General features: G+C 64.0%; 60 protein-coding genes, 1 tRNA gene and 1 pseudogene (1 of these 62 running past the window's edge). 33 read left to right on the top strand and 29 right to left on the bottom strand.

Annotated features, from left to right (window positions below; genetic code table 11):
- From ACEWFR_RS07250 to ACEWFR_RS07225, 6 genes are all read left to right on the top strand, one after another.
- Nucleotides 1-1651 carry the 3' portion of a PQQ-binding-like beta-propeller repeat protein gene (locus tag ACEWFR_RS07250; protein ID WP_374060394.1) on the top strand. The gene continues 893 nt to the left of window position 1, outside the view, so the window shows 1651 of its 2544 coding nt (coding positions 894-2544); its start codon lies off the left edge, out of view; the stop codon is at nt 1649-1651.
- A 3-nt stretch (nt 1652-1654) separates the two neighbouring features.
- Nucleotides 1655-2218 carry a hypothetical protein gene (locus ACEWFR_RS07245; protein ID WP_374060393.1) on the top strand — a complete coding sequence of 188 codons (564 nt, stop codon included), beginning with the start codon at nt 1655-1657 and terminating at the stop codon, nt 2216-2218.
- Nucleotides 2215-3021 carry a hypothetical protein gene (locus tag ACEWFR_RS07240; RefSeq protein ID WP_374060392.1) on the top strand — a complete coding sequence of 269 codons (807 nt, stop codon included), beginning with the start codon at nt 2215-2217 and terminating at the stop codon, nt 3019-3021. The genes ACEWFR_RS07245 and ACEWFR_RS07240 overlap by 4 nt, the downstream gene beginning before the upstream one ends.
- Complete coding sequence (locus ACEWFR_RS07235) at nt 3018-3335, top strand: hypothetical protein (RefSeq protein WP_374060391.1); 318 nt, start codon at nt 3018-3020, stop codon at nt 3333-3335. The genes ACEWFR_RS07240 and ACEWFR_RS07235 overlap by 4 nt, the downstream gene beginning before the upstream one ends.
- Nucleotides 3332-4498 carry a hypothetical protein gene (locus ACEWFR_RS07230; protein WP_374060390.1) on the top strand — a complete coding sequence of 389 codons (1167 nt, stop codon included), beginning with the start codon at nt 3332-3334 and terminating at the stop codon, nt 4496-4498. Before ACEWFR_RS07235 ends, ACEWFR_RS07230 begins: the two co-directional genes overlap by 4 nt.
- Before the next feature lie 160 nt (nt 4499-4658).
- Nucleotides 4659-5042, top strand: a complete 384-nt coding sequence (locus tag ACEWFR_RS07225; protein ID WP_374060389.1) for a hypothetical protein — start codon at nt 4659-4661, stop codon at nt 5040-5042.
- 354 nt (nt 5043-5396) lie between these two features.
- On the opposite strand, the gene ACEWFR_RS07220 is transcribed toward ACEWFR_RS07225, so the two are convergent.
- The 15 genes from ACEWFR_RS07220 to ACEWFR_RS07150 form a co-directional block, all read right to left on the bottom strand.
- Nucleotides 5397-5651, bottom strand: a complete 255-nt coding sequence (locus ACEWFR_RS07220) for a hypothetical protein (protein ID WP_374060388.1) — start codon at nt 5649-5651, stop codon at nt 5397-5399.
- A gap of 254 nt (nt 5652-5905) precedes the next feature.
- The gene (locus ACEWFR_RS07215; protein ID WP_374060387.1) at nt 5906-7675 is read right to left on the bottom strand and encodes an AAA family ATPase; all 1770 of its coding nucleotides are present in this window, start codon (nt 7673-7675) and stop codon (nt 5906-5908) included.
- A 429-nt stretch (nt 7676-8104) separates the two neighbouring features.
- A complete protein-coding gene (locus tag ACEWFR_RS07210; protein WP_374060386.1) occupies nt 8105-9724 on the bottom strand; it encodes a DNA-binding protein in 1620 nt (539 codons plus the stop codon).
- Complete coding sequence (locus ACEWFR_RS07205) at nt 9724-10248, bottom strand: DUF488 family protein (RefSeq protein ID WP_374060385.1); 525 nt, start codon at nt 10246-10248, stop codon at nt 9724-9726. The genes ACEWFR_RS07210 and ACEWFR_RS07205 overlap by 1 nt, the downstream gene beginning before the upstream one ends.
- Entirely contained in the window at nt 10245-10766 is a 522-nt protein-coding gene (locus ACEWFR_RS07200; protein WP_374060384.1) for a hypothetical protein, read from the bottom strand. Before ACEWFR_RS07200 ends, ACEWFR_RS07205 begins: the two co-directional genes overlap by 4 nt.
- Nucleotides 10767-11002: 236 nt before the next feature.
- Nucleotides 11003-11242: a hypothetical protein gene (locus ACEWFR_RS07195; RefSeq protein WP_374060383.1), complete on the bottom strand. Its 240-nt coding sequence runs from the start codon at nt 11240-11242 to the stop codon at nt 11003-11005.
- A gap of 168 nt (nt 11243-11410) precedes the next feature.
- A tRNA-Ala gene (locus ACEWFR_RS07190) sits at nt 11411-11482 on the bottom strand.
- A gap of 266 nt (nt 11483-11748) precedes the next feature.
- A complete protein-coding gene (locus ACEWFR_RS07185; RefSeq protein WP_374060382.1) occupies nt 11749-12414 on the bottom strand; it encodes a rhomboid family intramembrane serine protease in 666 nt (221 codons plus the stop codon).
- Nucleotides 12415-12593: 179 nt separating this feature from the next.
- Nucleotides 12594-12902 carry a 30S ribosomal protein S10 gene (rpsJ, locus tag ACEWFR_RS07180; RefSeq protein WP_004215311.1) on the bottom strand — a complete coding sequence of 103 codons (309 nt, stop codon included), beginning with the start codon at nt 12900-12902 and terminating at the stop codon, nt 12594-12596.
- Nucleotides 12903-14168 (bottom strand): translation elongation factor EF-1 subunit alpha, encoded by a 1266-nt coding sequence (tuf, locus tag ACEWFR_RS07175; RefSeq protein WP_374060381.1) that lies wholly within the window; start codon nt 14166-14168, stop codon nt 12903-12905.
- 363 nt (nt 14169-14531) lie between these two features.
- Nucleotides 14532-15479, bottom strand: coding sequence for a homoserine dehydrogenase (locus ACEWFR_RS07170; protein ID WP_374060380.1), 948 nt, complete (start codon nt 15477-15479; stop codon nt 14532-14534).
- Nucleotides 15479-16045: an amino acid-binding protein gene (locus tag ACEWFR_RS07165; protein WP_374060379.1), complete on the bottom strand. Its 567-nt coding sequence runs from the start codon at nt 16043-16045 to the stop codon at nt 15479-15481. The genes ACEWFR_RS07170 and ACEWFR_RS07165 overlap by 1 nt, the downstream gene beginning before the upstream one ends.
- 158 nt (nt 16046-16203) lie before the next feature.
- Entirely contained in the window at nt 16204-16569 is a 366-nt protein-coding gene (locus ACEWFR_RS07160; RefSeq protein ID WP_098725652.1) for a NifU family protein, read from the bottom strand.
- A 60-nt stretch (nt 16570-16629) separates the two neighbouring features.
- Nucleotides 16630-17967, bottom strand: coding sequence for an LVIVD repeat-containing protein (locus tag ACEWFR_RS07155; protein ID WP_374060378.1), 1338 nt, complete (start codon nt 17965-17967; stop codon nt 16630-16632).
- Between the two features lie 101 nt (nt 17968-18068).
- The gene (locus ACEWFR_RS07150; protein WP_098725654.1) at nt 18069-19046 is read right to left on the bottom strand and encodes an ROK family protein; all 978 of its coding nucleotides are present in this window, start codon (nt 19044-19046) and stop codon (nt 18069-18071) included.
- A 76-nt stretch (nt 19047-19122) separates the two neighbouring features.
- Between ACEWFR_RS07150 and ACEWFR_RS07145 the strand changes: the two genes are divergently transcribed.
- Nucleotides 19123-19296, top strand: coding sequence for a hypothetical protein (locus ACEWFR_RS07145; RefSeq protein WP_374060377.1), 174 nt, complete (start codon nt 19123-19125; stop codon nt 19294-19296).
- The gene (locus ACEWFR_RS07140) at nt 19293-19724 is read left to right on the top strand and encodes a hypothetical protein (protein ID WP_374060376.1); all 432 of its coding nucleotides are present in this window, start codon (nt 19293-19295) and stop codon (nt 19722-19724) included. The genes ACEWFR_RS07145 and ACEWFR_RS07140 overlap by 4 nt, the downstream gene beginning before the upstream one ends.
- A gap of 55 nt (nt 19725-19779) precedes the next feature.
- On the opposite strand, the gene ACEWFR_RS07135 is transcribed toward ACEWFR_RS07140, so the two are convergent.
- The gene (locus ACEWFR_RS07135) at nt 19780-20244 is read right to left on the bottom strand and encodes a universal stress protein (protein ID WP_374060375.1); all 465 of its coding nucleotides are present in this window, start codon (nt 20242-20244) and stop codon (nt 19780-19782) included.
- Nucleotides 20245-20460: 216 nt separating this feature from the next.
- The gene (locus tag ACEWFR_RS07130; RefSeq protein WP_374060374.1) at nt 20461-20922 is read right to left on the bottom strand and encodes a universal stress protein; all 462 of its coding nucleotides are present in this window, start codon (nt 20920-20922) and stop codon (nt 20461-20463) included.
- 200 nt (nt 20923-21122) lie between these two features.
- Here ACEWFR_RS07130 and ACEWFR_RS07125 point away from each other — a divergent pair, with 200 nt between their 5' ends.
- Nucleotides 21123-21863, top strand: a complete 741-nt coding sequence (locus ACEWFR_RS07125) for an SDR family NAD(P)-dependent oxidoreductase (protein WP_374060373.1) — start codon at nt 21123-21125, stop codon at nt 21861-21863.
- A gap of 625 nt (nt 21864-22488) precedes the next feature.
- Here ACEWFR_RS07125 and ACEWFR_RS07120 read toward each other — a convergent pair.
- A complete protein-coding gene (locus ACEWFR_RS07120) occupies nt 22489-23181 on the bottom strand; it encodes a hypothetical protein (RefSeq protein ID WP_374060372.1) in 693 nt (230 codons plus the stop codon).
- A 136-nt stretch (nt 23182-23317) separates the two neighbouring features.
- Between ACEWFR_RS07120 and ACEWFR_RS07115 the strand changes: the two genes are divergently transcribed.
- From ACEWFR_RS07115 to ACEWFR_RS07095, 5 genes are all read left to right on the top strand, one after another.
- Entirely contained in the window at nt 23318-23782 is a 465-nt protein-coding gene (locus ACEWFR_RS07115) for an MOSC domain-containing protein (protein WP_374060371.1), read from the top strand.
- A gap of 91 nt (nt 23783-23873) precedes the next feature.
- Nucleotides 23874-24671 (top strand): YqcI/YcgG family protein, encoded by a 798-nt coding sequence (locus ACEWFR_RS07110; protein ID WP_374060370.1) that lies wholly within the window; start codon nt 23874-23876, stop codon nt 24669-24671.
- Nucleotides 24668-25270: a cysteine hydrolase family protein gene (locus tag ACEWFR_RS07105; protein ID WP_374060369.1), complete on the top strand. Its 603-nt coding sequence runs from the start codon at nt 24668-24670 to the stop codon at nt 25268-25270. The genes ACEWFR_RS07110 and ACEWFR_RS07105 overlap by 4 nt, the downstream gene beginning before the upstream one ends.
- Before the next feature lie 175 nt (nt 25271-25445).
- Nucleotides 25446-25931, top strand: a complete 486-nt coding sequence (locus tag ACEWFR_RS07100; protein WP_374060368.1) for a phosphopantetheine adenylyltransferase — start codon at nt 25446-25448, stop codon at nt 25929-25931.
- 99 nt (nt 25932-26030) lie between these two features.
- Entirely contained in the window at nt 26031-26441 is a 411-nt protein-coding gene (locus ACEWFR_RS07095; protein WP_374060367.1) for a hypothetical protein, read from the top strand.
- Nucleotides 26442-26470: 29 nt separating this feature from the next.
- Here the strand turns inward: ACEWFR_RS07095 and ACEWFR_RS07090 are convergent, their stop codons facing one another.
- Together ACEWFR_RS07090 and ACEWFR_RS07085 are read right to left on the bottom strand one after the other, a co-directional pair.
- On the bottom strand, nt 26471-26917 hold the full coding sequence (locus ACEWFR_RS07090) for a universal stress protein (protein ID WP_098725664.1): 447 nt from the start codon (nt 26915-26917) through the stop codon (nt 26471-26473).
- Between the two features lie 83 nt (nt 26918-27000).
- Nucleotides 27001-27798, bottom strand: a complete 798-nt coding sequence (locus ACEWFR_RS07085) for a ZIP family metal transporter (RefSeq protein WP_374060366.1) — start codon at nt 27796-27798, stop codon at nt 27001-27003.
- Nucleotides 27799-27972: 174 nt separating this feature from the next.
- Here ACEWFR_RS07085 and ACEWFR_RS07080 point away from each other — a divergent pair, with 174 nt between their 5' ends.
- The gene (locus tag ACEWFR_RS07080; RefSeq protein ID WP_374060365.1) at nt 27973-29613 is read left to right on the top strand and encodes a TrkA family potassium uptake protein; all 1641 of its coding nucleotides are present in this window, start codon (nt 27973-27975) and stop codon (nt 29611-29613) included.
- Between the two features lie 27 nt (nt 29614-29640).
- On the opposite strand, the gene ACEWFR_RS07075 is transcribed toward ACEWFR_RS07080, so the two are convergent.
- A complete protein-coding gene (locus tag ACEWFR_RS07075) occupies nt 29641-30891 on the bottom strand; it encodes a digeranylgeranylglycerophospholipid reductase (protein ID WP_374060364.1) in 1251 nt (416 codons plus the stop codon).
- A gap of 149 nt (nt 30892-31040) precedes the next feature.
- Here ACEWFR_RS07075 and ACEWFR_RS07070 point away from each other — a divergent pair, with 149 nt between their 5' ends.
- The 3 genes from ACEWFR_RS07070 to ACEWFR_RS07060 all read left to right on the top strand — a co-directional run bounded on the left by ACEWFR_RS07070 (nt 31041) and on the right by ACEWFR_RS07060 (nt 34429).
- Complete coding sequence (locus ACEWFR_RS07070; protein WP_374060363.1) at nt 31041-32720, top strand: AMP-binding protein; 1680 nt, start codon at nt 31041-31043, stop codon at nt 32718-32720.
- Nucleotides 32721-33231: 511 nt separating this feature from the next.
- On the top strand, nt 33232-33591 hold the full coding sequence (locus ACEWFR_RS07065; protein WP_374060362.1) for an ArsR/SmtB family transcription factor: 360 nt from the start codon (nt 33232-33234) through the stop codon (nt 33589-33591).
- The gene (locus tag ACEWFR_RS07060) at nt 33584-34429 is read left to right on the top strand and encodes an arsenite methyltransferase (protein ID WP_374060361.1); all 846 of its coding nucleotides are present in this window, start codon (nt 33584-33586) and stop codon (nt 34427-34429) included. Before ACEWFR_RS07065 ends, ACEWFR_RS07060 begins: the two co-directional genes overlap by 8 nt.
- Before the next feature lie 46 nt (nt 34430-34475).
- On the opposite strand, the pseudogene ACEWFR_RS07055 reads toward ACEWFR_RS07060, so the two are convergent.
- Nucleotides 34476-34679: pseudogene (locus ACEWFR_RS07055) on the bottom strand (hypothetical protein); the annotation flags it as partial.
- A gap of 102 nt (nt 34680-34781) precedes the next feature.
- On the opposite strand from ACEWFR_RS07055, the gene ACEWFR_RS07050 reads away from it, so the two are divergent.
- Together ACEWFR_RS07050 and ACEWFR_RS07045 are read left to right on the top strand one after the other, a co-directional pair.
- Nucleotides 34782-35111, top strand: coding sequence for a hypothetical protein (locus ACEWFR_RS07050; protein ID WP_374060360.1), 330 nt, complete (start codon nt 34782-34784; stop codon nt 35109-35111).
- Between the two features lie 99 nt (nt 35112-35210).
- Complete coding sequence (locus tag ACEWFR_RS07045; protein WP_374060559.1) at nt 35211-36035, top strand: MBL fold metallo-hydrolase; 825 nt, start codon at nt 35211-35213, stop codon at nt 36033-36035.
- A 27-nt stretch (nt 36036-36062) separates the two neighbouring features.
- On the opposite strand, the gene ACEWFR_RS07040 is transcribed toward ACEWFR_RS07045, so the two are convergent.
- Nucleotides 36063-37061 carry a DUF5787 family protein gene (locus ACEWFR_RS07040; RefSeq protein ID WP_098725674.1) on the bottom strand — a complete coding sequence of 333 codons (999 nt, stop codon included), beginning with the start codon at nt 37059-37061 and terminating at the stop codon, nt 36063-36065.
- Between the two features lie 95 nt (nt 37062-37156).
- Between ACEWFR_RS07040 and ACEWFR_RS07035 the strand changes: the two genes are divergently transcribed.
- From ACEWFR_RS07035 to ACEWFR_RS06995, 9 genes are all read left to right on the top strand, one after another.
- On the top strand, nt 37157-38068 hold the full coding sequence (locus tag ACEWFR_RS07035) for an ArsR family transcriptional regulator (RefSeq protein WP_374060359.1): 912 nt from the start codon (nt 37157-37159) through the stop codon (nt 38066-38068).
- A 209-nt stretch (nt 38069-38277) separates the two neighbouring features.
- On the top strand, nt 38278-40941 hold the full coding sequence (locus ACEWFR_RS07030; protein ID WP_374060358.1) for an RND family transporter: 2664 nt from the start codon (nt 38278-38280) through the stop codon (nt 40939-40941).
- A 174-nt stretch (nt 40942-41115) separates the two neighbouring features.
- Nucleotides 41116-42348 carry a translation initiation factor IF-2 subunit gamma gene (locus ACEWFR_RS07025; RefSeq protein WP_374060357.1) on the top strand — a complete coding sequence of 411 codons (1233 nt, stop codon included), beginning with the start codon at nt 41116-41118 and terminating at the stop codon, nt 42346-42348.
- A gap of 4 nt (nt 42349-42352) precedes the next feature.
- Nucleotides 42353-42745, top strand: a complete 393-nt coding sequence (locus ACEWFR_RS07020; RefSeq protein ID WP_374060356.1) for a PIN domain-containing protein — start codon at nt 42353-42355, stop codon at nt 42743-42745.
- Nucleotides 42746-43315, top strand: coding sequence for a DNA-directed RNA polymerase (locus ACEWFR_RS07015; RefSeq protein ID WP_098725679.1), 570 nt, complete (start codon nt 42746-42748; stop codon nt 43313-43315). It begins immediately after the preceding gene.
- Between the two features lie 2 nt (nt 43316-43317).
- A complete protein-coding gene (spt4, locus tag ACEWFR_RS07010; protein ID WP_098725680.1) occupies nt 43318-43515 on the top strand; it encodes a transcription elongation factor subunit Spt4 in 198 nt (65 codons plus the stop codon).
- A 5-nt stretch (nt 43516-43520) separates the two neighbouring features.
- The gene (locus ACEWFR_RS07005; protein WP_374060355.1) at nt 43521-44090 is read left to right on the top strand and encodes a GTP-dependent dephospho-CoA kinase family protein; all 570 of its coding nucleotides are present in this window, start codon (nt 43521-43523) and stop codon (nt 44088-44090) included.
- Nucleotides 44091-44294: 204 nt separating this feature from the next.
- The gene (locus tag ACEWFR_RS07000; RefSeq protein ID WP_374060354.1) at nt 44295-46826 is read left to right on the top strand and encodes an RND family transporter; all 2532 of its coding nucleotides are present in this window, start codon (nt 44295-44297) and stop codon (nt 46824-46826) included.
- Nucleotides 46827-46869: 43 nt separating this feature from the next.
- A complete protein-coding gene (locus ACEWFR_RS06995; RefSeq protein ID WP_374060353.1) occupies nt 46870-47232 on the top strand; it encodes a hypothetical protein in 363 nt (120 codons plus the stop codon).
- Between the two features lie 16 nt (nt 47233-47248).
- Here the strand turns inward: ACEWFR_RS06995 and ACEWFR_RS06990 are convergent, their stop codons facing one another.
- Together ACEWFR_RS06990 and ACEWFR_RS06985 are read right to left on the bottom strand one after the other, a co-directional pair.
- Nucleotides 47249-48244: a fumarylacetoacetate hydrolase family protein gene (locus tag ACEWFR_RS06990; RefSeq protein ID WP_374060352.1), complete on the bottom strand. Its 996-nt coding sequence runs from the start codon at nt 48242-48244 to the stop codon at nt 47249-47251.
- Nucleotides 48241-49065 (bottom strand): cyclase family protein, encoded by an 825-nt coding sequence (locus ACEWFR_RS06985; RefSeq protein WP_374060351.1) that lies wholly within the window; start codon nt 49063-49065, stop codon nt 48241-48243. Before ACEWFR_RS06985 ends, ACEWFR_RS06990 begins: the two co-directional genes overlap by 4 nt.
- Nucleotides 49066-49210: 145 nt before the next feature.
- On the opposite strand from ACEWFR_RS06985, the gene ACEWFR_RS06980 reads away from it, so the two are divergent.
- The 4 genes from ACEWFR_RS06980 to ACEWFR_RS06965 all read left to right on the top strand — a co-directional run bounded on the left by ACEWFR_RS06980 (nt 49211) and on the right by ACEWFR_RS06965 (nt 52416).
- On the top strand, nt 49211-49393 hold the full coding sequence (locus ACEWFR_RS06980; protein ID WP_374060350.1) for a hypothetical protein: 183 nt from the start codon (nt 49211-49213) through the stop codon (nt 49391-49393).
- A 130-nt stretch (nt 49394-49523) separates the two neighbouring features.
- Complete coding sequence (locus ACEWFR_RS06975; protein ID WP_374060349.1) at nt 49524-50615, top strand: geranylgeranyl reductase family protein; 1092 nt, start codon at nt 49524-49526, stop codon at nt 50613-50615.
- Between the two features lie 95 nt (nt 50616-50710).
- Nucleotides 50711-52147 (top strand): MATE family efflux transporter, encoded by a 1437-nt coding sequence (locus tag ACEWFR_RS06970; RefSeq protein WP_374060348.1) that lies wholly within the window; start codon nt 50711-50713, stop codon nt 52145-52147.
- On the top strand, nt 52078-52416 hold the full coding sequence (locus ACEWFR_RS06965; RefSeq protein WP_374060347.1) for a dodecin domain-containing protein: 339 nt from the start codon (nt 52078-52080) through the stop codon (nt 52414-52416). The genes ACEWFR_RS06970 and ACEWFR_RS06965 overlap by 70 nt, the downstream gene beginning before the upstream one ends.
- Before the next feature lie 149 nt (nt 52417-52565).
- Here ACEWFR_RS06965 and ACEWFR_RS06960 read toward each other — a convergent pair whose 3' ends face one another.
- The 4 genes from ACEWFR_RS06960 to ACEWFR_RS06945 form a co-directional block, all read right to left on the bottom strand.
- Nucleotides 52566-52838 (bottom strand): hypothetical protein, encoded by a 273-nt coding sequence (locus tag ACEWFR_RS06960; protein WP_374060346.1) that lies wholly within the window; start codon nt 52836-52838, stop codon nt 52566-52568.
- Between the two features lie 23 nt (nt 52839-52861).
- Nucleotides 52862-54217, bottom strand: a complete 1356-nt coding sequence (locus ACEWFR_RS06955; protein ID WP_374060558.1) for a TIGR00341 family protein — start codon at nt 54215-54217, stop codon at nt 52862-52864.
- A 181-nt stretch (nt 54218-54398) separates the two neighbouring features.
- Nucleotides 54399-54815, bottom strand: coding sequence for a hypothetical protein (locus ACEWFR_RS06950; protein ID WP_098725688.1), 417 nt, complete (start codon nt 54813-54815; stop codon nt 54399-54401).
- Nucleotides 54816-55194: 379 nt separating this feature from the next.
- The coding region (locus tag ACEWFR_RS06945) for a hypothetical protein (protein ID WP_374060345.1) at nt 55195-55481 on the bottom strand (287 nt) is incomplete at its 5' end.

The following is a 55481-nucleotide window of genomic DNA, read 5'->3' as shown; positions in this document are numbered from 1 at the left end:
GGCCGACGTGATGGACGAGATTCAATCGCTCTCGTCCGAGGTCCGTGGAAACTACGGGTCGACACTCAGCGGCGACCTGTACGACGCGCTTGATAACGGCGATATCTCACCGTCGGACGTTCGCGGCATCGAAGGTATTGCGTCACACCTGTCCGGCTCGACGGACGCGACCTCGAGCCGCTACCAGATGGCGCTGATGAACCAACTCGGCCTCTCTCGTAACGACCTGAGTAACGTGGCCTCGATGACCGCCACCTATTCGGGATACACGGGACGCGAAATTAATCGCTCCAGTGGCAAGATCTCCAGTGTTGAACTCACAGACGAAGAGGATGGGCTTCAGATGGAAGGCCAGCTATTCGCTGATTTACTCGGCGACACGACGTTATCATCTGGTCAAACCTACTACTGCGGCCCCAAGGTCCTCAACGTCTATCAGTCCGGCACAGTAGCCTGCACTGATGCGTACACTGGCGTTACGTACTGGGAGGCGTCCCTCGGAAACGATGCACCCGACGGTTTCGGCGCATCGTCTGATGGGAGCCGTTTCGCAGTGTCTATGGTCGGACAGCTGAAAATGTATCAATCTGAGAGCCAGTCGTTAGAATGGACGTGGGACCCGTCCCAGAACCCCGGCTCTGTCGCGCTCCCATCTGACGGCTCGGCGGCCTATGCGATACGGTATGGTGGCGAGCTCGAGAAGATCGTCGACGGCTCGTCGCAGTGGTCCACATCGATCTATTCCTCAAGTTCCTACGACTACGGCATCGATGTTTCCCCAGACGATGAGACGATCGTCGTCGGCAACCCTGACGGAGAGCTAACTGGTCTCGACACCACTGGATCTGAGACCTTCAGTTACTCCGGACTGGGCGGTGTCAACGCCGTTGAAACCGATGGCGAAACGTCCTATGTCGCCCATAGTGACGGTGTAGCTGCTGTAGACTATGAGGGCAACGAACTCTGGACTACGTCACCAGTCGCCACTGGCGGCGACTGTGCTCTCTCGGGGTCAAGGCTATACGTCGCTGACGACAGCGACGACAGCATATACGCCCTCAACGCCGAGGACGGAACTGAGATCTGGCAGTCCACGTTCACCAACTCCGGCGGTCTCTCGCTGTCGCTCACGCCGTCTGGAACCGGCTTGAACGCTGGCGACTCTGCCGGGGACACTCATGTCCTCAGCACCGCTGACGGGACTGCAAAACGGTCTTTCTCCCACGGCGGCGGGATCTACGACCTTGCCACCCTGCGGCCCGATACTGAGGCGGATGGCGACCTCGGCCGCGCTGTGTTCTTCGATGTGGTCAACGGTGAAGAGCACTCTCTCTATAACGGCACCGTCACGATTGACGTACTGACCAACAAGGACGGCGAGACGATCGACGAAGGCGAATCGTTCGAATGGGACCAACCCGATCACGACGCGACCGACATGACCGAATACCGAGACCAGGTCGAGGAAACGAGCGAGGAGCACAAAGACGCGATCGCCGAGGAAGAGGAGAACGACGGCCCCGGCCCGATCTTCGGCAGCGGGAACCCGCTCGAGGGCGGTGGCGGGTTGCTCGGACTCGGCATCATCGGTGTCGTCATCCTCGCCGTGATCGGCATCGTGACCGACGCTATCCCGGGGCTGGGGAACTGACCGATGCGACGTCTTTTCATTGTTGCCACGGTCGTAGCGCTGGCGCTCGCGATGGGCATGGGCGTTGGGCCAGCCGTCGCGCAGAGCAACGAGACGGTCAACCAGACGAGCGGCGAGCAGGCCGCTCAGGCCGACGGGGACCGTGTTCGGATCATCGACAACGAGACGCGAGTGGTCGATTGGAGTTACGAGCCCGGCCGGTTCACGCTCGAGATCGAGGCCGACGAGCCGACCACGATCAGCATCACCGAGTCGGGGGCCTTCGAGGAGGGTGCAAAGAGCTTCAACTACGGCGAGCGGGAGTTAGACGAGGGAACGCAGACGGTCACGTTCATGGTTTCGCCGCGACAGGGAGAGAAGGGCGCGGCCGTCGCGATCGCCACCCAGAAGTCGCTCGACGCGGGCGGCGGCGCGATCGTCTCGACCGGGACGGTTCAGGCCAACCCGTTCCGTCACTTCGGCGGTGAGACGGGGCTCTTCTCCGGCGTTCTCATGACGGTCGGCTGTGCCGCGCTCGGTGCCTGGTACGTCGTCCGCTCCGAGGAATCCGGGGTGGTCGAGGCATGAGCGACACGAGCGGCACCTTCGGGAACTGGAAGGACCGACTCACCTACGTCGTCGCCGAGGCGCAGCTGCTCGTCTTCGCGGTGCTGTTCTCACTCGGCGTTGCGATCCTCTGGATTCGGCCGTCTGTGCCGGGTATCCCGCCGATATTCTTCGGTTGGTTCGCGGCTCTCATCCTACTTGGGCCGCCGCTGATAGCGATCTTCGTCACGGGAGCACGGAAGCTCCGCGACCGGCGAATGACGACGGTCTACCACATCAACGGCGTCGATGATGTGCGGAAGAAATACTACGTCGAGCCGGAGTTGTGGAGCCAGAAGACAGTCGAGGGGCCGTCTCCGTACGTCTGTAACGACGGCGATGCCTTCGAAGTCCGCGAGTTCACGCATCACGAAGAAATTGACGAGTTGACCGTCAGAGGCTGCTATATGTCGCAGATGGCCGACTCGAAACTGGTCACGACGAAGACCATGCTCGAGGACATTCACGGCGATCTCATCGACGCGTTCCTTGAGCTCAACCAGCTCCGCGGTCGGGTCAGCAAGATGGGGCTGCAGATTCAGGGCGACGTGATCAACGAGGAGGCCGAGGCCGACGAGCGCGGATTGATGAACCCGCGGACGGCCGTCAAAGATCGGTTCGAATCGGCCAAGGAGGACGCCGCTGCGTCGGACGATGACGAGATTCAGGACGTGGGTCAGTACGTCGATGAATACACCGAGGGGCACGGCCCGAGAACGCCCGTCAGAGCGGAGGAATCGGCTACAGAACAGGCTGCAGCTACCGATGGAGGACATGAATCATGAAGGGATTCACTGACCGAGAGAAGGCGATCGTTGCGTGGGCACTGGCTGTCGGAATCGTCGTGGGCTTATGGGCGGGACTGTTCATGCTCCCGGCCGAGGCCCTGGACGTTCCGACTGACCAGCGGGAGACCTCTTACGGCGAGACCGTCGAGCGAGCGGTCTACCTTCCGGTTCCACGGATATTCTTCGCCGTCACGGTCACTGCGCCGGTTCTGGCCGGCTGGTACAGCTACTCTCGGCTTTGGACTGAGCCGAGCGAGGAGCCCGATGAAGACGTGCAGAACGCGGTTTCTGATGGAGGGAGTGAACCATGAGCGATGAGCAAGACAACTACACAGTCGGCGGCTTTCGCGAGTATCAGGACGGAAATCTCGAGCGCGACCCCGAAGAAGTCCTTCGGCATTCGGGGTTCGTTCGCGACGAGCAAGTGGATCGACAGCTAGCGATGCGGGCCGTTCATCACGACACGGATCGGTGGGACACGAAGCCCGCGAAGGACTACATGGCGGTCGGCAAGAATCGGAAGATCCTGCAGGCCGAAGGGAGCGAAACGGCGCGTCAGGCGCTCGAGAACGGCGACACGCTCACACTCAAACACTACATCGGCGATCCGTCTCAGGAGGCCGACCTCGCCGGAATCAAGGCCATCACGCGCCTGCAGGAGATCGTCGCCGGACCCGCGCCGGTCATCGTCCTACTCGGCGAGATGGGGGACGGGAAGACCGATTTCTCTGGGCTGTTGGGCCAGCTCCGTGAGCGGTGGGTTGACGGAAACCTTCTCGTCGGTTCGAACATCCGCACGCTCGAGCGGACGAATCGCTGGGTCCGTGACGACGGCTCCGTCGAAGATGGCTGGATTCCGAACTACCCGCTGCTCGAGGAATGGGTCAGTCAGGACGGTGACCCGGTCGAGAACCCGCAGCAGCCGAAGCTGTTCATCGGCGACGAGTTTTCGACGAACGCGAGCGGAGCCGGCGAAGACGGCCACAAGGTGCGGAAACTGATGGGGCCGCTTGTGTTCAAGATCCGCAAGTACGGCGGCGCTCTCATCTACATCGGCCACGACGAGAGTTCGATTCATCCGATGCTCTGGCGCGTCGGAACGATCATCAAAAAGACCTCGCAGAAATCCGCGGTCGTCGCCGATCGTGTCTCGAACGGAAGTCTCGTCGACGTGGATCCGCGCCCGCTCGAGGGGATCCCGCCGACCGACTGGTCGTTCAACACGAACGACGAAGCCGACTGGAGCTGGTCCGCGCCTGGAGGCGACGAGAAAGACGAGGCGATCGCCGAGAAAGACGTGAAACGAGTCGCTGCATGGACGATGGAAATCTGCCGTCGACAGGGAATGTCGTCGCGTGCAACCGCCGAATTCGTGCCGTACAGTCACGCTACCGTCTCGAATTGGTGGGACGACATTGACGAGGGCGGCGAAAAGGCGGAATGGGTTTCCACGGTTGAACAGGTGATCGCATGACTGCGTCGGGGTGTCAAGCTGTAAAGCGTAACTATCCCCCCTTTAGAGTAGCCCATAGCCCACCGCGCTCGCTCCCTACCGGGAGCGAAGCGACCGATGGGCGCGCGGTTCGAGGCCAGCGGAGGAGTATATATATCGGCGCGCGACGCGCGTGGTCCGCGTGAACCGCTCGAAGCGGGCGAACCACTTCGGGACGGCCGTCGAGAAACGGATGGCCGAGAAGCGTCGCTTCGATCTCGAGCGGGGCAGCTGGCACGACGCGAGGTTCGGGAACGGAACGCCCGTCGAGATCAAATCGACAATGCACGAGCATTCCGACGGCCAGCCCGGGAACTGGAAGGTTTACCGCGAGTACCACGAAAAGCTCCGGCGTCACGACGGCTGGTACTGTTTCGTTGTCTACCGGCCACATGGGCGATCGGGCTGCACGATTCTTTGTGAGAAGATGGTCCGCTCGAGCGATCTTCCGCTACTCCGGTGGCACGGTGGCGGCGATCACCGCGGGACCGAACAATCGAAGATCGCGATCGATACCATTTTTTGACAAAACGGCAGGTGGGGATGGGAATGCCTCCGAATGGGTGGGGGAGAGGATGGTCGGAGGCAAGCAATTGTTTTCAGCAATCACTATTGATAGTTTCGGTAGGCATCATACAGCCGACAAGACTATGTCGATGTGATACAAAGAAATGGATGGCGGGGGAGAGGATTCAGTCGTTGCCCGACAGAATCTATCCGACTGCGAGACAGACGGAACCTCGCCGCACCTGAGATCGTTCCGGCTTGAAGGTCAATCGCCAAATTGTCAAACTCGATCTCAAACCCTCCCACCTACAGATCACCTATGGGGGTGGGGGCTCCGACGCTGGCCCTTGGCCGGCGTTTCTCGAGACGGAATTCAATCAGTAGTGACAGCGATCTCGGTATCGACATCGAACGTCACTGCTCGAGTCGAGAGTGTCTCGGCGATCTCCCGGCGCTGCTCGAGCGTGAGGTCGTCGCGCTCGAGGACCTGGCGGGACGCCTGGACGAACTTCGGTACGTCGTCGCAGGCACTGACCACCGCTTTGGTCTTGTTACAGTCGTAGAAGTCGGCTGCGCGTTCAATCGCGTCTCGTCGGTACGCATAGTCGCCGTCGGTTCTGATTCGCATACTCGTACACACGACCCCCGAAATCCTCGTTTTTTCGGCTCACTGGACGGCCCATTTCGGCCCAAAACAGGCGGAACGTGTCGGTCATCCAGAGAAGAACGCGGTCTCGAGTGACCGAACGACTCGAAATATGCACACGAGGGTTCGCGTCTCGTGTGCATATTCGGGGAACGGGATTTGTCGACGTGCAACCCCAGGGGAGAGAGAGACAGAGCAGTTTGGTAGACGTGTGAAACGATGAAGAAGAGTATTGTCTAAGAAAGCAGTGATTCTGGGATTTCTGGTTCTAAGTCATTTAGGTCAACTCTCTCAAGTCTATCTGCTATTTTCACGAGAGCCTGAAGGACATCCTCAGGTAACTCGTTAGCGTTCATACGTTTGGAAATGTACAATCCATCAGTCGCTTTATTGAATATCCCCTCCGGATTTTCTAATTCGCTATGCTCTTCAGCGTATATTTTTTGGAGTACTATTTCTTTATCATCAACTCCTTCATTTTCATCAATTATCTGTTGTACTGTCTCTTGAGACATTTCAAAATCTTCAGCGATTGCTCGAGAATTGAGAAGATATTGTTCGATACCGTACGCATTCCACACAAATATGTTATCAAGAGAGACATCCCACCATTCGTTACCATCATCTCTTGCCATGGAATCATACAATTGGCCTTTTGCTTCTTCTATCGTTATATCATGCTTATCAATGATAAATAGATGAGGAATATTAAAAGATGAAAGCAACTTCACTAATGATTTAGAATCTCTCCTCATACGGTCAATACCTTCTAATTCAACTACTTCTACACCAAATTCGTCAAAATTGAGTCCGGCTGTGCTTCCAAATTGCTTCAATATTCGTTTATCTGATAATCCTTCTACAAATATAACTGCTTCCGATTGAAGCAATCCGCTTTTTTCGTAACCAAGATCCTGCAATTCGACATCAACTTCATCAGGTTCAATTGATCTCAGAACCGTCCGATCTTGTCGATCAACACGTGTAATACTGCTGGCCCTAGTTTGATCTACAAATACATCAGAATGGGTAGAAATGACAACACGTATGTCTTTTTTAGATACCAAATCACGAATTAGATTGAACACCTTTCGTTCTGCACCCGGGTGTAAATGTAACTCCGGTTCTTCAAGGAAAAGGATATCCGAATTTTCTGAGGCCCAATAAATTTGTGTGAGAAGTACCAAAATTTCCTTTGATCCAGAAGAAATATCTGACGATTTGAACTTTATATCGAAATTTTCTTCATTGACGACTATAGTCATATCGGATTCTCTCAGATCAGTATCGTATTCTACTGAAATGTCAGTCACGCCATCCATAATGTCCACATAAGAAGAAGCAATATCCTCAAACATTTCAGGGTGATTTGTTTGTAAAGAATTTAAAACCTTAACTAGATTAGTTCCATCTGATTCAAGTTCGGTGGTATATCCTGCTGTATCAATATCTCGCGGCACACGGAATGGGTCCACAAATCTCCAGGTTTTTATGGAATCTTCTATTGTTTCTCTTATTTCACTTCTATCAACTACATCATATTTCCTATAAAAATCATCGATTTCTTGCCATTCGCTGCCATCGTCTATGTAAAACATTTTGTTGCGGCTTCTGCGACCAGTACCCTCTACAGATATCTCATATTTCACTTTGTTTAGTATAGAAGAGTTCTCAATCCTGGACTTTGCTTTCCTGTGTTTTGAATTTGTCCTATTTATACCCTCATATATGGACTGTCTTCGTTCTTCCGGGAAACGGTATACAAGAGAAATCTGGAATTGGCTGTCAATATTCTTTCCCATAGCTTTGTCCAGAAACCATTGTTGAGAATAATCATGGCCTGGCCTATTTTCTTCTAATTCCTTTAGACTGGCAAATGCATCAATCACATTTGATTTCCCAGAATTGTTTTTACCAATTAATACAGATATGTCAGAAAAACCCACACTACCCTGCCCAATACTCTTGAAATCATGGAAATTCGCTTCTATCAGTTGAAGTCTCATTCTTAATCATACTAAGGCGCTGATCCTATTATGATGTTGGGGTTTTTGGAGTTGACGGCCTCGCGACTCCATGAGATTGGGTCTATCCAAGTGACATCAGAAGAACGACACTAGATAAGTGGTACAGAGGCTTTTCCCAAATCCCAATAATAGCACTACCAACCACCGTTTCGTGTGCTTCAACTGGAGATCTGCGTGCGGAGGCGGGGGTGGGGCGTTGTAATTTTTTGGCTCAGTCCCCTTGGGGACACCCGCCAAGGGGGCTTTCGCGCGAAGCGCGAAACGACCCCGCAGGCGTTGTGGCGCGGTCGCGGCGATCGCCGCGGCTACCCCGACCGAAAACAACTCAGCTTGTGAAAATCAGCCGCTAATGAAAGTATGGTTGCGCAAACGAAACGAAGGGGTAGCGTTGCCACTATCGAGGCCGGTTCAGCGATCGGCGACAGCGCCGACGAATCCGGTTTCAGTCCCACCGCCGGGAGTCTTCCAGGTCAGCTCGATGCTGCGGAGCACCGTCGGATCGTTGCCCGACTTCGACCACTTCTCGAGGGCTTCGCTCGCGATCGTGGCGAGATCCTCGAAGCTATCGGCCTTCAGCCGGGAGAGGATCGTATCGATCCGCATCCGCCGGGGCTCGCCGTGTTCGTCGAACTCGAGGTCGGCCCCGTTCTTCGCGAGCCACTCCTGGAAGGGCGACGACTCGGCAACGTGATCGGCTAAGCCCATGATATGTTGCATCCGATCGGCGTAGCTCTCGATCGCGTACTCGGCCGACTCGACGAGCGCCCGCAGCTCCTCGCGGTACTTTCGAGCGCGGAACGATACGTCACCCTGGTCGAGATCAAGGACTTCGCCGAGATCGTTGATCGCCCGGTAGATTGTTGCGGGGTGTTTCCCCAGCTCGTCGGCCAGCCCGTCGATCGTCGAGCCGCCGTCCGTCGCGACCGTCTCGGTGACATCGCGGGCGGTCTCGCCCATATCTCGCAACGTCGTCATCAACAGGTGATCTGACTTCGCTTCGAGGCGCGGTGTCGGATCTTCGTACAGTTCGACCGGCTTCTCTCGAGCTACCGCGTCGAAGTGATCGTCGGCGATGTACACGCCGTTTCCGTCGGGACCGAGCGGGATGTCTTCCCAGTGGAGCGCGTTCAACAGCGTCTCCTCGATCTGTTCGGTCACCTTGTGCCGATCGGCCCACGCCCATGCCTCCTTGTCGTTCATCGACTTGTTGACCAACACCTCGACTTTCGGGTGGTAGGACGGGTGATTCTTCGAAACCGCGTCCGGGTCCTTCAGCTGGTAAATCTCGAACTTTCGCCCGTAGGTGTGGCCCGGTAGGAGTTCGCCGGCCGATGCCGGATCGAGAAACAGTCGATTCTGGTGGTTGATCGCTTCCTTGTTGTTGATATGGAGTTCGGCCTTCACCCCCTCGAGGTCGGACAGATAGTGCGCGACCTTCTGCAGCACACCGGCCGACGAGAGCTTTTCCGCCCACTCGCGACGGATTCGAACGTAGCGCTCGTACGCCCACATCCGGCTCGCTTCGTGCGGCTCGGCTCGGAAGTAGTCGGGATGAATCCGCTCGTTGGCGTGGTCGAACACCGCTCCAAAGAATTCCGGCAGTAGCTCGAGGCCACGATCGGGTTCGATATTGCTCGTGTGAAACTCGACGTCGACGCCGTCGACCTCGCCAACCTGATTTTCCCACGGGAGCTGCAGTTGCTCACCGCTTTCCCAGTGGCGCATATCCGGGAACCGCGGGCCGATATTGTACGACGCCTTCCGCTCGCCGCGCCCACGGCCCACGATATCCCATTCGTAGAGCCGTTCGGCGTTGATCCCGTCCGACAGTCGCGGCGCGAACCCCGACTTGCTGTAGCGCACCTCCAGGTGCCACGGCTCGCCGTCGATCTCGGTGTCGATCTCGACGTAGCCCTCGAAGGGTGGACCGAGCATCACCGACGACAGCGCGTCGTACGGACCGCGACCCCAATCGGGCCACTTCCAGCGGCCCTCGATCTCGTGCGGGGTCGTCTCGACCTGAGCCATCATGCGCCTCCAGCTTCGGCGAAATCGGCCAGCGTCGCGTCCGGGTCGTCGTCGCTCTCGTCATCACCGGTGTCGACAGGGATCGTCGACGGGTCCGGGTGATGGACGATCTCGACGTCTTCGAGTTGAGCGACGACCGCATTCGCGAGCAACCGGCGGTGGCACCATCGGGCGTCCTTTTCCCAACAGACGAGCCAGATATCCCGCTCGCGAGCACGGTCGGCCAGCTCCGTGAGTACGGCCTGCGGGCCGGCCCGCTCGAGGTACTCGAGATACCTGCGCTCGTAGTCGACGGAGTTCCACGCGATCGCCGCGGGGTTCGGCTCGCCGTTGTCGGCGGCAGCCTCCTCGACGGCCTTGTACGCGTTCAACAGGTCCTCCGGCGGTGCGACCGCAGGGATGTTCCGGTCCGTGATCCGCTCGACGAACTCCCGCGGATAGCGGACTACACCGAAGACAGCATCCCCGTCGGCAGGCTCGAAACTCGAGTTGAGACCGCCGAAGTAGGTCGTCCGAACGGTCACAGCGAATCACCCACCGTTACCGACGGATCGACGCCCGCCGGATCGATCACATGCGACCACGCGAGTTTCGCGACCTCCTGTTCCGAGCGCGAGCCGCCGACCTCGTACCACCGGTCGGCCAGCAGCTCGTCGACGAGCGTCGCCGGCACGATCGCCCGGGCGACCTGGGGCAACCCCGGCCGCGGAATGTAGACGACGAACAGGTACATCCCGGCCGCCTCGAGCAGTTGTTCGTGGGCGGCTCGCTTGACGTAGAACCGCCCGCGAGTCGAATTCGATCCGTTGCTCGTTTCGATCTGGCAGCCTTTGATCTCGACCGGAACGCCCGGCTCGACGAGAACAATACCGTAGAACGGCAGCGACCGACTCGCCTCGAGAACGGCCGTCGTCCGAGCGTCGTGCCAGGTGGCGGTGTGATCGCTCACGTACTCGAGCGCGTCGACGACCTGGATGGTCTCGGCCTCGAGTGCGTCGCCGCTGGCCTTCGAACTCTCGAGTTCCGACGCTCGAGAACTCATAGTGGCCCCTCTCGCGCGTTTCGAACGACGCGCGTACACGACGGGCACAGACGACGAAGCGCGACGATTCGGTCACCACAGCGCTCGCACTCGTCTGATTCGACGAGGCGATTCACGCCGACTCACCTCGGTTCTCGAGCGCCAGCCGAACGTCCTCGTCAGTTGCTTGGTGGGCCGGATGGGCTATGGGCGTCCGACTGTCGATATCGTACAGCCGATTCGCCGGTACGAACCAGCTACACATCGGTCTCACCCCCGTGACGGCCGGGCGACGTTTCCGGGTCCGGAATCGATACGTCGACGCCAGCAGCGGAGCCACGGCTCAGTCGCGCGTACGTATCGCAGTCGCCACAGCGGTGGGCTCGGTTGCGGTTGTCACCGAAAACCCGAGAGAAATGGTCGGTGACGTGGGCTCCGCAGTGCTTGCACGTCGAGTTGTCGACCGACGGCCACGGTGCGACCGTCACGCCGACCACCCCCGATTTCCTTCGCTATGATCGACGGACGGCGGAGACGTGAATCCCGCGACCGTAATCACTCGATTTTGAGCGGCGCTATTTTCGCACGCGCCGCTATCGAATGATTTTGTGTCAGTCGCTAAGCCAGCGACTATCCAAACAATTCGAGACGTTACAACAATCCGATGGACTCGTCGGGATTTGAACCCGAGGCCTCTTCCTTGCGAAGGAAGCGATCTACCACTGATCTACGAGCCCTCAAACGTTCATACCCTCGGTTTCTATTTGAGGCTTGTGTTTCGGGGACGGAACGGGACACGGCACCACGGTGGTGGTCGACTGGCTGTGTCGTGAGTCCCGAGCTCATTACAGCGGCGTCCCCACTCAGTCCCAGCCGTCGTCGCACTGGACTCGAGCACGCTCACAAATCGACGGACAGCACTAGCAAAACTCGTAACTTCGCTACTGCGAAACGACTCGTGCTCGAGCACGCAGTCCCACGTGGAGTCCGACTGACTGCACGCTCAAACGGCGAGCACGCGAGCGCGTCCGGCGACCACCCCGACCAGGAACCCCGCGAAGTGAGCGATTAGCGCCACGCCGGGCGAGGCGGTAGCGAGGGTGACCGCGATCGCGAGGCCGACGACGACGAGGATCGACAGCCACTGCGGGACATCGACGAACGAGGCTAGCCCGCTCGAGAGCCGATTCGACGCGACGAGATAGCCCAGCAGGGCGAAGACGGCCCCACTGGCACCGAGGACGCCCGCTGTCGGTGCGATGGGGACGAAGGGCACCGCCGCGAGCACCCCCGTGAGAACGACCTGGGCCACGCCCGCGATCGCGCCCGTTATCGCGAAGAAGGCGTGAAAGCGGGTCCGCGTCGTCGCTCGGGCGACCGGCCAGCCGAAGACGACCAGTGCGAGGGTGTTCGAGAGCAGATGGCCGATCCCGCTGTGTGCGTAGACGCTCGTGACGACTGTCCACGGGTTCGTCGTCAGCGGCGGCGCGAGGACGAACAACGCGCCCATCACGCCCGCGAACGCAGTGAGTCCCTGGACGACGAAGACGACGGCGAAAACGACGAGCACCTCGAGGATCGGACTCCCCGATCTCGTCTGCGTGCCGTCGCTCCCGTCGGAATCGGGCCGCAGATAGGTGTTTGACTGCGACCGCGAGCGCTGCGCCATACGAGTGACTGCCACGGCGACCGACAAAAGTCCCGCCGCTTTCCGAAACGGTGGGCGGAAATAGCGCGTGGATCCCGAGAAGACTCGCCGCTTCGGGCCGCGCAGCTACCACTGGCGGACTACTCGAGGACGACAAAAACAGTATATAACTCGTGTATAAGTCGGAGCCGAAACCGACCTCAGTCTTCGAGGACGATTTCGATCGAGACGTCGTTTGGCACCTGAATGCGCATGAGCTGGCGGAGTGCGCGTTCGTCGGCGTCCAGATCGATCAGGCGCTTGTGGACGCGCATCTCCCAGTGCTCCCACGTCGCAGTGCCCTCGCCATCGGGCGACTTCCGGGTCGGCACCTCGAGGGTCTTCGTCGGCAGCGGGATCGGACCGCTCAGGTTGACGCCGGTGTTGTTCGCGATCTCGCGGACGTCGTCGCAGATGTCGTCTAGGTCGTCTGGACTCGTGCCCGCGAGTCGAACGCGTGCTTGCTGCATTTATTCTTTCTCGTGAACTTCGAGGACCTTTCCGGCGGCGATGGTCTGACCCATGTCGCGGATGGCGAAGCTCCCGAGTTCGGGGATCTCGCTGGACGGCTCGATGCTGAGGGGCTTTTGCGGTCGGATGGTGACCACGGCAGCGTCACCCGACTGGATGAAGTCGGGGTTCTCCTCGGCGACCTCGCCGCTTGCGGGGTCCATTTTCTTGTCGATGGACTCGATCGTACAGGCAACCTGGGCCGTGTGTGCGTGGAAGACCGGCGTGTAGCCGGCCGTGATCACGGACGGGTGCTGCATGACGACGACCTGCGCCTGGAACGTCTCGGCGACGCTCGGTGGGTCGTCGGCTGGGCCACAGACATCACCGCGGCGGATGTCGTCCTTGCCGATGCCACGAACGTTGAATCCAACGTTGTCACCGGGCTCGGCTTTCGGCACCTCTTCGTGGTGCATCTCGATCGTCTTGACCTCGCCGCCCACGTCGCTGGGCTGGAAGGAGACGTTGTCGCCGGTGTTCAGGAGACCGGTCTCGATACGTCCGACGGGGACGGTACCGATACCGGAGATGGTGTAGACGTCCTGAATCGGGAGTCGAAGCGGCGCGTCCGTCGGTGGCTCCGGCTCCGGCAGGTTGTTGAGGGCCTCGAGCAGGATCTCGCCGTCGTACCACGGCGTGTTGTCGGACTCCTCGGCGATGTTGTCGCCCTCGAACGCCGAAATCGGGATGAACGAGGCGTCGTCGGTGTTGAACTGGACCTGCTTGAGCAGTTGTTCAACTTCCTCGACGACGTCGTCGTACGTCGACTCCTTGTAGTCGACGATGTCCATCTTGTTGATGCCGACGATGAGTTCGTCGATACCGAGGGTTCGAGCCAGGAAGACGTGCTCCTGGGTCTGGGGCGCGACACCGTCGTCAGCGGCGACGACGAGGACGGCGTTGTCCGCCTGGGATGCGCCCGTGATCATGTTCTTCACGAAGTCGCGGTGGCCAGGACAGTCGACGATGGTAAAGTCGTACTCGTCGGTCGTGAACTCCTGGTGGGCGATGTCGATGGTGACACCACGCTCTCGCTCTTCGGCGAGGTTGTCCATGACGTAGGCGAACTCGAAGCCGCCTTTGCCCTTCTCTTCTGCTTCTTCGCGGTGCTGTTCGATGACGTGCTCGGGTACGCTCCCCGTCTCGTAGAGGAGTCGTCCCACGAGTGTACTCTTCCCGTGGTCAACGTGACCGATGATGGCCAGGTTCTGGTGTTGGTCGCTCATTGTTGTAGCTCACGCGCTGAGGCGCTTATATCGGTCTCTTTGGCTCGTTGCGGTTAAAACCATTTCGAAAGCGTATTCAGCCGATCCCGCCGCCGTCTTGCGGTTTGGCTAGCATTCACACGCCACGGAACGTTCGGCAGCGGAGGGTGGAGTGGAAAACAGACCGTGAGAACGGCGATTTCCGCTCGAGCGAGCGCCGAATTCCCGGCGCGCGATTCCGGTGGCCTGCCGAGATGGATCCGTTTGCAGTTGTTACTATAGTAGCCACTGCAAGTCAATGCACGCCTGATCGAGCGACAGCTGTCCGATCAGTGTGTGAATCGTTTCAGTGGCTACTAGAGAACAGAGCAGAACGGACCGCGGCTACAGCGACGGCAGTCGACCGACGTCCGAGAGGACCGCTGTGGCCGTCTCCGGGCCGCCGGCACCGCGGCCGCTCGAGTGGAGCGATCCCGCGTTCCGGGTCTCGATCTGGACGATGTTGCGCGTGCCGGTCACGGCCAGCGCGCCGTTCTCGGGGACGAGTCGCGGACCGACGCGGATACCGTCGCGCGTGGCCTCCCCGATGAGCCGAATCGTGCGGCCGTCCTCGGCCGCAAGACCGAGCGCGCTGCCCGGAATCGACTGAATCCCTTCGACCGTCGCGTCCTCGAGTGCGAAGCCGCCGTCGGCCAGCACGTTCGCGAGGATGACGAACTTGAGGGCGGCGTCGGTACCGTCCACGTCGAAGGTGGGATCAGCCTCGGCGACGCCCAGGTCCTGGGCCTCGGCGAGAACGTGCTCGTAGTCGAGTCCCTCGGCGGCCATCCGGGTGAGAATGAAGTTCGCGGTGCCGTTGAGGACGCCCCGAACCGCGGTGACGGCCTGTGGCGTACAGTCCTCGATCGTCGAGAGCACGGGAATCGCGCCGCCGACGGTTGCCTCGAAACGGATCGAGCCCGCACTCTCGGCCTCGAGCGCGCGGAGCTCCTCGTAGCGCTCGGCGACCGGCCCCTTGTTTGCCAGTACGACGTGGCGGTCAGCCTCGAGCGCCCGCCGGACGTGCGAGAAACCGGGTTCGGCGTCGCCGAGTGTCGTCGGCGTTGCTTCGACCAGCACGTCGTAGCCCGTGTCGAAGACGTCCTCGGGATCGGCGGTTCCGACGGGTTCACCGCCGACTTTGTGCTCGAGGGCGTCTTGGACGGCGATGCCGTTCGGATCGACTGCGGCGCTGGTGGAGTCGGCGAGTGCGACGACATCGTGGCCGTATTCGGCGGCAAGATTGGCCACGGAGCGACCGACGTCACCGGCGCCGAGAATCGCGAGATCCATCAGGCCTCACCTCCGACGAGGGGTTCGACGACGGTCAAATCCTTGTCGGTACCGATCGAGCGGACAGCTGTGATCACCGCTGTGGACCGCCCGGAGTTGACTGCGAGCCGGGCTCGAGCGCTCGCGACGGCTTCGGTCCCGTCGGGCGCGGCCAGTGAGAGGTCCTGTACGACAGCGTTGGCCTCGTCCTCGATTCGCGAGAGCGTGTTCGAGAGATCGGTTTCCACAAGGTGGCCGATCAGGATGACGTTGATCTCCTCGCCGTAGTGCTCTTCGCCGGCCTGGATGACGTTGACGCCGGCGTCGCGCAGCGCCTCGACGATCCCGTCGAACCGGTCGGGCGGACACTCGATGTCGACCTCGACGGGGATGTGCCCGCGAGGCGTGATGTTGCCGCGTTCGTGGTGGATGCTCAACAGATTGCCGCCGTTGTCGGCGATCGGCGCGAGCGTGCGGAGCAACTCGCCGGGTTCGTCGACGAGCTCGAGTCGGACGGTATAAGCGCGGACGCCGCCGTCGGCCTCGGCGTCGGGTTTGTCGTCGTCGGGTTCGGGTGCGTCACCCATCGACGGCACCTCCTGCCTGCGGGCGTCTACTCGTCGTCATAGTATCTGATGTCCGTACGGGGCGCGTAAAAGGATATAGGATTTGCCAAAACGAGCCGTCCCTGTCAACGACGGCCACACGCCCACGAGCTGTCGAGCGAGGATCGGCTCGACAACTCTCAAAGGTGATCTTTTCCCGGATTCGACGATCCCCAGTCGCCGCGGCCGCCCTCGGTCCGGTCGACGCCCATGATCGACTCGGGCTGGTCGGGGCCGCCGAGGCTGTCGCGCGCGTCGGGAACCCGGATCGTCACGTCGCTGATCTCGGGCCACGTGATGAGTTCGGCCTCGATGTTGCCCGTCGTCACGTCGCTGACCGAACAGCCCTTGCAGCCGCCGCCGAGTTCGATGACGACCTCGCCGGTCTCGGGATCAGCGGCGCGGACCGCGCTGGTCCCGCCGTGCATCTGGATGATTGGCATCTCGCGGGCCAGCCACTTCTCGACGCGTTCCCGCAGCGACGGCTCGTCCTCGGAGTCAGTCATGAGTCGTGCTAGGATCTCGAACGGTGAATAAGTTGGGTCGCGCGGTCGAAATCCGGCGAATTAATCCTGAACGTTTCCGCGCCGGCGCAGCCACTCGAGTGCGACCGCGCCACCGGCGAGGCCGACGACGCCGGTGAAGCCGGGGATCGGATCGTTCCCGTCCGCCCCGCCCCGGTCGGCGGGCTCGGTCTGGAACGTGTAGAGCGCCCCCTCGAGCGACGTATTCGGGATCCCTTCGGTACTGCTCGCGATGAACGTCTCGCCGGGCTTGAGGACACGGGCCGTCCAGAACCCTGTTTCCTCGGTGCTTCGCCACTCGGCGAGCAGTTCAGGAGCCGCGGGATCGGACACGTCGTGGATCTTCACGCCGGCTCGGTACCACGACGAGTAGAGCCGACCGTCGCGAAGCTCGAAGTTGTGCGAGGTCGTCCACATGCCGCCGGGTTTAGATTCGTCATCCGCCCGCGGGGCGTCGATCGACCCCCGATGGACGGGCGCAGCGGAATCACTCACGTCGTAGAGGTCGATTCCACCCGGTCGATCCGGTTCCGCCCCGCCGGTCGCCCAGGCCTCCCGTCCGACCGCCAGCAGGTCGCCGGTGTCGTCGACCGCCGCGTAGTGATCGTTGCCGGGCAAGCCGTAGACGGCCTCCCGCCAGTCGTCGATCGCGCGCTCCGCCTCGAGCGTGGTGTCTTGGATGTGGGAGATGTACGCCGGCTCGGTCGGATCGCTGATGTCGAGCAGGTAGGTACCGGCGTTCCAGCAGGGCAGATAGGCGATCCCGTCCTGCACGTACACGTCGTGGCTGTAGCGGGCGAGCCAATAGATGTCGCGCCAGCCGGGTTCGTGTTCCAGCAGCGACCAATAGCCGACCTGTGTAATCTCGTCACCACCGACGTCGAAGATGGCGAGCCGGTTCGTCTCTCGTGTGTTCACGACGATGAACAGCAACTCACCCTCGAGATAACAGTTGTGGACGTGGTAGCCGGTCCGATGTTCGCCGACCGGCTCGGGGTTTTCGGGATCACTGACGTCGTAACAGCGGAACCCGGCGACACTGCGCCTCTGGTTGGCCGGCCCCGCGACGACCAGCAGGTCACCGTCGACCGAGATGTCGAGGATCTCGGTCATCGTTTCGCCCTCGAGTTGGATGTCACGGTCCACCGCGAGGAGCGCCGGCTCGGCGGGATCGCTCACGTCGACGGTCGTGAACCCGGTCGTCGCGGCGACGTAGGCGGTCTCGCCGTCATCCCCGACGACGGCTTCCGCTGCACCGGTGATGGGGAGTCGGCCGAGGGGCTCGATCGTCGCTTGCCCTCGAACGGTCCCGACAATTCCCGTGACGGATAGGCTAAGACCGGCAACAGCGCTCGTTTGCAGCACCGCTCGCCGCTTCATGGATAGAGCAGCATCGTACAGCTACATAGAAGTGGCCACTCGAGTGCGCGAGCAAAAACAGATGCGTACGTGAGTCCAGAAAGCAGCCATCCGCGAGCGGCTCAGCGGCGCAGCCGTCGCCGGTCGCCGGTCCCTTCGGTCATGGCGCTGGCGAGCGCCCCTTCGACGACGACGTCGTCGCCGAGTTCGGTGAGGCGGATCTCGGGGACGTTCGTCATCACCATCTCCGCGACGCGCTCGCGAATCGGGTCGACGACGAGTTCCTCGTTGTGCAACGCGACCGCGCCGCCGACGGAGACGACGATCGGCGCGAACGCGTGGACCACGTTGGTCACGCCGATCGCGTTCCAGTGGGCGAGCTGTTCGATGACGTAATCGGCTAGCTCGTCCTCGCCGGCGAGATCGAAGACGTCCTTCGCCGTGAAATCCGGCCCCTCGAGCGGGAGGTCGGTCGAGATCGTCGGATCGTCGTCGGCGAGCAGTCGGGCGTAGTCGGGGATGGCGTTGCCGGAGCAGTAAGCCTCCCAGTGACCGTCATGGCCGCACCCACAGGTCAGTCGACCGCGGGGGTCGACGACGTAGTGGCCGACCTCGCCGGCGTTGCCGTCCCAGCCGCTCGTGATCCGGCCGTCGGAGCAGACGCCGGCACCGATCCCCGAGGAGATGGTGATGTAGACCATGTCGTCGGGGTTGCTGGCGGCGTGAAACCGTTCGCCGATGACGCCCGCGGTGGTGTCGTTGTGGAGGTAGACGTCGTCGCTGTCGATCAGCTTCGCGATCGGTCCCGTCAGCGGAATTCGATCGATCGAGTCCGGCAAGTTGGCCGGATCGATCACCGTTCCCTCCGCGAGATCGAACGGACCGATCGAGCCGATCCCGGCGGCGGCGATCCGCTTGGGATCGACATCGGCCTCGCCACAGGCGTCGCGAAGCGTTCGAAGAACACCCTCCGTCACGTCGATGCCCGTCGGCCCGCGCGGCGTCGACCGGCGGCTCGCACCGACCGTCGTCCCGTCGGCCTCGGCGACGACGGCCCGGACGTTGGTCGCACCGAGGTCGACGCCCGCATAGTAGACCATGCTGTCCTAGGGACGACCGCGGCCGTACTTAACTACCCAGATTATACTCGACAACGAGTAGCGATTTCGATACGTTGTGGCGTCGATAGCGAGCGCCGCGGTTGCGTTTATCGGCGGCGACGACGATGTGGCGGCGATGATGGCGTGGCGGCGACGACGGTGTGGCGGCGATGATGGCGACGACGATAGCAATGCCCTCGGCGATCCGGCAACATATGTATGCCACTTCGTGACGTACGTTATCATATGACTACCGACGACACGTTCCCGGAATCAGCGGCCGAATCGGAGCCGACCCCCGCGCTGTCCGAGACGGAAATCGAGGCCCTTCACGAGGTCGAACTGGGGCTCGAGTGGGCCCAGCGCGCCCAGGGCTGTCTGCTCGAGTTCCACCACGCGACGGGCCACGGTATGGACCACCTCTCCCGGGCCGAGGAGTTGCTCAGGGCGGCCGGCCGCGACGACCTCGCGGCGGCGATTCGGGCTGACCTCCTTCCCCACGGCGTCGTCGACGAGGACCGGTGGTCATACGACGTCCTCGAGAACTTCCAGGAGAGCCTGCTGGCCGAGACGCGGTCGCTCGAGCGACGGATTCGACGGGAGTTGGCCGACGGGGAGCGCCACGTCCGCGAGCGTCGACAGGAGCGAGCGTGGAAGCGACGCGCTGATGAGCTGTGAGGAGACCGACGAAAGCGGCGCAGTGGATCGGCGGTGAGTCCCGCGATGTGGGTCGCTACTCCATCACGTCGAGATCGCGGAAGTAGGTGACCGGGCAGGGGGCCTGCAGGATGATCTCCTGGGAGACGGAACCGAGAACGGCCTTTTCGGCGGGTGAACGTCGCCGACCGCCGACGACCATTCGATCTGCATCGACGTCGATCGCCATATCGACGACCTTGGAACTGACCTCGCCGAGTGCACCTTTGATTTCGTAGTCGACGCCGGCCTCCTCGAAGCGCTCGGCGAGTTCGGGAACCGGTGCGCGCCGGGCGGCGACTTCATCGGGATCGATGTCGTCGACGCGGGCCTCAAGATCGAGGTCGTCGTGGACGTCCTCGTACTCGTCTTTCGTGAAGGCGTGGCCGATAACGACCGTGGCACCGAGGGGATCGGCGATCTCGAGAACCGTTTCGGCGAGCTCCGGTGCGCGTACTGTGTCCATCGGTCCGACTGCGAGAAGTACTGTATCGATTGCCATACCGGCACACTGTTCGGGCCATCCGCTTAAGTATTCTCGTCGTTGCAGTATTCGAGGAACGACGCGTGATACGGACTGCTGTCAGTCATTTCCGATGCGACCGCGATACGACCCGCGGTCGCAACGGTACATCGTTACAGCAGACCGTATGAGTGGCCGGGAACCCCCGCTCTCCGCCGACGCGCTGTCGCTCGAGGGCGGACCGGCGGCGATCGATCAGTCCTCGAATTCCTCGCTCCGGACGAAGGTGACGGGACATGGCGCCGAGAGCAGTACTTCCTGGGCCGTCGAGCCGAAGACGGCCTTCCCCGTCGGCGATCGACGCCGTCCGCCGACGACGACCCGGTCGGCACCGGTACTCGCGGCCAGATCGACGATCGACGGCCCGTGTTCGCCGACCGCGCCACGGATCTCGTAGTCGACGTCGTGTTCGTCCAGGACGTCCTGCAGATCGTGGATCGTCGAGTGGCGCGACGCGACCGCGTCGGGGTCGATCTCGCCGACGTTCCGGTCGAAGTCGAGGCGATCGAGCACCTGGTTGTACTCGTCGCTCGTGAACACGTGTGCGAGGACGACTGTCGCCCCGGCGGGTTTCGCGACCTCGAGGACCGCTTCGGCCAGTTGGTCGCTGCGGTCCGCGTCACCGGGTCCGACTGCGAGTAACACTGTGTCTAGCATGGATGACGGATTGACCGCACACCACCGTAAATCCGCGGGTCGCCGAACATGGATGTTGGTCGCAGAACACGCACGTACGCAGGTCGCGAAACGCGAGCGCGAGTCGCGGAACCCGATCGCACATCACGAAACACCGGCCGTCGCCGGCGAGTACAACCCGTTCCGGACGGTTTTTCCGCTCTGTCGTCGACTACGGACGCATGGACGGACCTGATCTCACGGGGCGAACGGTCCTCGTCACTGGCAGCGCGAAAGGCGTCGGGCGCGAACTGCTGTTGGCGACGGCCGAGCGCGGTGGGGCGACGGCGGTCCACTACCACACCAGCGCCGAGGCGGCCCGCGACGTGGCCGAGACGGCCCGCGATCGCGGCGCAAGCGCGGCGATGACGGTTCAGGGCGACGTCACCGATCCCGAGAGCGTTGACGGCCTCTTCGCGGCCGTCGAAGCCGAACTCGGGGGCGTCGACGTGCTGGTCAACAACGTCGGCGACTTCGCGCCCGCCCACTGGGCCGACCTCGAGTTAGAGACCTGGAACCGCGTCCTCGAGACGAATCTCAACGGGACCTACCTCTGTTCGAAGCGGGCGCTGCCCGGAATGCGCGAGAGCGAGTACGGCCGAATCGTGAACATCGGCTACGCCTCGAGCGAGCAGGGACTCGTCAGCCCGAAGAACTTCCCCTATTTCGTGGCCAAGAAGGGGATATTGATGTTCACGCGCATGCTCGCGGCCGACACGCAGGACGACGGGATCACGGTCAACGCCATTTCGCCGTACGTCGTCGAGAACTCCGACGAATTCCCCGAGGAACTGCCCCGCGACCGACCCGCGAGCTTCGAAGATCTGATCGCGCCGCTGTACTTCTACCTCGACCCCGACAGCGGCTACGTCAGTGGGGAGAATCTCGAGGTCGACGGCGGCTGGTTGCCTGAAACGGTGTGATCGGTCGTTACGGTGAGGATCGGATAAGAGTGCAGAGGAAGGAGGATCAGGGGCGTAATTCATCATTCAGAAGTTTTTCATGTACCGGAAGAGGAATTAGTTATATGTGGCGGAGATTGGGTGAGATAATCTTAAGCAGTGTCGTTATTTTTATCGCTGGTTTCATCCTCTGGCCACCTAACGATACCATTTGGCAGTGGTGGACAGTGATAGCTGAAGGGCCGGAAAGGGGTCTGATAGTGCTAGTAGTATTGATCGGACTATCTGTAGCAACTGGCCTCGGACTGTCGACAGTAGGTGATGTTCGCCCTTCTAGTTTACTTATCGGCGGTATCCTGGCTTTCATTGCCGGAATGATACTGATACGTTTCATCATTTCGCCTGACAGTCCGTCTCATTTCCTTCTGTATGGGTTTATTCTTGTACTCGTTTTCCTCGGAGCCGCCATCGGATACGTCGTTCGTTCCAACGACAATTCACAGTCGAGTAACCGGACTGGATCCGCCTAACGGTTTTTTGTCAGGACGGATCTTTTTCCGCTGTCGACGTCGACGCAACGAGAGCGAATCTTCACTGCCGGTTGGCGACAAGCGCCGTCACGTAACCGGTCGCAGTCGAACGGCGTTCAACCGACCGTTCTGATGATATTCCGGAGGGTCGCAGGACCGTTTTCGACGAGCGCTCGCGGAACCCGTCTCCGAGGCGACCTGAGCGCTGCCCGAAGGACGGCGCTCCCGTTCTCCGTGATCCCCGTCCCGTGCCCGACGAGGACGCGTTCCGGCTCGAGGTCGTTCAATTGGCGCGGCGGCCTGAGCCGACGTAACAGCTGCAAGTCGAGTCGTTCCGCACCGACTAGGAACGAATCGATCGTCCCCAGCGAATCGGGAACGATGAGGGTTCCGCTGGCCTCGTGAGAGAGGACCATCTCGTCCCAGATGGAAAACGGTCGATTAGGGATCGCGCGAATACTTGAGTCCGGGAACGAGCCACTGTAGCGCTCGAGCGGCGCGTCGATACGCTGCTCGACGCGTCCCATCCAGTCGGGAACGGAGACGGGGACGTCGTACCGGTCTGCGAACACGTCGGCGTCACGGGAGTGCCAACACGAGAGGACCGCGACGCCGGCGACCGCACCGAAATCCGCCAGCACGCGATCGATATCGGGAGCGTCTAACGGATCGAGAAGCCAGACCCCGTCAGCCGTTCGAATCGCGTGGCTCACGCGCTGGCCGCCTTCTTCGGGATGAGCCATCCAACTTACCCCGTCGGACCAGTCGGTGCATATCTGCGCGCCCGCCGATTCGCCGCGATCGAACATTGCTACCGGTTCCTCTCGAGGCCGCTTCCATAATTCTCTCGCCGACGGATCACTGCTCGAAATGATCGACCCGAGATCGCGGCCGCTCGCGGAGCGCATCGAACACTATACTTCGACCGCGGCCGTCTCCGTACCCATGCCATCGACGGGAACGGTCCGGGCGATCCACGTCGCGCCGGAACAGGGAGCACCGACGGAACGTGTCGATCGCGTCCGAGCTGTCGCCGGGTGCGGCCTCGAGGGCGATCGCTATTATCGCGCCGACGGCACGTTCGCCGACCGCGAGGGCAGCGACGTTACGCTCATCGAGAGCGAGGCGCTGGCCGGGGTCGAGCGCGACTACGAGATCGATCTCGAGCCCGGCGTCCACCGCCGGAATATCACGACCGAGGGGATCGCGCTGAATCATCTGGTCGACGTGCAGTTCCGGATCGGCGAGGTCGTCTGCGAGGGAGTCGAACGCTGCGAGCCATGTTCGTCCCTCGAGTCCCACCTCGCGGAAAATGGGATCCGAGAGGCGCTGGTTCACCGCGGCGGGCTCCGAGCGCGGATCCTCGAGGGAGCCACCGTGGCGACCGGCGATCGAGTCGAACGGATCTAGCGCTTCTCCTCCGTAATACCCTACATATGTACCGATAGCCCGCACCCGCGAAAACAAAACCTACATTTTCGCGGAGTACAAGTGGGAACTGATGAACGAGTCTGGGATCCAGTCGCTGATGGACCAGGAAACGCTCGACCGGCGCGTTCGGACCGGAGCGGCCCCCCAGTGGGTTGCCGATCACTGGCAGTCGTTTCGCGATGGACTGCTCGGCGAGCGAAACGAGACGCCGTTTCCGTGCTTCTTCGGGGCCGAATCAGTGCAAAACGGCGACCCGCTCTACACGGCAGTGCCGTCGCTGAGCGACGCCGACGCACTGCTGACGCTGCGGGATCGGATCCTCGAGTACCTCGCGGTGCGCGAGGAGCACTCGGCCCGCGCGTCGCTGGTGACGTTTTTCAAGCCGCCGGAACGACCGCTGTCCGAGCGAGAATACCACCGGACGCTGTGGCACATCCTGCAGACGCTGCACCTCCACGATCCCGAGCCCTGGCCCGCGGACATCCCCACCGACCCCGACGATCCTTACTGGGAGTTCTGTCTCGGCGGCGAGCCCATGTTCCCGACCTGTCGGGCCCCGTTCTACGAGCAACGAAAGAGCCGCTACTGTCCCGTCGGCCTCGAGATCACGTTCCAGCCGCGGGCGCTGTTCGAGACCCTCGGCGTAACCGGTGACACCGAGGCCGGCCAACACGCTCGCGACGTCATTCAGGGTCGCCTCGAGGGCTACGATGGAGTCTGTCCGCACGCCGACCTCGGGGACTGGGGCGTCGAGGGCGACCGGGAGTGGCCCCAGTATATGCTCTCGGCGGACGACGAGCAAGCGCCGTCGACGTGTCCGATCACGATCACTCGAGCCCACCCGAAACCCGCCGCACAGCTCCCGTGACGGACGCCGAATTGGAGACGGCTGCCGACGACGCGGCCCTCGACCGCGACCGACTCCGGAACGCCGCTCTCGTCCTGATCGACTTCCAGCGGGGGTTCGACGACCCCTCGTGGGGCGACCGCAACAACCCCGACGCCGAGGCGAACGCGGCGCGCCTGCTCGAGCACTGGCGCGATCGAACCCGACCGATCGTCCACGTTCGCCACGATTCGACGGAGCCCGGTTCCCCGCTCCGCGGCGACGAGCCCGGCTTCGCGTTCAAAGCCGAAACGTCACCGCTCGAGGGAGAGCAGACGATGGTGAAATCCGTCAACAGCGCGTTCATCGGAACGGCTCTCGAGGAGTGGCTTCGCGATCGCGGCCTCGAGACGGTCGTCCTCGTGGGACTCACGACGGACCACTGCGTCTCCACGACGACGCGGATGGCGGAGAACCTCGGTTTCGACCCGATCGTCGTCAGCGATGCGACCGCGACGTTCGAGCGAGCGTTCGACGGAGAGACCTTCGACGCGGAGACGACCCACCGCACGGCCCTGGCTCACCTCGAGGGAGAGTTCGCCGACGTGGCGACGACCGCCGAACTTCTCGGCGAGGGCTGATACGGTCTGTTATACCGATGTACCGGAGCAACCGCAGGATGGTCCCGGGTTGCTCCGGAACTGACTGACAGCAGTCCGTCTGAGTCGCTCGCTTCCGATCGGCTCGAGTCGAGAGCCGTATCGATTCGCGACAGTCCGCAGTACAGTTATGTGTCGCCTTCTCTCACGGCTACCTATGCGAGTCGCAGTCGCCGGGACGTTCGGGCCGCTCCACGACGGGCATCGAACCCTGCTCGAGCACGCGCTCCGGTTTGGCGAGGACGGCGTCGTCGTCGCACTGACCAGCGACGAGTTGGCTGTCGAGACCCGCCACGACTCCCGTCCGATTCCGTCGTTCGAGGAGCGAACCCGGGCCGTGACCGACGCGATCGGCGAGATCGACGAGTGGGACCGCGACATCGAAATCCGCACCCTCGAGACCGAGTACGGGATCGCGATCGACGAGCCATCGATCGACGCGCTGGTGGTCTCCCCCGAGACGGCTCCTGAACTCGAGGCGATCAACGGATTGCGGCGCGAGCAGGGGTTCGAATCGCTGTCGGGGATCGTCGCACCGTACGTCTACGCCGACGACGGCGACCGGATCTCGTCGACCCGGATCGTCGCGGGGGAGATCGACGAACACGGACGCGTCCTCGAGTCCCAGCGTGGCAGTCGATAGCCACGGTCCGTCCCGAGAGTCTCATCCCCCACGATCTGTCACACTGTCCGGCCGCCGGTGTCACAATAGTAATGGATGGGGAGACAGTCAGTGTAGGTGATGAACGGTGATCGACGGCCGCTGTTGTTCGTTCTACTGGGTAGTTCGCTGCTCGTCACGGTGATACTTCACCTGGTATTCCTGCCGCGATATTTTCCCGATACCGTCCTGTTGACCGTGCTGACGCTCGGCGCTGGCGTGGTGACGTACACGCTCGTCTTCTACGCGCTCGGTCGAGCAACCGCTGCTCCGCAAGAGCAGGAGTTTCCGAACATGCGATCTGCGGATATCGGGGCCGCGCTCCTTCTTATCTCGGCACTGATCCTGCTCGTACTCGACGCGGTCGGTATCCCACTCGACGGGCTGATCGGAATATACGCACTGCCCGCGATCGGGATCTACGCCGGCCTCGCGCTGTTCGGGTGGTCGATCGGCCGCCGAACCGAGGCGATCAACGAGATCGTCCGCTGACCGACGGCTCCAGAAGCCACTCGCGACGACTACTCGTCCGGATTCGATCCCGAGTTCGCGACGAAAACCGGAACGTCGCCGAACCGGATGGCGTGATCGGTGACGCTCCCCATCGCCATCCGGTGGACGCCACCGCGGCCGCGAGTCCCCATCACGATGAGGTCGGCGTCGATCTCTCGAGCGTACTCGAGGAGCGCCTCCTCCGGCGGGCCGTCGAGCACCGTGCCCGTGACCTCGAGTCCGGCCGCCTCGGCCCGGTTGACGACCGCGTCGACGTATTCCTGCGCCCGGCCGTGAATCGCGTCCTCGGCGCTCGCGGCGTCGCCGGGGAGACGGAGGTCGGCCAGCGGACCGGTATCGGCAACGCAGACGACGTGAACCCGCGCGTCGTGGCTCTTCGCGAGATCGATACCCGTCTCGGCGGCGGCCTCGGCGTGGTCGCTGCCGTCCGTCGGAAGCAGGATCGTGTCGAACATCGTCCCGGTCTACGCCGGCCGGCGTAAAATCCCTGCCGAAACGACAGGTAGTGGAGTGGGGGTGCGGATTCGAGGATCGCGACTCAAACGAACGCTAGCGGCACCATCACGAGGATGCCGACGACGATGCCGCCAGCCAGTTCTGGCTTGCCGCCCCGCGGGAGCCGTTCGCCGATGTCCAGCGCCTCGGGGACGAACTCGGTGAGCACGAGGTAGATCATCGCGCCGGCGGCGAAGCCGAAGCCGTAGGGCAGGAACTCGCGGGCGTAACGGACGAACCCGAACGCGAGGACGGCCCCGATCGGCTGTGGGAGACTCGAGAAGACGGCCCACCAGACCAGCTTCCAGTTTGCGACGTCCATCGAGCGCAGCGGGATCGAGATCGCGGTCCCCTCGGGGATGTTGTGAATCGAGATGGCGATCGTCATGAAGATCGCCAGCACCGGGACGGTGAAGCCGAGGAACTGGGTTCCCCCCTCGAGGCCGAGATCGGCGAAGGAGACGCCGATGGCCACGCCCTCGGGAAAGCTGTGGACGGTCAGGATGCCGAGGATGAGGATGAGCTTCTTGAAATCGGCTTCCTCGTACTGCTTGGGGTCGATGTCGGTGTCCATTAGCACGTCGTGAGCGATGACGACGAGCGCGACGCCGGCCGCCATCCCGATCGCGATCTCGAGGGGCGTTCCTTCGGCAAGTCCTTCCTCCACGAGGCCGAACAGCGACGCTGATACCATGATCCCCGACGAGAGTCCCCAGAGAATGACGCTTCGCCGATCGCTGATCCCCTCGAAGAAGAAAAACGGCAGCGCGCCGAGGCCGGTCGCCAGCGCCGTTATCAGCCCGGCGACGAACACTAACACGAGGTTCTCCAGCAGCACCATCTACTGATGTCTCGAGCTACGCCTTTAAATTGACGGCGGAAGCGGACTCTTCGGCCGTGTTATCGCAATGATACCCCCGTATGACGGGGTCGTCGTACGCCACGCCAGCCGGGAGTTTCGAGAGCCGTCGGATCGACCGATACCATCAACAGCCGTCCGTCGGGTAGGTAGCGTATGTCTCTGTGGAGCTCCCGCCGCACCCGCCACTATTTCGTTTTGGTGGCCGTGACGACCATCGGCTCTACGTTGCTGTACAATTACGGAATGGCAACGTGGGAAAACGATCCGCAGCCGCTCTTTCGATCGCTCGGAATCGTGTTTCAGTCGTTCACGACGACCGGCTACGGCGAGGATGCGGGCTGGTCGACGCCGCAAATGTACATCTTGACCATCGGGCTACAACTCATGGGAATCGGCCTGATCCTCACCGCGGTCGACGTCTTCGCGGTGCCGTGGCTCCGAAACACGCTGGCGGTCACGCCGCCGTCGGCGGTTCCCGACCTCGAGGATCACGTCGTCATCTGCGAGTACACGTCTCGTGGCGAGGCGTTCATCGAGGACCTCGAGTCCCGCGGCGAGCAGTACGTCGTCATCGAGTCCGATGAGGAAACGGCGAGAACGCTACACGAGGACGAGTATCGGGTCGTCTACGGGGATCCGGAATCGACGACGGTGCTCGAGAACGCCGGCATCGGACGTGCGACGGCAGTCGTGGCCGATTCGGCCGACGATACGAACGCGAGTATCGTCCTCTCCGCTCGCGAGGCCAACTCCGATGTGCAGATCGTGACATTGGTCGAGGACCATCGCCTCGGGGAGTACCACGAAATCGCGGGCGCTGACGAGGTACTGTCACCGCGCCAGTTGCTCGGCGAGAGCCTCGCCCACCGGGTGCCGACGGCCGTGACGACCGCTGTCGACGAGGGGATCGAAATCGGGGACGACCTGGAACTGGTCGAGCTCTCGATCGCCGAGGGGAGCGACCTCTGCGGACGGACTGCAGCCGAAGTCCAGCCGCGCGAACGGTTCGTCGTCGACGGAATCGGTGCCTGGATCGACGGCGAATTCGAAAGTCCGATTCCGCCCGGCCGCGAGCTCGACGCGGGGATGCGGCTGCTCGTCGCGGGAAAGCCGGGACGAATCGAAACCCTCCGATCCGAGGCGATGTCGACGGTCCAGCCCTTCTCGGCCCAGCACGTGCTGATCGCCGGCTACGGTGAAGGGGGCGCGGCAGCAGGTGATGCGCTCGCCGACACGAACACTCGAGTGACCGTCCTCGACAGTGCCGACAAGGACGGCGTCGACATCGTCGGTGACGCCCGTGATCCGACGGCGATCCGGGACGCCGGGATCGACGACGCGTCCGCAGTGATCGTCACCCTCGACGACGACACGACCGCTGTCTTCGCGACGCTGGTCGCGCGGGATCTGAACCCGTCGGTCGATATTATCGTCCGGGCGAACGACGCGGAAAACGTCCAGAAACTGTACCGGGCGGGTGCCGACTACGTCCAGTCGTTGGCGACGGTCAGCGGCCGAATGCTGGCCTCCACCGTCTTCGAAGACGAGGAGGTACTGGCCGTCGACAGACAGATCGATGTCGTGAAGCTCCCCGCCGGGCGGCTGGCGGAACGGACGGTCGTCGACGCCGACGTTCGCTCGCGAACGGGCTGTACCGTCCTCGCCGCGGTCAGGGATGGCGAGACGATCACGGAGTTCGATCCGGCATCGTTCACGTTCCAGGAGGGCGACGAAGTCGTCCTCGCGGGAACGGACGAAAGCGTCCGATCCTTCGAAGCACAGTTCCTCGCTTGAAACCCGGTTCCGCGTTTACCGCGCGGATTAGATCAGAGAACGGAGGTCGAAATCCAACTGCTGTTTCGCGAACCGGGCGAGCAACGGTGCGTCCTCGAGTTCGATCAGGTCCGCGATGGCGCGGACGTTCCCCTTGTTCGCCTCGGCAAGCGTGTCGTCGTCGAGGCGCTGGAGGTCCTGCATGAGCTTGTCGTAGCGGTCGTTCGGTGCGAGATAGAGGAGCTGGGTCATCAGCAGCCGGCTCTTCGCATTGGGCGCGACGTCGCGGTGCCAGAGGGTGTCGTAGACCTCGAGGGTCTCGGCGGTCGGCTCGACGCTGTCGTGTTTGAGGACGCTATCGGCGGTGGCGGCGGCCGCGCGACCGGACTGCATGCACTTGTTGATTCCTTCCCCCCAGAGCGGGTCGAGGCTCGGCACGGTGTCGCCGATAGCCATGAACCGATCGGTGTGGAGTTTCCCTGGCGCCTGAATGTGCGCCGAGCCGCGGTGTTGTTTGCCCTCGATCGGTTCGGCGTCCCGGAACCGCGGGTCCGTCTCGAGCCAGTGAGAGAGGTAGTCGTCGATGGTGAAATCGTCGCGACTGTACTGTTCGTGGCTGCCGTTCTGGATGTAACAGAGGCCGACCTTGGCGGTGTCCTCGCCCGTGTGAAAAATCCAGGAGTAGCCGCCGGGTGCGATCTCGTGGTCGAGTCGCAACATCATGGCGTCGCGCAGGTCTGCAAAGCCGGGGCGATCGATGTCGATCCCTTCGAACTCGTACTCGATACCGATGGCGTGGTTTTCCCGCTTGAGATCGACGACGCCGAGTTTCTTCGCGAGAGGCGCGCTCGGCCCCGTCGCGTCGATCGTGATATCGCCGTAGACCTCCTCGTCGCCGTTGTAGGTGACGCCGACGATCTCGCCGTTCTCCATAATCGGCGCGGTGACGCGAGCGTCGAATCGATACTCGGCGCCGCGGTCGCGGCTGTCTTTCACCAGATAGCGTTTGAAATCCGCGAACTCGAGCACCGCGCCGGTCTGGTCGCGGACGTAATGCTCGGTCGGCGACTCGAGGACGACGCTGTCAGTGTACTGCATGACCACGTCGTCGGGGATGCCGAAGGACGCCATCATGGAGTGGAAGGTTCCCGCAGTGGACTTGTTGCTCTGTCGCGGGAACTCCTCTTCGGCCTCGGTCTCGAGGACGACGACGTCGTACCCCCTGGCGGCGAGATCGCGGGCACACTGTGCGCCGGCGGGACCGGCACCGGCGATGACTACGTCGTAGCGGTCGTTCATGTAATGCAGACTGTAGTGGACCTTAATTAGTTTGTCCAGTTACGACGGCTAGTACGGAGTCGAGCCTCTTGAGCGCTAACCCGACCGAGACGGCCGGACGGGGAGAATCCGACGGAACGAATTTAGGTGTTCGTCGTGTCGTCGTGCCCATGGTTACCACAGCACCCGCAGAGTTTCCGGACGGGGTTCCGAGCGAACCGGATTTTCCTCTCGGGAAGCAACCGCTCCACGAGTACGTCGCCCACTACGCGGCGGAACGACCGGACAGCGTCGCGATCGACTACTACGGCGCACGGCTCACCTACGGGGAACTCGGCGACGCGATCGATCGCTTTGCGACCGAGCTGGCCGAGCGCGGGTACGGCCGCGGGGACACCCTCCTCTTGCTCCTGCAGAACTGCCCGCAGTACGTGATCGCCTACTACGCGGCCCAAAAATTAGGGATGCGAGTCAGCCCCTGCAGCCCGATGGCGAAGGAACACCGCGTGAGCTATCAACTGTCCGACGGGGACGCGCGGATCGTCGTCGCGGGAGACGCCCACGCGCCGCTGCTCGAGGCCGTCCGCGAGGAATCGCCGCTCGAGGAGATCGTTTACACGCGCCTCGAGACGTTCCTGCCCGACGAGCCGGTGCCCGCGATCCACGAGGACATGGCTGACGCGATCGAGATGCCGCGACAGCCCGAATCCGATGACGTTCGGTACCTCGAGTCGATCCTCGAGGAAACGCCCGCCGAGCCGCCGGCCGTCGAGGTTGCGATGGACGATATCTGCCTCTTGCAGTACACCTCGGGAACGACCGGCCTGCCCAAGGGCTGCATGCACAGCTACGCGAACGTCCTGTTCGCCGCAGCCACGTCTTCGGCGCTGACCGATCGGGACGAACACACGCGTCACCTCGCGGTGATGCCCGTCTTCCACGTGGCCGGGAAGCTCAACGCCGTCGACTCCCCAATGATTCAGGGCGGGACGACCGTCCTCCTGACCCGATACGAGCCCGAGGCCTACGTCGACGCGCTCGCGACCCACGAGCCGACCGACGGCTGGATCACCACGCCGATGGTCCGGGAGCTACTGCCGTTGCTGGCGGCCGAGGAGCGATCGATTGACTCACTCGAGTCGATGCCGGTGACGAGTTTCGGACAGGCGCTGACCGAGGACCTCTGCGAACGGTGGGGAGCGGTGACCGACTCGGCGATGTACGAGGCGTCCTACGGCCTGACCGAGACCCACACGCGGGACACGTTCACGCAGGGCCTCGGCGTGATCGAGGAGGGGTTCGTCGGCAAACCGGTCTACGAGACCGATATCGCAATCCGAGACTGGGAGAGCCACGAGGAGGTCCCCCGGGGTGAAACTGGCGAGATCACCGTGAAGTCGCCGTCGCTCTTCGAGGGCTATCTCGGCAAACCCGAAGAGACCGAGGCCGCCTTCCACGACGGCTACGTGCTCACCGGCGACATCGGGCGCATGACCGAGGACGGCGCGCTCTACTTCCTCGGCCGGCGTAAGTACATGATCAAATCGAGCGGCTACTCGATCGCGCCCGCCGAAGTCGAGGAAGTGCTGAAGACCCATCCCGACGTCGCGAACGCCGCCGTCGCCGGCAGCGACCACGAGACCAAAGGGTCGGAAGTCGTCGCGGCCGTCACGACCGCCACGACCGCCGACGACTCGTTCGCCAGAGACGAGTTTCTCGAGTGGGCCACAGACCGACTGGCCCCGTACAAGCGGCCCCGCGATGTCGTCGTGCTCGAGGGGTTGCCCGTCACGGACATGGGGAAGCTTGATCGGGAGCGACTCGAGGGCGTGATCGCCGATCGAGCGTAGCGGTCGCGAACCGCGAACCGTTCGATACACGGGAACCACGTCTCACTCCAGACCGACCATCTGGCGTGCGGTGGCGCGCGCTGGGCCGCGGCGAATTGCGAGACCTGAACGGAGTGACGGCCTCGATACTGTGAGCGGTGACCGGAGGGAACCGCGCACGAATCGGCTGGGGAGGGCGTGGCGATTCCGTAATGCCACGATAGCAGGTCGCTTCATTTCACGCAGTCACTATAGTAGCCACTGCATACCTGATCGCACGACAGCTGTGCGATCAGTGTGTAACTAGTTGCAGTTGTTACTATAGCAGAATCCACGACTCCAGTCATTGCTTGCAGTAAACGGGACGTTCAGTACGCGTCGTTGAGCGAACGGCTGACGGCCACGTCAATACGGGCGACGAAACGGCTACCGACGGCCGCAAACTGGCCGCCAACTGCAGCGGCCGAATTCGTTCGGTGGTAGTCCCACAGGGGGAAAATATTAGTATCTGCTTGTATAAGCTAGCGCTGATATGAGAGACGGTGCAATCGCTGATGAAACCACGGAAGGGGCCGACACCTGCTGTGCACCGCCCGGAGACATCGACTCAGATGCGATGGCGACGGACCTCCAAGTACTGACCGCCATGGGGAACGACACGCGATACGAACTACTTCGCCGCATCGCGAACGCCGGTGATGGCGTCTGCGTCTGCGATCTCGAAGCCACGGTCGGGGTCAGTCAGAGCGCCGTCAGCCAGGCGCTTTCCCGCTTGTACACCGCAGAACTGGTCACGCGCCGCAAGGAAGGGTCTTGGCGATACTATGAATCGACTGAGACGACCGCGGCTCTCCTCGAAACACTCGACGACCTGCGAGGTGCCCATGAGTAACGATACTGATACGGTGGCCGGTGATCGTGACCCCGAAGAGACTCTGGAGATGGTGCGCGAACGCTACGGGACAATCGCTTCGGACGGTCAGGACTGTTGTGGTGACGTCGGTATCGATGTCACCGATGACGGTGGGTGCTGTAACGGCAACGCAGACGCGACCGGGAGCGAACGCCTCGGTTACGACACGGACGATATCGCGTCGGTCGCCGACGGTGCAGACCTCGGCCTCGGGTGCGGAAACCCGAAGGCGTTCGCCGAGATGGCGCCCGGCGAGACAGTGCTCGACCTTGGCTCAGGTGCGGGCTTCGACTGCTTCCTCGCTGCACAGGAGATCGGACAGGATGGGGCCGTCATCGGTGTCGACATGACACCAGAAATGGTTTCGAAAGCGAGGGAGAACGTCGCGAAGAACGACGCCGACAACGTCGAGTTTCGCCTCGGCGAGATCAGCCACCTCCCCGTTGCCGACGCGACCGTCGACGTCGTTATCTCGAACTGCGTCGTCAACCTCGCCCCGAAAAAACAACTCGTGTTCGACGATGCCTACCGTGTCCTCAAGCCCGGTGGGCGCGTCGCCATCTCGGACGTCGTCCAAACCGCGCCGTTCCCCGACGACGTCAAGATGGACCCGAACTCGCTAACTGGCTGTGTCGCCGGTGCGTCAACCGTTGAGGATCTTGAAGCGATGCTCGACAGTGCTGGCTTCGAAGCAATCGAGATAGCGCCCACGGATGAGAGCACCGAGTTCATCAGTGATTGGGACGCCGATCGCGACCTCGGTGACTACCTCGTCTCTGCCACTATCGAGGCTCGGAAACCAGCGCACGACTCCTGACTGATCGAGAGATACGGCCAGTCTTGATTAGTTAATATCTTTTCGATCGGAGACCGTGTCGGTTGCGTGCAGCTTTCAGCCACGGTCCAGAATCGACGAGAAACACGGTGTCGTCGACGTCGTGAAGTGATAATTCGCACAACTGGAGCTGGATACTGAGTTCCATGAGTTCGCGCGGTGTCTGCTCGCGCTCCACAGAATCTAACTCGATCCCGATGCTAGATCCGTCGAGGCGGTCGAATTCTGGCAGAGCACAACGAATTCCACCGCCTCACTCCGTCACACTCTACTCTGAACAGCGACCAGTCGATGAACAGTATACCCTTTATGCGACGGCCGTCTAGCACACTGCATGAGCGATGGAGCGACAGCGGGGGATGCCGCGACGGCGTTCGCCAGTCGGGCAGAGGCGGCCCACGGCGAGTCGATCCGTCACCTCGTCGCGTTCGGGGCCGCTGTCCGAGGCGACGACCGCGGCGTCCACACCGAGACCGAGATCCTGCTGGTCCTCGAGGAGGACGACGAAGCGATCGAACAGGAACTCGAGGCGCTCGCCGAGACGGTCGGACTCGAGCACGGCGTCGTCTTCTCGGTGCACGTACTGCCGGCGGATCGGTTCGAAGCGAAACGGGAGCACCCGTTCGTCCGGACGGCGCTCGAAGAAGGGACGGCGTATGTGTAGGCAGCGACGGACCGACAGCGTCGCGCGGGTTCCCAGCTGTTCCAGCGGCACCATTGGAGTCAGTGCTTTCAGGGACGGTCTCGGAGGGACAACGTGACGATGCGGGTAACGCTGCTGGGTACCGGCGACACGACCGGGACGCCGACCGTCGGCTGTGACTGCGACACCTGTACGGCCGCTCGCGAGCGCGGCGTCGAGCGGACGCGATTCTCGGTTCACGTCGAAAACGAGCGTACGGGAGAGTCGCTACTGATCGACTTCAGCCCCGACTTTCGCTACCAGTTCCTCCGCGACGACGTCCCGCTTCCCGACGCGGCCGTCATCACGCACATTCACTTCGACCACCTCGACGGGCTGGGCAACGTCTTTCGCGTCGTGGACTCACTCGAGGTCTACGCGGCCGACGAGACCGATCCCCAGACGGACAAAAGCGTCGCCGAAACGGTCCGGGACGACTACCACTATCTCGATCCCGTCACCGTCGTTCCGACGACGCCCCTCGAGACGGTCCACAGCTGCGGGCTCGACGTGACGCTAGTCCCCGTCGAACACCCGCCGCTGGTCTGCTACGGTCTCGCTATCGAAGATCCATGGACGGGCGCGAAGCTGTCGATCACGGGCGATACGAGCTACGATATTCCCGAGGAGTCCCGCGCGGTACTGGCCGACGCTGACCTCCTGCTCGCCGATGGGATCGTCCCCGCGAGCCTCTGTGAGCACCACCCCCTCGGCGGTCGCCACGAGGACAGCGAGGGCACCCCTCGGACGTTCGGCACGAAACACATGACTCGAGAGGGGGCGCTCGCGATGGCCGAGCAGCTGAACGCCGACCGGACGCGACTGGTCCACCTTGCGCACTTTTACCCCGCCGAGGAGGCGTTCGAGGAACCGCTGGCGATCGACGGCGAGGAGTACGTCCTCTAGGGGTCGAGCGGACACGATCGAACGCCGTCAGTCGAACTGATCGAGTCCCGACTGTTGCCGTCGCTTTCCGCCCGGGTCGGCCATCCACGCGCTTCGACGGTCGCGCTCGTCCGCGAGAGCTATTTCTGGTTCAGCGGCCGCGTCGTAACCCGAACACGCCGGTCCGCACTCCGCCGCGGCGTCGACGACCCGCTCTTTCCACTCGCAGTACGGCAGCGTCGCGCCGCCAGCGTCGTCGGGGAGACAGGCCGAACAGGCCGGAAAGTCGTACGTTCGCCACCCCTTTCCATAGGCGCGTTCGGCGATCCGCCGGCGCGCCCGAGCTTTCGCCGCGGGGGAAACGACCTCGATCTCGGTCCGGCCGGGATGGGACTCGAGCGGTTCGATCCCCGGCTCGGCGACGGGCAGCGACGCGGGTTCGCGAATCACCTCGACCTCGAGTGGGCGTCCGCCGTCCGACTCGTCACGGTGAACCCGCCAGACGCCGACTTGCTCGGGGAGACGATTTAGATGCGCGCGCGTCACGTAACTCTCGGTCGCGAGCACGACCGCGTCGACCAGCGCGAGGCTCACGTCCGTTCGCAGTTGCGCCTCGAGGTCGCCCGGCCGGCCGAGATCTGGCTTGTTCTCGATGCCGACGATGCGACCGTACCAGTCGGGATAGCGGGCGACCTGTCGAACGTGGTCGCGACTGCTGGCCGCGCTGGCGGCGTGATCGCGTTCGAAGAAGCCGATCTCGAGCGCGCGCTCGAGGGCGCTCCGGGCGCGCTCGGGGTGGCAGTCGAAGGCGTCTTTCCAGTAGCGCGCTCGGCCGGTGCCGACGGCCGACTCGATGGCGGCGTCGGGGATCGACTCGCTCGTGATCGCGACGCGATCCTCGAATTTGGGACCGGGCTCGACGCAGAGCACGTCGAGGATCCGCCCGCCAGGATCGGCGACGCTGCCGCCGAGCTGGCGGGCGACGATCCCCTCCCGGTGGGACTCGAGGTGGGCGCACAACTCGAGTTCGAACGCGAACTCTGACACGGTAGTGGGGAGGGCAGCGGGCGAGAAAAGTCGTCGGGTTCGGTGGCTCGAGCGTCGGGGAAAGACACTATTCGCTGGCGGGTGTGGACCCACCCATGAGCGAGGACCGGTCGGCGGCCGCGGTCTTCGGACTCCTCTCCGACGAGACCCGTATCGCGGTGCTCCGGAAGATCGCCGTCGCCCAGAGCGAGCGGGGCCACACCGCCGGCCCGGCCGAACTCTCCTTCTCGGCGATCTACGACCGGGTCGCGATCGACAACACCGCCAAACTCTCCTATCACCTCGGCGAACTCGAGGGGCTGTTCCTGCGCAAGACCGACGACGGCTACTCGCTGACCCACGCGGGCGAGCGGATCGTCCGGCTGCTCCTTTCGGAGAACTACGGCGAGGTGACCGGGTTCGACCAAACTGCGGTCCCGGGGTCGTGTCTCCTCTGTGGCGCGTCGTCGCTCGAGGCCACCCTCGACAACCAGTTCCTGACGATCGGCTGTCTGGACTGTGAGCGAAACGTCGCCGGCTACGAGGTCCCGCCGGCGCAGGTCCGGGAGCGGTCCGCGTCGGCCGCCGTCGAGGCGCTCGTCCACCGGATGGGCGCCCACTACCGCCAGGTCCGCGGCGGTGTTTGTCCGTCCTGCGGCGGGCGACTCTCGCTCGAGGTGCGCGAACTCGGCGAGCCCGAGGCCGACCCGTTCGTCGCGATCGATCGCTGTGCGGACTGTCTGCGGTCGTACTCGGCCCCGCTGACGCTCCGCTCGGCGTACCACCCCGAGGCGATCGCGTTCTGCTGGGAGCGCGGCGTCGATGTCCTCTCGACGGCCCCGTGGGAACTCCTGGGACGCGTCCACGACGGCGGGTGGTCCAGCGCGAAGACCGCCACCGAGCCCGCCGCCTACGAGGTGACGTTCGGGCTCGAGGGCGACGTTCTCCGACTCGGACTCGGGGCCGACCTGTCGGTCGAGCGGACCGAGCGCGTGTGCCGGCAATCGGTCGGCGACGAGCGTTCGTGATAACAACACAACAAAACTCCCGTTGAGCGGAGACGCGGGTGAGCGATCCGAGACGGACCGGCTTCCCGCCGACCCCCCACGAGCCGCTCAACGAGCGTTTTGAAACGGATCTGTTACATGTAATTTCTTCGATAATACTTACGTAGTCGGATCCGCTGGGTAGTGACCGAGATGGAATTCGACTCCACGTCGACTCGAGGTGAGAACCCATGACGAGTCTGACACTGGACGACTGCATCGATTTCGTCACGACCCACAGCCGTCTCGTGCTGGTGGTACTGTTGATACTGACCGCGGGGATGGGCGTCGGGGTGACCGAACTGGACACGGAGAGCCAGGCGGGCCAGGACGACTTCCCCGAGACGGATCGATCGGAGACGGCGGCGGCGATCGAGGAGCGCTACGGCGGACCGGCGAACGGAACGGAGACCGCCTCGAGCGCGGTCTACGTCAGGGCCGCGGACGGCAACGCCCTCTCGAGGGCGGCGCTGCTCGATGCCCTGCGCTACCAGCGATCGGTGACGACGAACGAGACGCTCGCGGCCGCACTGACCGACGCCGACGGCGGCGACGGGACCGGTGATGTCGGCTCCCCCAACGACTCCGTCGTCAGCGTCGCGAACCTCGTGGCGATCCGCGCGGCCGAGGACCCCGACGCCGACCTCGAGGCCCAGATCCGCGCTCTCGAGTCGGCGAGCGAGGGTGAGGTCGCGTCGCTGGTCGAACGGACGCTCGCCGAGGACCCCGAGGCCCGCCGGTTGGTCGCCGACGGGGCCGACTCGGGCGCGGCGACCGCGGAGGGCCACCGAATGCTGTTCCGGTTCGCGGCCGGCGACGACGGGGCACCGCCGAGCGACGCCCAACGTGTCCTCTACGACGCCGCGGCCGAGCGCGACGGAACAGTCGCGAGCGCCGGCGGCGGGAACGGCGTCGCCCTCGAGTACTTCACGCTCGGCCAGCACGCGTTCGACGAGTCGAACCGACAGCTGAACGAGAACACGATGGAGTTGCTCGTGCCGCTGACACTGGCGCTGATCCTCGGCGTCCTGGCGTTCACCTACCGCGACCCGGTCGACGTCTTGGTGGGGATGATCGGCGTCGTGACCGCCATCGTCTGGATGTTCGGGATCTTGGGGTGGCTCGGCGTCTCCGCCGGCATGACGATGTTCATCGGCCCGATCCTGATCGCCGGACTCAGCATCGACTTCGGGTTCCACGTCTTCATGCGGTATCGCGAGCAGCGTTCCGCGGGCCCTGACGACGACCGGGCACCGGCTGGCGTCCGGCCGTCGATGCGGCGGGCCGTTCGATCCGTGGCGCTCGCGCTCGGCCTCGTGACGCTGACCGCCGCGATCGGCTTTCTCTCGAACGTCGTCAACCCCGTCGGGCTCATCCGCGATCTCGCGGTCGGGATCACGCTCGGTGTCGTCTCGGCGTTCGTGATCTTCGTCACGCTTGTCCCCGCGCTGAAGATCGGCGTCGACGGCTCGCTCGAGCGCGTCGGGATCGACCGGCACAAGCGCCCGCTCGGTGACGGGGCGTACCTCGGCGGACTGCTCCGGGGCAGCGTTGCCCTCGCGCGGCGGGCCGCACCGCTGGTCCTCGTCGTCGCCCTGCTCGCCGGCGCCGGCGGTGCAGTCGCCTGGACCGGCCTCGAGGAGGAGGGCGTCCAGACGCAGGACGACCCCGCCGCGGAGTGGAAGCAGGCCCTCCCCGGCCCGCTCGCGTGGGAGGTCGCCGACTACGACCGCCACCAGCGCCACGTCCGGGAGGCCTACCGGCCGCGTGCGGCCGGCGACGGCGATCGGTTCCAGTTGCTGATCGAGGGTGACGTGACCGCCGACGGGAGCCTCGAGCGCGTCCGGGCCGGCCTCGAGCGGGGCGAGGAGACCGGGGCGATCCCCGAGGAATCGGCCCGGACCGACGCGGACGTGCGCTCGCCGCTGTCGGTCATGGAAACGGCCGCGGCCGAGAACGACTCGTTCGCCGCGACGCTCGAGTCGGCCGACACCGACGGCGACGGGGTGCCCGATCGGGACCTCGAGTCGGTTTACGACGCCCTCTACGCGACCGCGCCCGAGGCTGCGAGTTCGGTGATCGAGCGGACTGACGACGGGGAATACCGGTCGCTTCGGGTCCTCGGTCCGCCCGAGCGGACCGGCTTCGACGACGGCCGCGTCGACGACATCGAGGCGATGGCGGCGACGATCGAATCGGGCGACGGCGCGGCCGGCGACGCGAACGACCGCGAAGCCGATCTCGATCTCACCGTCACCGCCGTCAGCGAGACGATCGTCACCGAGTCCCAGCTCGCGGTGATCACCGACGGGATTCTCCGGGTCCTGTTGCTGGCGCTCGGTGCGGTCTTCGTCACCCTCGTGGCCACCTATCGCCGTCTGCACGGAAGTGCGACCCTCGGGGCGGTGACCGGCCTCCAGATCGCGCTGGTGACGGCGCTGGTCGTCGGCGGCATGTTCGTACTCGACGTACCCCTGACCCTGCTGACCGCGCTCCTGATGAGCCTGGTCATCGGGCTGGGGATCGACTACAGCATCCACGTCAGCGACCGCTTCGCGCAGGAACTCGAGCGGGGGACGGCACCGTTCGCGGCGCTCGAGGCGGCCGTCGTCGGGACCGGCGGAGCGTTGCTCGGCAGTACGCTCACGTCGGCGGGCGCGTTCGCGACGTTGCTCTTGCATCCCCACCCGCAACTCGAGAGCTTCGGGACGCTGGTCGTGCTCGCGCTCGTCACCGCGTTCGCGGTCAGCGTGGTCGTCCTGCCGAGCGCGCTCGTGGTCTGGGTGCGCTACGCGCCGTCGGCGGAGCCGACGGGCCGCCCGGCGGGCGGCGGTCCCGAGTCGGCGCGGGAATAGCGGGGCCGTTCCGGATCCCGACCGCCGGCTGAACCCCTCTCGCTTTCGACTGCCGGCCGACCCGGCCCCGTTCCGTGCCGACGATCCGCATGCAGTGTCGGCCCGGGGAAGGGATAGCTCGCAACCTTTATCAGTCGCACAGCGGAATCACTACCCAAGATTACTCATCGTCTTATGGTAGGAAATCGACAACCGGAGGTGAACATCGGGCTCGTCGGTCACGTAGATCACGGCAAGACGACGCTGGTGCAAGCGTTGAGCGGTTCGTGGACGGACCAGCACTCCGAGGAGATGAAACGCGGTATCTCCATCAGACTCGGCTACGCCGACGCGACCTTCCGCTACTGCGAGGGAGCGGACGAACCCGAATGTTACACCGTAGAGGAGGAGTGTCCGGACGGCTCGGAAAGCGAGCCGCTTCGGACCGTCTCGTTCGTCGACGCCCCGGGTCACGAGACCCTGATGGCGACGATGCTCTCGGGCGCGTCGCTGATGGACGGCGCCGTGTTGGTGGTCAGCGCCAACGAACCCGTCCCCCAGCCCCAGACCGAAGAGCATCTGATGGCGCTGGACATCATCGGCATCGACAACATCGTCATCGCCCAGAACAAGGTCGACCTCGTCGACGCGGACACCGCCCGCAACAACTACGAGCAGATCAAGGAGTTCGTCGAGGGCACGGTCGCGGAGGACGCTCCGATCGTCCCCGTCTCCGCGGGACAGGAGGTCAATCTCGACCTGCTGATTCAGGCCATCGAGGAGGAGATTCCGACCCCCGAGCGCGATCCCGACACCGATGCTCGAATGCACGTCGCCCGCAGTTTCGACATCAACAAACCCGGGACGACGGCGAAAGACCTCGCCGGCGGCGTTCTCGGCGGTAGTCTGGTCCGAGGCGAACTCGAGGTCGGCGACGATATCGAGATCCGACCCGGCCGCGAAGTCGAGGAGGGCGGCCAGAGCGAGTACGTCCCGATCCAGACGAGCATCCGCTCGTTGCAGGCCGGCGGCGAGACCGTCGACACCGTCACGCCGGGCGGCCTGCTCGGCGTCGGAACCAAGCTCGACCCCTCGCTGACGAAGGGCGACGCGCTTGCGGGCCGGATGGCCGGCCCGCCGGGAACGCTCCCGCCGACGTGGAACGAGTTCACGATGGACGTCGACCTGCTCGAGCGGGTCGTCGGGGCCGAGAGCGGCGAGACGGTCGACGAGATCAGCACCGGCGAGCCGCTGATGATGACCGTCGGCACGGCGACGACCGTCGGCTCGGTCACCAGTGCCCGCAGCGGCGAGTGTGAGGTCAAACTCAAGCGGCCCGTCGCCGCCGATCCAGGGACGAAAATCGCGATCAACCGCCGCATCGGTGCGCGCTGGCGGCTGATCGGCCTGGGAACGCTCACGGACTGAGGCGATGAGCACGCGGACGCGGGTCGCCCTCGACACGAGCGCGCTCATGATGCCGGTCGAACTCGACGTGCGGCTGTTCGAGGAACTCGAACGATTGCTCGATTCATTCGAGCCGACGATTCCACAGGCCGTCCTCGAGGAGCTTCGGCGGCTGTCCGAGAAGGGCGGCCAGGAGGGGACGGCTGCGACCGTCGGCCACGATCTGGCGACCGAGCGCTGTCTCGTCGTCGACACGGAGGCGTCGTACGCGGACGACGCTCTGGTCGAACTCGCTCGCGAAGGAACCGTCGACTACGTCGTCACGAACGATCGCCCGCTGCGCGACCGGGTGCTCGAGGCGAGCAGACCGGTAATTGCATTACGCGGGAGAAACAAGTTAGCGATCACTCAACCATAGATGTACAAACGGGTCAGGCTGAAGGACACGGTAGAAGTACCGCCGGAAGAACTCGGCGACGTTTCGCCGAATCGAGTCAAACGACTGCTCCAGGACAAACTCGAGGGGCGCATGGACGAGGAGGTGGGGAGCATCGTCTCCGTCACCAACGTCCACGATATCGGAGAGGGGACGGTGTTGCCGAATCGGCCGGGCGTCTACTACGAGGCCGAGTTCGACGCGGTGACGTTCGATCCGCAGATGCAGGAAGTCGTCGACGGTACCGTCGTCGAAGTCGTCGAGTTCGGTGCCTTCGTCGGCATCGGTCCCGTCGACGGCCTGTTGCACGTCTCCCAGATCAGTGACGAGTATCTCGCCTTCGACGGCGAGAACCAGCGACTCGCCTCGAACGAGTCCGCCCGCTCGCTCGGCGTCGACGACGCCGTCCGGGCCCGCATCGTCACCAAGAGCATCGACGAGCGCAACCCGCGTGACTCGAAGATCGGCCTCACCGCGAAACAGCCGGGGCTGGGCAAACACGGCTGGCTCGAGGAAGAACGCGAGAAACGCGAAGCGACCGCAGGTGAATAACCATGGCATCCGACCGTCTCGTCTGTCGCGAGTGTCACCGGGTCAACGAACCGGACAACGAAACCTGTGACGCCTGCAACTCCTCGTCGCTGACCGAGGACTGGGCGGGTTACGTCATCATCGCCCACCCCGAGGAAAGCGAGATCGCGACGGAGATGCAGATCACCGAATCGGGCGCGTACGCCCTGAAGGTTCGCTGATTGGCGTGACCCGCGACGACAACGACGACGTGTCCGCCGCCGACGACCAGCTACTGGTTTTACCTGACGACCTCCGCCACGAGCTCAAGGAGCCGATGGGACCGATCGAAACGGACGCCGACCGACTCCTCGAGACTGTCGACGGACCCCTGATCGCCGTCGGCGACGTCGTCACCTACCACCTCCTCGAGGCGGGCCACCGGCCCGACGTCGCGCTCGTGGACGGCCGGACCAAGCGCAGCGAGGTCGACGAGGAGATCCGCGAGGCGGTCACCGAGGGCGCGAGCATCGAGGTGCGGAACCCGCCCGCCGAACTCTCCGTGCCGGTCGTTCGCGCGCTCCGGCGCGCGCTCTCGACCGACGACCCGACCACGATACTGGTCGACGGCGAGGAGGATCTGGTCGCGCTGCCGGCCATCGTCGCCGCGCCCGAGGGCGCGAGCGTCGTCTACGGCCAGCCCGACGAGGGAATGGTCCACGTGCAAGTCACCGACGACCACCGCACCGACATGCGCGACCTGCTCGAGCGCTTCGAGGGCGACACCGAGCGCTTCTGGGAGCTGCTCGAGGGGTAACCGTCGGCTCGCGGTCCGTTTTCCGATCGTTTCGTCGTCCCGAGTAGCATCGCGACCGTCGCTCCCGCTCCGGTCGCGCGGTCGGCAGCGACCCGCGGCTGACGCCACGGTCCGGCACGGCCACGGCTGTGGTGGGTGACGAACTTCAGGCCCGGAAATCGTGATTCCCGCTTTATATGACTCCCCGATAGAACGGCAAACGAAATGCCACGTGACGCACTTGACAGGTGGATCGATGCGATTACGACTCACAATCGGATCGTGATCGTCGTCTTGCTGCTCATGACCGCCGGCATGGTCATGGGAATCGGGAACCTCGATACGTCCAATCAGGCGAGCAGCGGCGACGTCGGGGAAACGACGCCCGCGCAAAAGGCCGAGTACATCGCCGACAACTACGACGATCTCGGCGACGAGTCGAACGTCTCCGCCTCGCCGGTCTATCTCCGACACGAGGGCGGCAACGCCCTCTCGAAGGACGCGCTGATCGAGTCCCTCGAGTACCAGCGGACGGTGCTGGACAACGAGTCGGTCTCCGCGTCGCTCGCGGACGACGAAGGCGTCACCGGCGTCGCCAACGTCGTCGGGGCGCGGGCCGCCAGGGACGCGAACGCGACGCTGGACGAACAGATCGCCGCCCTCGAGTCGACCGACGACGACGAGTACGAGGCGCTTCTCGAGGCGACGCTGACCGAAGAGTCGGGTGCGCTCTCGCTTCTGCCGGCCAGTTACGAGCCCGGCAGTACGACGGCCGAGAGCCACCGGATGGTCTTCCGGTTCGAGACGGACGGGACGGACGACTCGGCGGGGGTTCCGAGCGACGCACAGCGGGCCCTTTACGATGCGGCGGCCGAGCACGACGAGCCGAACTACTTCACGTTCGGCGACCACGCGGTCGCCGACCTCAACCAGCAGATGGTCTCGAACACGACGACGCTCATTCTGCCGATCGCGCTGGCGCTCATTCTCGGCATCCTCGCGTTCACCTACCGCGATTTCGTCGACGTCGTCGTCGGCATGATCGGCGTCGTCGTCTCGATCCTCTGGATGTTCGGTATCCTCGGCTGGCTCGGCGTCCCCGCGGGGATGACGATGATCATCGGCCCGGTGATGATCGCCGGGCTCAGTATCGACTTCGGCTTCCACGTCTTCATGCGGTATCGCGAACAGCGGGGGAACGACGAAGGGATTCGACCACCGATGACCCGGTCGCTTCGTTCGGTCGCGGTCGCGGTCGCGCTGGTCACGGCGACGACCGCGATCGGCTTCCTCTCGAACGTCGTCAACCCGGTGACCTCGATCCGGGACATGGCGATCGGGATCACGCTCGGCGTGCTCTCCGCGCTCGTCATCTTCGTCACGCTCGTCCCCGCGCTGAAGATCGGCATCGACGGCCTCCTCGAGCGCGTCGGTTTCGATCGACGCAAGCGGCCGCTTGGCTACGGTAGCTATCTCGGTCGGATCCTCGGCGGCAGCGTGACCCTCGCCAGGCGGGCAGCGCCGGTCGTCATCGTCATCGCGCTCGTCGCGGGCACCGCCGGCGCGGTCGCCTGGCCCGCACTGGAACAGGAGAGCTTCCAGCAGCGGACCGAGTCGGTCGCCGACTGGAAGACGGAGCTGCCGGGGCCGATGGCCTGGGAGGAGTCCGAGTTCGTCGAAAACCGGCTGTACGTCGCAGAGCAGTACCAGTCCAGCGACGACGGCGCCGGTCGTTCGGAGATACTGATCGAAGGCGACGTGACCGCCGATGGATCGCTCGAACAGCTGGATCGCGGAGCCGAGACGGCCCGCGAGACCGGCGTCGCCTTCGATCAGCAGGGCGTCGAATCGGTCGTCTCGCCGCTGTCGGTCATGGCGACCGCGGCCGAGGACAACGAGTCGTTCGCCGCCACCCTCGAGTCGGCCGATACGGACGACGACGGGGTTCCCGACCGGGATCTCGAGTCGGTCTACGATCACCTCTTCGAGGTCGCCCCCGCGGAGGCGGGGCAGGTGATCGAGCGGACTGAGGAGGGGGAGTACCGATCGCTTCGCATGCTCGTCACCGTCGACCGCGGCGACACGTACGACGAGCGCGCCGACGGCATGCAGGAGGCCGCCGCGGCGATCGAAGACGGTGACGCGGATCTGACTGCGACCGCGGCCGGCCCGGCGGCGGTCACACAGGCCGAACTGGGCGAAGTCACCGAGGGAATCCTCTACGTGTTGCTCCTCGCGCTGGGCGTGATCGCGGTCGCCCTGATCGGCATCTACCGGCTGAGCGAGGGCAGCGCGACGCTGGGGGCCGTGACGGTCGTCCCGATCGCGCTGGTTGCCGGCCTCGTCATCGGGAGCATGTACCTGCTGGACGTGCCCCTGACCCTGCTGACCGCGCTCCTGATGAGTCTGGTCATCGGACTGGGGATCGACTACAACATTCACCTCAGCGACCGGTTTGCGCAGGAGCTGGGCCGTCACGGCGGCGTCTACGAGGCGCTCGAGGCGGCCGTCGTCGGCACGGGCGGCGCACTGCTCGGGAGTACGCTCACCTCCTCGGCAGCGTTCCTGGCCCTGCTCTTGCACCCGCATCCGCAGTTCCAGAGCCTCGGACTGCTCGTCGTGCTCGCGCTCGTCACATCGTTCCTCGTGAGCGTGTTCGTCCTCCCGAGCATGCTCGCGTTATGGGCGCGCTACGCCGACGTGACCCGCGTCGCGGAGGGGGCGGAACCGACGGTGGCCAGCACCGGCGACGACTGACGGAGACGTACACGTTTTTGTCATTCGAGTAACGATACGAACCGTGAACAGGGCGCTCCCTGCCGGGTTCGGCATCGGGCTGGTCACCGGCGGCACCCTCCGTATCGCGTTCGGGTCGAACTGGTTCCTGGTCGCCGCCGTGGTCGCGCTGTACGCCGGCTGGGGGTACTTCGCCGTCGCGTATCGTCGGCTGCTCGTCGCCGAGTTCCCCGCGTTCGACCGATCGACGGATCGGCTCGGCTACGCGGTCGGCCTCTTCGGCCTCAGTATCGGTCCCGTCGCCGTCAGCCGACAGCTCACGACGGCCGACGTCAGCGGCCAACTCTTCGTCGCCTATCTCGGCGTCGTCGGCTTTCTGCTCGCCTCGAGCACCGCGGCGCTCGAGGCCGGGCGCGACGCCCGGTAACGCCGCGAGCGGCGGGCTACCTGACGACCGTGTGCTCGAGCGTGCCGATCCCTTCGACCTCGAGTTCGACGGTGTCGCCGTCATCGAGCCATGTACCCAGTTCCAGCCCACAGCCCTCGCCGACGGTGCCGCTGCCGATGACGTCGCCGGGGTGGAGCGTCTCGGACTGGGAGATGTGTTCGATTATCTCCGCGAAGGAGTGGTACATCTCGTCGACGGTGCCCTCCGACCAGACCTCGCCGTCGATTCGGGCGGTCATCGGGGCGGAGAGCACGTCGATGTCCTCGCGCGGGACGAAATAGGGGCCGAGTCCGTTCGCGAAGTCCTTCCCCTTCGCGGGGCCCAATCGCCCTTCCATCTCCCGCCCCTGAATATCGCGGGCGCTGAAATCGTTGAAAACGGTGTAGCCGGCGATGTGTACCTCGGCCTCCTCGGCGGGGATGTCCCGGCCCCGCTTCCCGATCACGGCCGCGATCTCGAGTTCGTAGTCCATGATCGACGAGTAGTCTGGCCACTCGATCGTCTCGCCGGGCGCGACGACGCTGTCGGCGTTGCCCTTGTAGTAGACCGGGAGTTCGTACCAGACGTCTGCGATCTCGCCGTCCATGCTGTTCTGGACGTGCTCTTCGATCGCCATGCAGTCGCGAAGCGAGTTCGGCCGGGGAAGCGGTGCGAGCAGGTCGTACTCGCCGGGTTCGTACCGGATTTTCGCGCCGCCGGGACCGCGCTCGGCGTCCGTCTCTGCCGCGAACTCCAGGGCTTCTCTCGCATCTGTGATCGCCCGGTCGCCCCGCTCTAAGAAGGCGATCATCTCCGGCGGGACGTGCGCGCGGGCCAGATCCGCGGGCGCGGGTTCGCCCTCTGCCTCGAGGGCGGCCCCGTAGGCGGCGGTGAGGTCCACGAGCGTCGCTTCGCCGGCGGGCGTATCGTCGGATTCGCTCGACTCGTCGACGGCACCGATCCGTTCGACGGGACCGACCGGCGTATCGACTTCGACGGTCGCGAGTTTCATGCGGTCTCACCTCCCGTCTCGTCCCCGATAAGCGCGACCGGCCGCACCCACCCCGCGCTTCCGCCCTCGATTGTGATGGGGAACGCGACGATCGGCACGTCGGTCCTGCGGGGTAGCTCGTCGAGGTTGGCCATCTTCTCGATCTGGCAGTATTCCACCTCCCGCCCCGCGAAGTGAGCCGGCCACAGTTCGTCCTCGTCGCCGGTCTCGACGTAGCGCTCGCCCATCGCCGCGAACGGCTTGTCGAAGCCGTAGGCGTCCGTGCCGATCACCTTCACGCCCTGCTCGACGAGGTACTTCGTCCCCTCGGCGCTCATTCCGGGGAACTCGGTCAGGTACTCGGGCCGGCCCCACAGCTCGTCGGCCCCGGTCTGGAGCAGGACGATCTCGCCCGGCGAGAGGTCGTGATCCAGGTCGTCGAGGGCGTCCTCGAGATCCCGCGCCGAAATCTCCTCGCCAGGGTCCATCCACCGGAAATCGAGGACGACTGCGTTCCCACGACACCACTCGAGGGGGATCTCCTCGATCGTCTTCGCCGGTTCGCCGTCGACCTCGGGGCCGTAATGCCAGGGCGCGTCGAGGTGGGTCCCGGCGTGGGGGATGACCGCGAGGTCCTCCCACGCGAGTCCCATCCCGTCGGGGAAGTCCTCGGGGTCGACGTCGTAGCCCTGTGCCTGCAGCGTCTCGGCGAGGCGCTCTGCACCGGCTTCGTGATCGAACGCGTCGATGCTCGGCGGCGTGGGCTCGCTCGCGACGCCGTCCTCGAGGCCGATGCTCAGGTCGATCAGCGTGGTCTCGTCGGCTGTTACCAAGTCACTCATAGTCGCCACGATTCGGGGAACCCAGTTAACAGTGACTCTGATCCGCTGGATTCTAGACCGGCCAGTTCCGGTGGCCGCGGCCACTACTGTTGCGAGACACATGCAAAACGAGAATCATTATAAATCTGGTAGTGCAGGTTTGGACATGGAGACGGAATCCGCGTCGTGGGTCGCTCTTTTCACCGTGGGGATGTCGCTCACCGTCGTCGGTCTGCTCCTCTTGGATACGATGGCATGGTACGTCCAGTACGCCGCGTTGGGGCTGTCGGTCGTCTTCGTGGGTATCGCAGCGTATCAAGTGCTATCGGCCGAATCACGGGTGGGGTGAGCGAATTGCCGGGAATGGGGTGGCTAACGGCCACCCCGACGAACGGCCGCTATCGACACCTCGTCGGCACTGGGATCCCGATCGACGCGTCTCGAGTAACTATTTACTCTCCGCCGTGAACGTGACGAGCATGTACGATTTCGTCGTCGTCGGCGTCGGGCCGCCGGGCGCGCGCTTCGCCCGCCGGGCCGCCGAAGAAGGCTACGACGTGCTCGCCCTCGAGAAAGGAGAGATCGGCGAGCCACTCGCCTGTTCGGGCCACGTCAGTACCGACATTTGGGAGTTCACCGGCGGCGGCGCTCGCGAGGAACTGTTCCAGAACGAAATCTACGGCGCGCGGTTCCACGTCGGCGGGCCCGGCAGCGACGCCTACCCATTCTACAAGGACGAGGTCGCGTCGAACGTCATCGACCGCGTCGGCCTCGATCGCCACCTCGCCGACCTGGCCCGGGAGGCGGGTGCGGATGTCCGCGAGGAACACACCGTCACTGCAGTCACCGAACACCGGGATCGAGTCGAAATCGTCGCCAGCGGCCCCGACGGAACCGTCGAGTTCGAGGCGAAGATGCTCGCCGGCTGCGATGGTCCGCGCTCGAGAGTGCGGGACGAACTCGCACTTCCCACGCCCGAGGAGTTCCTCCACGGCGTGCTCGCCTTCTCCGAGGAAGAAGACCACCAGGACTTCGTTGACGTCCACCTCACGCCGCCGACCTTCTTCGCGTGGCGGATTCCCCGGGGCGAGGCCGGCGTCGAGTACGGCCTCGCGGCCCCGCCGGGCGTGCAGGTGACCAAGCACTTCGAGGAACTCATCGACGGCTACGAGATCGACGTCTCCCACCGCTGTTCGGGGGCGATCCCGGTCGGGTCGCCCGACCGAGTGACGACCCGTCGGGCCTTCCTCATCGGCGACGCAGCCGCCCAGACCAAGCCCTTCACCGGGGGCGGCATTCTCTATAGCATGACCAGCGCCGACCACGCCGCTCGCGAGATCGATCCCGACCGGCCGACCACGCTCGCGGCCTACGAACGCGCCTGGCGCGACGACCTCGAGCGCGAACAGGAACTCGGGCGCTGGATTCGGCGGGCCTACTCGCTGCCCGAGCCCGTCCAACGGCTCGGCCTCGGAGCGCTCTCGGGCGAGATCGGCGTCCACATGGACCGACCGACGTCGCTGGTCTCGCCGACCCACCTGAAAGCCATGCTCTCGCGGCTCCGCGGCTAGATCCGCTCGAGATCGGTTGGGACCCGCGGAGCGATAACCCCCCTCGAGTACCGGAGTCGACAGACCGAAGGCGGCGGTCCCGAAACGAGGGATAGATGACGAGGCGGCAGTGGCGGTCAGCCGCGCTCGCGTTCGTGGCCGCGATCCTCGAGCGGGCCGGAATCATCGACGGGGAGCGGTTTCGCCCGACGATGGAACTGGCCTGGCCGCGGATCGTCACCGGCTTCGCGATCATGTCCAAGCAGACGGCCGACCTCGCGATGGTCGGGGCCGCCGTCGGGACGGCCGGCACCGCGGGACTGGCCTTCGCGCTAGGTTACTGGCAGATCGTTACGCTGCTGGGGCTCGGGGTCGCGGGCGGGACAGTCACGCTCGTCTCGCAGAACTACGGCGGCGAGGCGACCAATCGCGCGTCGGTGGCCGTCAACCAGAGCGTCGTCCTCGCCGCCGCGCTGTCGGTCCCGATCGCGCTCCTCTTCGTTGCCATTCCCGGGCCCCTGATCCGCCTGCTCGGCTCCGGATCGGACGCGCTCGTCCACGGGCGGATCTACCTCGTCTACGTCGCGCCGGCCGTGGTCTTCGAAGTGCTCAACCTGATCGCGAGCCGCACCTACACCGGCGTCGGCGACACGTTCACCGAGATGGTCGCCCGCGCCGGCGGCGCAGTGCTCAACGTCGTCCTCAGCGGACTGCTGATCTTCGGGTTCGGTCTCGGCGCTGCCGGCGCGGCCATCGGGACGACCCTCGCCAGCGGGTTCGTGACGGTCGTCCTGGCGTGGGGGATGCTCGGCCGGTCGTACGGCCGGCTCGGCATGGAACCCAGCCCCGTCCCGATCACGCCGTCGGGCCCATGGCTCGAGCCGACGCTGCTGCGGCAATTGATCGAGGTCTCGCTGCCGGAGATCGGCCGCCGGCTCGCACAGGGGCTCGTCGTCTTCCCGCTGCTGTGGATCGCCGCCTCCTTCGGCCCCGTCGTCGTGACGGCGCTCGAGGTCGGCCGACGGGTGCGAGCGCTGATCAACAGCGTCAACTGGGGGCTGTCGCTGGCCGCGAGCTCGCTGGTCGGCCAACACCTTGGCGCGGATGAGGAAGGGGAGGCGGGAGCCTACGGCGCGGCGATCATCCGGCTCTCGACGGTGCTCTACGTCGTTATCGGGGCGCTGGTCGTGATCTTCGCTCGGCCGATCGCGGGGCTGTTCGTGAGCGATCCCGCGGCGGTCACGCAGGCCGCTACCTTCGTCGCCGTCGGCGCGGTCAGTTCGGTCGGCTACGGCATCGACGGCGCCGCTGCCGGGGCCTTGCTCGGTGCCGGCGACACCCGCTGGCCGTTCGTCGCCTCCCTGCTCGGCCGGTACGCCTTCGCGCTCCCGGCGGCCGCGCTCGGACTGGTCACGCCGCTCGGCGTCGGCGGGCTCTATCTGGCGCTCTTCCTCGAGACGAGCGTGCCCGGCGGGATCAACTATTGGCTGTTCCACAGCGGCCGCTGGAAGGCGGTGAGCCGGCGGTACCGGCCGTCGTCGGACGCCGGCTGAGCGGAGAGACAACGGCGATAGGAGCGTGGCCAGCCCGAGCAGAGCCGGCATACCCCGGCCAAGGACTGTGCCGTCCCGCAGTATCCGTTCCCGCGGACCATGAGCGAAACTGCCAGCTAATCAAACTGGTCGGCACGTCGAGCGAGTCGTGGGAAGACGCAGCCCAGACCGCGCTCGACGACGCGGACGAGACCCTCGAGGGGAGCACTGGACCGAGATCGAGTCACAGACGGCGGATGTCCAGAACGGACAGATTGAATCGTACATGACGACGATTCACGTCTCGTTCGGGCTCCAGCGGTCGGGCCTCGAGACGGCCGTCGCCGACCCGGCCACGGTCGACGCCGTAGCGGTCCCACAGCTCCTCGTCGATCAGTCGATCGGTACCGGCTCGAAAACGGATCGTCAGGCGGTCGCGCTATGCGGTCGCGGCGATGTCGGATTCGAACAGCGGAACCCCGTTTCGCTCGAGGAAGACGAAGAGCCGAACGAGCGCGAGGCCGACGGCGAGCACGGCGACGGTCGCGAGCGCGACGAGCATGATGTCTTCGGGGATCCCCATCGATGCCAGCGCCATCGACGCCGTGAGCGCGAGCACCGTGACGGCCGTCACCAGTCGCATGGTCGACCAGCTCAGCGAGGACCATGTCGATGCCGGAACGTACCGGTCTCGAGACTGCGTGTAACCCATGCAAAATGGTTGGAACAACTACACTATACGTCTTGTTCTGGCGGTCGGCTCGCGGACCGGACCGTTTCCCGTCCGTCGGCGTTTCCGCCGCGCTCTTGGGCAACGACGTACTGAACCTCGACGATCAGCGGCCCATCGCTGTGGGGTCTGATTGCCTCGTAGAGCCGGTCGGCGAGGCCCGGATGCGGGCCGGGCTCCCGTCCGGAGACCGTGACGACGACCCGCTCGACCGACTGGATCGGGTAGTCGCCGTCGAGGATGACTTCGACGTCGTCGCTCTCGAGGGCGGCATATTGGGGCTCCGCGAGGACCGCCTCGACCTCGTCTTCGGCGGCCGACTGGAGTTCGGTCGTATGGAAATCTAGCAGGGTGACGCCGGCCAGCGGCGCGGTCAGCACCAGCAGGCCGACACCGAAGACGGCCGCGTACGTGTAGGTCGGCGTCCGGGTCGGCGACACCTCGAACAGCCCCTGCGGGCGGTAGCCGGCGATCCACAGCGTGGTCAGCGCGGCGAGGTTGATCGACAGGAGGTTGATGATCACGAGGACGGCGGCACCGATCGCCGCACCGGACATCCCCCAGGCGACCGTGATGCCGACCGCGGCCGATGGCGGAATGAGCGCCGCGGCGATCATGACGCCGACGATGGCCTCCGAAAACCCCCGCGTGAGGCTCAAAATGCCGGCGATCCCTGCGCCCAGCGCGACCGCGAGCGAGAACAGGTTGGGCGCGACCCGCTCCTCGAGTTCGGTCGCGGCGACGATGTCGACCCCCGCGGGCTCGAGGCCGGCCAGGCGGGCCAGCACCGCGAGGGCGATGGAAGCGACGATGACCATCGTCACGCCGACGACCTGGTAGCTGAAGCCGGTCGATTTGAGCCGGTCGTCACCGGTCACGATGCCGACGTTGGCGGCCAATGCGGGGCCGAGCAGCGGCGCGATGACCATCGCCCCGATCACGACCGCCGGCGAATCGGCCAGCAACCCGGCGGTGGCGACGACCGCGCTGATCAACAGCATGACGGTGTAGATCGCAAACGGGGGCGTGAGTTCGTCCGCCTTCGTGCGCAACACCTGTCTCGAGGTACGTGAGCCCGTCTGGCCGCCGCGACTGTACCGCTCCCGGAGCGTCGCGAACCCCTCGGAGACGACCGTCTCGGCGTTGATCACGACGACGCTTGCCTCGTCGCTGACGCCGGCCTGCTGCAGCCGATCGAGCAGCGGTTCGACCGCCTGCGTCGGGATCGGAAACCGCACGACCGCTGCATACCCCCGGCCGCTGGTCTCGTCGCTGACGACATAGTCGAATCCCTCGTCCTCGAGGATGTTGAGCACGGCCCGTCGCTTCCCCTCCGGCACCGTGATCTCCAGATAGCGCATACTGGGGCCACACTCGAGTCGCGGATAGTCCTCGGGGCGGCAGTGGACGGGTTCCTGTGGTTGCCGGGGTCGATCAGTGGGTCGCCCGGACCGTCGACTCATACGGTCTGCTGTACGTCATTTCCGGCGCGACCGCAGGCCAGATCGCGGTCGCGCCGGTACATCGGTACAGTAAACCGTATCAGTCGTCCGTGTCGTCGGTGCCGACGACCCCGCAAGCGATCGCCTCGGGCTCGACCAGTTCCTCGCCGTCGACGGCGTCGGGATGCAACAGCAGAATCGTGTCGTCGGGCATCTCGTCCTCGACGCGGACCCGTCGCCCGAGCACTTCCTCGAGTTCCGCGACGTCGTCGATGTCGAACTCCCGTTCGATGAGGCGTTCGGCGTTGGCCCGCGAGAGGACGAAGACGAGGCTCCCCGGCTCGAGGTGTTCGCTCTCGGCGGCCTCGAGTACGGTCGCCAGTGAGTCGGAGCTAACGGCCTCGAGCGAGCGGATCGTCACCCGTTCGGTGCCCGAGCCGGGCGCTTGCTGTGACTGGGTCCGAATGCGGGCAGTTAGTTCCTCGAAGTCGGTCTCGGCGTCGAGGCGTGTTGGCATACTCGCGTTCGGTGACCGCGAGCCTTGACGGTGTGGCCGGCCAGTTCCGGGACTCGAGAGTAGTGGGTATGATGTCTATCCGACAGACAGTACTGATTCGATAAATCAGGGCTATGTTTAGACGCTAGAATTTGTCTGGTCGAGGTAGTCTGCAGATAGTATCGTCTGCCTGGTAGCCCACGCTAACTGTCTATAGTAGCCACTGCAAGTCATTGCACGCCTGATCGAACGACAGCTGTCCGATCAGTGTGTAAATCGTTTCAGTGGCTACTATAGCGCTCGACCGCTCAACTGTATGAATTCAGGCGTCTAAACTAGCCCCAATAGAGTTGAAGATGTGGCCCAAATGAGGTTCAAGTCATTGTCCAACTTCTATTGGTCACTCAACTATTTCTTCAGCTACTGCGTTTAGGTAGTCTTTGAGGCAATCTATTGCTCTTGGACCCACTCGTTCGGCTGCCTTTGGCTCTAATATCATCAAGGCGAACGTATCTGCAAGTAGTTCTTCTTCACTTAGCCGGTATGATGAATACTCTCCTTCTCCCTCTGGTATCGGCCCTCTGAGCCGTTCAGAGAGGCGAATTGCATCTTCCCGGGCACCATCTGTATCAAACACATTCTCCTTGTTCTCGTCAAACCCTGCTCTCTCACTTTTTTGCCCAATAT

The sequence above is a fragment of the Natrinema sp. H-ect4 genome, from assembly GCF_041894845.1.
GTDB lineage: Archaea > Halobacteriota > Halobacteria > Halobacteriales > Natrialbaceae > Natrinema.
Note: the sequence above shows the minus strand (reverse complement) of the source record. Positions and strands in the feature narration are given on the sequence as shown.

Coding starts and splice junctions, on each gene's coding strand:
- ACEWFR_RS06950 (WP_098725688.1), bottom strand. CDS start 54,815: ATGCCAACACGCCTCGACGCCGAGACCGACTTCGAGGAACTAACTGCC.
- ACEWFR_RS07085 (WP_374060366.1), bottom strand. CDS start 27,798: ATGGTGCTGCTGGAGAACCTCGTGTTAGTGTTCGTCGCCGGGCTGATA.
- ACEWFR_RS07155 (WP_374060378.1), bottom strand. CDS start 17,967: ATGAAGCGGCGAGCGGTGCTGCAAACGAGCGCTGTTGCCGGTCTTAGC.
- ACEWFR_RS06980 (WP_374060350.1), top strand. CDS start 49,211: ATGGAGACGGAATCCGCGTCGTGGGTCGCTCTTTTCACCGTGGGGATG.
- ACEWFR_RS07045 (WP_374060559.1), top strand. CDS start 35,211: ATGCGGGTAACGCTGCTGGGTACCGGCGACACGACCGGGACGCCGACC.
- ACEWFR_RS07245 (WP_374060393.1), top strand. CDS start 1,655: ATGCGACGTCTTTTCATTGTTGCCACGGTCGTAGCGCTGGCGCTCGCG.
- ACEWFR_RS07015 (WP_098725679.1), top strand. CDS start 42,746: ATGTACAAACGGGTCAGGCTGAAGGACACGGTAGAAGTACCGCCGGAA.
- ACEWFR_RS07075 (WP_374060364.1), bottom strand. CDS start 30,891: ATGAACGACCGCTACGACGTAGTCATCGCCGGTGCCGGTCCCGCCGGC.
- ACEWFR_RS06990 (WP_374060352.1), bottom strand. CDS start 48,244: ATGAAACTCGCGACCGTCGAAGTCGATACGCCGGTCGGTCCCGTCGAA.
- ACEWFR_RS07185 (WP_374060382.1), bottom strand. CDS start 12,414: ATGGCGCAGCGCTCGCGGTCGCAGTCAAACACCTATCTGCGGCCCGAT.
- ACEWFR_RS07060 (WP_374060361.1), top strand. CDS start 33,584: ATGAGTAACGATACTGATACGGTGGCCGGTGATCGTGACCCCGAAGAG.
- ACEWFR_RS07130 (WP_374060374.1), bottom strand. CDS start 20,922: ATGCTAGACACAGTGTTACTCGCAGTCGGACCCGGTGACGCGGACCGC.
- ACEWFR_RS07065 (WP_374060362.1), top strand. CDS start 33,232: ATGAGAGACGGTGCAATCGCTGATGAAACCACGGAAGGGGCCGACACC.
- ACEWFR_RS07125 (WP_374060373.1), top strand. CDS start 21,123: ATGGACGGACCTGATCTCACGGGGCGAACGGTCCTCGTCACTGGCAGC.
- ACEWFR_RS07240 (WP_374060392.1), top strand. CDS start 2,215: ATGAGCGACACGAGCGGCACCTTCGGGAACTGGAAGGACCGACTCACC.
- ACEWFR_RS07000 (WP_374060354.1), top strand. CDS start 44,295: ATGCCACGTGACGCACTTGACAGGTGGATCGATGCGATTACGACTCAC.
- ACEWFR_RS07030 (WP_374060358.1), top strand. CDS start 38,278: ATGACGAGTCTGACACTGGACGACTGCATCGATTTCGTCACGACCCAC.
- ACEWFR_RS07220 (WP_374060388.1), bottom strand. CDS start 5,651: ATGCGAATCAGAACCGACGGCGACTATGCGTACCGACGAGACGCGATT.
- ACEWFR_RS06985 (WP_374060351.1), bottom strand. CDS start 49,065: ATGAGTGACTTGGTAACAGCCGACGAGACCACGCTGATCGACCTGAGC.
- ACEWFR_RS07215 (WP_374060387.1), bottom strand. CDS start 7,675: ATGAGACTTCAACTGATAGAAGCGAATTTCCATGATTTCAAGAGTATT.
- ACEWFR_RS07160 (WP_098725652.1), bottom strand. CDS start 16,569: ATGACTGACTCCGAGGACGAGCCGTCGCTGCGGGAACGCGTCGAGAAG.
- ACEWFR_RS06955 (WP_374060558.1), bottom strand. CDS start 54,217: ATGCGCTATCTGGAGATCACGGTGCCGGAGGGGAAGCGACGGGCCGTG.
- ACEWFR_RS07090 (WP_098725664.1), bottom strand. CDS start 26,917: ATGTTCGACACGATCCTGCTTCCGACGGACGGCAGCGACCACGCCGAG.
- ACEWFR_RS07110 (WP_374060370.1), top strand. CDS start 23,874: ATGAACGAGTCTGGGATCCAGTCGCTGATGGACCAGGAAACGCTCGAC.
- tuf (WP_374060381.1), bottom strand. CDS start 14,168: ATGAGCGACCAACACCAGAACCTGGCCATCATCGGTCACGTTGACCAC.
- ACEWFR_RS07080 (WP_374060365.1), top strand. CDS start 27,973: ATGTCTCTGTGGAGCTCCCGCCGCACCCGCCACTATTTCGTTTTGGTG.
- ACEWFR_RS07115 (WP_374060371.1), top strand. CDS start 23,318: ATGCCATCGACGGGAACGGTCCGGGCGATCCACGTCGCGCCGGAACAG.
- ACEWFR_RS07100 (WP_374060368.1), top strand. CDS start 25,446: ATGCGAGTCGCAGTCGCCGGGACGTTCGGGCCGCTCCACGACGGGCAT.
- ACEWFR_RS07210 (WP_374060386.1), bottom strand. CDS start 9,724: ATGGCTCAGGTCGAGACGACCCCGCACGAGATCGAGGGCCGCTGGAAG.
- ACEWFR_RS07135 (WP_374060375.1), bottom strand. CDS start 20,244: ATGGCAATCGATACAGTACTTCTCGCAGTCGGACCGATGGACACAGTA.
- spt4 (WP_098725680.1), top strand. CDS start 43,318: ATGGCATCCGACCGTCTCGTCTGTCGCGAGTGTCACCGGGTCAACGAA.
- ACEWFR_RS07020 (WP_374060356.1), top strand. CDS start 42,353: ATGAGCACGCGGACGCGGGTCGCCCTCGACACGAGCGCGCTCATGATG.
- ACEWFR_RS07200 (WP_374060384.1), bottom strand. CDS start 10,766: ATGAGTTCTCGAGCGTCGGAACTCGAGAGTTCGAAGGCCAGCGGCGAC.
- ACEWFR_RS07070 (WP_374060363.1), top strand. CDS start 31,041: ATGGTTACCACAGCACCCGCAGAGTTTCCGGACGGGGTTCCGAGCGAA.
- ACEWFR_RS07230 (WP_374060390.1), top strand. CDS start 3,332: ATGAGCGATGAGCAAGACAACTACACAGTCGGCGGCTTTCGCGAGTAT.
- ACEWFR_RS06960 (WP_374060346.1), bottom strand. CDS start 52,838: ATGGGTTACACGCAGTCTCGAGACCGGTACGTTCCGGCATCGACATGG.
- ACEWFR_RS07025 (WP_374060357.1), top strand. CDS start 41,116: ATGGTAGGAAATCGACAACCGGAGGTGAACATCGGGCTCGTCGGTCAC.
- ACEWFR_RS07035 (WP_374060359.1), top strand. CDS start 37,157: ATGAGCGAGGACCGGTCGGCGGCCGCGGTCTTCGGACTCCTCTCCGAC.
- ACEWFR_RS06975 (WP_374060349.1), top strand. CDS start 49,524: ATGTACGATTTCGTCGTCGTCGGCGTCGGGCCGCCGGGCGCGCGCTTC.
- ACEWFR_RS07050 (WP_374060360.1), top strand. CDS start 34,782: ATGAGCGATGGAGCGACAGCGGGGGATGCCGCGACGGCGTTCGCCAGT.
- ACEWFR_RS06970 (WP_374060348.1), top strand. CDS start 50,711: ATGACGAGGCGGCAGTGGCGGTCAGCCGCGCTCGCGTTCGTGGCCGCG.
- ACEWFR_RS07150 (WP_098725654.1), bottom strand. CDS start 19,046: ATGGTCTACTATGCGGGCGTCGACCTCGGTGCGACCAACGTCCGGGCC.
- ACEWFR_RS07165 (WP_374060379.1), bottom strand. CDS start 16,045: ATGGGTGACGCACCCGAACCCGACGACGACAAACCCGACGCCGAGGCC.
- ACEWFR_RS07235 (WP_374060391.1), top strand. CDS start 3,018: ATGAAGGGATTCACTGACCGAGAGAAGGCGATCGTTGCGTGGGCACTG.
- ACEWFR_RS07170 (WP_374060380.1), bottom strand. CDS start 15,479: ATGGATCTCGCGATTCTCGGCGCCGGTGACGTCGGTCGCTCCGTGGCC.
- ACEWFR_RS07095 (WP_374060367.1), top strand. CDS start 26,031: ATGAACGGTGATCGACGGCCGCTGTTGTTCGTTCTACTGGGTAGTTCG.
- ACEWFR_RS07140 (WP_374060376.1), top strand. CDS start 19,293: ATGACTACCGACGACACGTTCCCGGAATCAGCGGCCGAATCGGAGCCG.
- rpsJ (WP_004215311.1), bottom strand. CDS start 12,902: ATGCAGCAAGCACGCGTTCGACTCGCGGGCACGAGTCCAGACGACCTA.
- ACEWFR_RS07120 (WP_374060372.1), bottom strand. CDS start 23,181: ATGTTCGATCGCGGCGAATCGGCGGGCGCGCAGATATGCACCGACTGG.